This window comes from Collinsella aerofaciens ATCC 25986, from assembly GCF_964237925.1.
Lineage (GTDB): Bacteria > Actinomycetota > Coriobacteriia > Coriobacteriales > Coriobacteriaceae > Collinsella > Collinsella aerofaciens_BJ.
Genome location: NZ_CAXSKI010000006.1, coordinates 1 through 57,671 on the forward strand (window position 1 = coordinate 1; position 57,671 = coordinate 57,671).

The 57,671-nt window shown below is 57.9% G+C and carries 50 protein-coding genes (1 of these 50 running past the window's edge); 43 read left to right on the forward strand and 7 right to left on the reverse strand.

Translation table 11 applies throughout. The features are described 5' to 3' along the window. Positions 1 to 293 precede the first annotated feature (293 nt). The 4 genes from ACESWY_RS03930 to ACESWY_RS03945 form a co-directional block, all read right to left on the reverse strand. Positions 294 to 1,382 (reverse strand): M24 family metallopeptidase, encoded by a 1,089-nt coding sequence (locus ACESWY_RS03930; protein ID WP_373093190.1) that lies wholly within the window; start codon positions 1,380 to 1,382, stop codon positions 294 to 296. 540 nt (positions 1,383 to 1,922) lie between these two features. Next, the gene (locus tag ACESWY_RS03935) at positions 1,923 to 2,333 is read right to left on the reverse strand and encodes a DUF1667 domain-containing protein (protein WP_373093189.1); all 411 of its coding nucleotides are present in this window, start codon (positions 2,331 to 2,333) and stop codon (positions 1,923 to 1,925) included. A 3-nt stretch (positions 2,334 to 2,336) separates the two neighbouring features. Then, positions 2,337 to 3,689 carry an NAD(P)/FAD-dependent oxidoreductase gene (locus ACESWY_RS03940; protein WP_373093188.1) on the reverse strand — a complete coding sequence of 451 codons (1,353 nt, stop codon included), beginning with the start codon at positions 3,687 to 3,689 and terminating at the stop codon, positions 2,337 to 2,339. 1 nt (position 3,690) lies between these two features. Further along, positions 3,691 to 5,163, reverse strand: a complete 1,473-nt coding sequence (locus tag ACESWY_RS03945; RefSeq protein WP_373093187.1) for an NAD(P)/FAD-dependent oxidoreductase — start codon at positions 5,161 to 5,163, stop codon at positions 3,691 to 3,693. Positions 5,164 to 5,568: 405 nt separating this feature from the next. On the opposite strand from ACESWY_RS03945, the gene ACESWY_RS03950 reads away from it, so the two are divergent. The 18 genes from ACESWY_RS03950 (at position 5,569) to ACESWY_RS04035 (ending at position 24,228) form a co-directional block, all read left to right on the forward strand. Further along, positions 5,569 to 6,000, forward strand: a complete 432-nt coding sequence (locus ACESWY_RS03950; protein ID WP_373093186.1) for a double zinc ribbon domain-containing protein — start codon at positions 5,569 to 5,571, stop codon at positions 5,998 to 6,000. Between the two features lie 243 nt (positions 6,001 to 6,243). Continuing rightward, entirely contained in the window at positions 6,244 to 8,007 is a 1,764-nt protein-coding gene (gene thrS, locus ACESWY_RS03955) for a threonine--tRNA ligase (protein WP_373093185.1), read from the forward strand. A 324-nt stretch (positions 8,008 to 8,331) separates the two neighbouring features. After that, positions 8,332 to 8,922, forward strand: coding sequence for a hypothetical protein (locus ACESWY_RS03960; RefSeq protein WP_373093184.1), 591 nt, complete (start codon positions 8,332 to 8,334; stop codon positions 8,920 to 8,922). Between the two features lie 83 nt (positions 8,923 to 9,005). Then, positions 9,006 to 9,806, forward strand: a complete 801-nt coding sequence (locus tag ACESWY_RS03965; protein ID WP_373093183.1) for a sugar transferase — start codon at positions 9,006 to 9,008, stop codon at positions 9,804 to 9,806. A 2-nt stretch (positions 9,807 to 9,808) separates the two neighbouring features. Continuing rightward, positions 9,809 to 10,657 (forward strand): glycosyltransferase, encoded by an 849-nt coding sequence (locus ACESWY_RS03970; protein ID WP_373093182.1) that lies wholly within the window; start codon positions 9,809 to 9,811, stop codon positions 10,655 to 10,657. Continuing rightward, positions 10,654 to 11,793, forward strand: coding sequence for a polysaccharide pyruvyl transferase family protein (locus ACESWY_RS03975; RefSeq protein ID WP_055309547.1), 1,140 nt, complete (start codon positions 10,654 to 10,656; stop codon positions 11,791 to 11,793). The genes ACESWY_RS03970 and ACESWY_RS03975 overlap by 4 nt, the downstream gene beginning before the upstream one ends. 3 nt (positions 11,794 to 11,796) lie before the next feature. Further along, on the forward strand, positions 11,797 to 12,825 hold the full coding sequence (locus tag ACESWY_RS03980) for a hypothetical protein (protein WP_373093181.1): 1,029 nt from the start codon (positions 11,797 to 11,799) through the stop codon (positions 12,823 to 12,825). 55 nt (positions 12,826 to 12,880) lie between these two features. Continuing rightward, on the forward strand, positions 12,881 to 14,392 hold the full coding sequence (locus ACESWY_RS03985; RefSeq protein ID WP_148331221.1) for an AAA family ATPase: 1,512 nt from the start codon (positions 12,881 to 12,883) through the stop codon (positions 14,390 to 14,392). A gap of 1 nt (position 14,393) precedes the next feature. Beyond that, positions 14,394 to 16,169, forward strand: coding sequence for a 2-succinyl-5-enolpyruvyl-6-hydroxy-3-cyclohexene-1-carboxylic-acid synthase (gene menD / locus ACESWY_RS03990; protein WP_055309544.1), 1,776 nt, complete (start codon positions 14,394 to 14,396; stop codon positions 16,167 to 16,169). Positions 16,170 to 16,177: 8 nt separating this feature from the next. Continuing rightward, on the forward strand, positions 16,178 to 17,035 hold the full coding sequence (locus ACESWY_RS03995) for an SDR family NAD(P)-dependent oxidoreductase (RefSeq protein WP_373093180.1): 858 nt from the start codon (positions 16,178 to 16,180) through the stop codon (positions 17,033 to 17,035). A gap of 73 nt (positions 17,036 to 17,108) precedes the next feature. Then, positions 17,109 to 18,197, forward strand: coding sequence for a glycosyltransferase (locus ACESWY_RS04000; RefSeq protein ID WP_199572055.1), 1,089 nt, complete (start codon positions 17,109 to 17,111; stop codon positions 18,195 to 18,197). Then, complete coding sequence (locus tag ACESWY_RS04005; RefSeq protein ID WP_055309541.1) at positions 18,194 to 18,853, forward strand: DUF1919 domain-containing protein; 660 nt, start codon at positions 18,194 to 18,196, stop codon at positions 18,851 to 18,853. The genes ACESWY_RS04000 and ACESWY_RS04005 overlap by 4 nt, the downstream gene beginning before the upstream one ends. A gap of 51 nt (positions 18,854 to 18,904) precedes the next feature. Continuing rightward, complete coding sequence (locus tag ACESWY_RS04010; protein ID WP_373093179.1) at positions 18,905 to 20,164, forward strand: O-antigen ligase family protein; 1,260 nt, start codon at positions 18,905 to 18,907, stop codon at positions 20,162 to 20,164. 86 nt (positions 20,165 to 20,250) lie between these two features. Next, entirely contained in the window at positions 20,251 to 21,714 is a 1,464-nt protein-coding gene (locus ACESWY_RS04015) for a lipopolysaccharide biosynthesis protein (RefSeq protein WP_055309539.1), read from the forward strand. 513 nt (positions 21,715 to 22,227) lie between these two features. Further along, the gene (rhuM, locus tag ACESWY_RS04020) at positions 22,228 to 22,359 is read left to right on the forward strand and encodes a RhuM family protein (RefSeq protein WP_369832118.1); all 132 of its coding nucleotides are present in this window, start codon (positions 22,228 to 22,230) and stop codon (positions 22,357 to 22,359) included. 140 nt (positions 22,360 to 22,499) lie between these two features. Continuing rightward, positions 22,500 to 23,657, forward strand: a complete 1,158-nt coding sequence (locus ACESWY_RS04025) for a hypothetical protein (RefSeq protein ID WP_373093178.1) — start codon at positions 22,500 to 22,502, stop codon at positions 23,655 to 23,657. Between the two features lie 43 nt (positions 23,658 to 23,700). Then, positions 23,701 to 23,979, forward strand: a complete 279-nt coding sequence (locus ACESWY_RS04030) for a type II toxin-antitoxin system RelB/DinJ family antitoxin (RefSeq protein WP_199572057.1) — start codon at positions 23,701 to 23,703, stop codon at positions 23,977 to 23,979. Positions 23,980 to 23,982: 3 nt separating this feature from the next. Then, on the forward strand, positions 23,983 to 24,228 hold the full coding sequence (locus tag ACESWY_RS04035) for a type II toxin-antitoxin system YafQ family toxin (protein WP_373093177.1): 246 nt from the start codon (positions 23,983 to 23,985) through the stop codon (positions 24,226 to 24,228). A gap of 435 nt (positions 24,229 to 24,663) precedes the next feature. On the opposite strand, the gene ACESWY_RS04040 is transcribed toward ACESWY_RS04035, so the two are convergent. Continuing rightward, on the reverse strand, positions 24,664 to 25,764 hold the full coding sequence (locus ACESWY_RS04040; protein ID WP_373093176.1) for an XRE family transcriptional regulator: 1,101 nt from the start codon (positions 25,762 to 25,764) through the stop codon (positions 24,664 to 24,666). 79 nt (positions 25,765 to 25,843) lie between these two features. Continuing rightward, complete coding sequence (locus ACESWY_RS04045) at positions 25,844 to 26,515, reverse strand: hypothetical protein (protein ID WP_373093175.1); 672 nt, start codon at positions 26,513 to 26,515, stop codon at positions 25,844 to 25,846. A gap of 201 nt (positions 26,516 to 26,716) precedes the next feature. On the opposite strand from ACESWY_RS04045, the gene ACESWY_RS04050 reads away from it, so the two are divergent. From ACESWY_RS04050 to ACESWY_RS04125, 16 genes are all read left to right on the forward strand, one after another. Next, positions 26,717 to 27,787, forward strand: a complete 1,071-nt coding sequence (locus ACESWY_RS04050; RefSeq protein WP_373093174.1) for a hypothetical protein — start codon at positions 26,717 to 26,719, stop codon at positions 27,785 to 27,787. 170 nt (positions 27,788 to 27,957) lie between these two features. Then, positions 27,958 to 28,821, forward strand: coding sequence for a hypothetical protein (locus tag ACESWY_RS04055; protein ID WP_373093173.1), 864 nt, complete (start codon positions 27,958 to 27,960; stop codon positions 28,819 to 28,821). A 695-nt stretch (positions 28,822 to 29,516) separates the two neighbouring features. Further along, positions 29,517 to 31,289, forward strand: coding sequence for an ATP-binding protein (locus ACESWY_RS04060; protein ID WP_373093172.1), 1,773 nt, complete (start codon positions 29,517 to 29,519; stop codon positions 31,287 to 31,289). Positions 31,290 to 31,411: 122 nt separating this feature from the next. Then, positions 31,412 to 32,209, forward strand: a complete 798-nt coding sequence (locus tag ACESWY_RS04065; protein WP_373093171.1) for a DUF4393 domain-containing protein — start codon at positions 31,412 to 31,414, stop codon at positions 32,207 to 32,209. Between the two features lie 86 nt (positions 32,210 to 32,295). Next, complete coding sequence (locus ACESWY_RS04070) at positions 32,296 to 33,921, forward strand: hypothetical protein (protein WP_373093170.1); 1,626 nt, start codon at positions 32,296 to 32,298, stop codon at positions 33,919 to 33,921. A 369-nt stretch (positions 33,922 to 34,290) separates the two neighbouring features. Then, on the forward strand, positions 34,291 to 34,518 hold the full coding sequence (locus ACESWY_RS04075; protein ID WP_373093169.1) for a DUF2188 domain-containing protein: 228 nt from the start codon (positions 34,291 to 34,293) through the stop codon (positions 34,516 to 34,518). 260 nt (positions 34,519 to 34,778) lie between these two features. Further along, positions 34,779 to 35,921: an AAA family ATPase gene (locus tag ACESWY_RS04080; RefSeq protein WP_373202140.1), complete on the forward strand. Its 1,143-nt coding sequence runs from the start codon at positions 34,779 to 34,781 to the stop codon at positions 35,919 to 35,921. Position 35,922: 1 nt separating this feature from the next. Beyond that, positions 35,923 to 36,588, forward strand: a complete 666-nt coding sequence (locus ACESWY_RS04085) for an RloB family protein (RefSeq protein ID WP_271742751.1) — start codon at positions 35,923 to 35,925, stop codon at positions 36,586 to 36,588. 416 nt (positions 36,589 to 37,004) lie between these two features. Beyond that, entirely contained in the window at positions 37,005 to 38,201 is a 1,197-nt protein-coding gene (locus tag ACESWY_RS04090) for an AAA family ATPase (protein WP_161116086.1), read from the forward strand. A gap of 2 nt (positions 38,202 to 38,203) precedes the next feature. Then, positions 38,204 to 39,022 carry a hypothetical protein gene (locus ACESWY_RS04095; protein ID WP_161116085.1) on the forward strand — a complete coding sequence of 273 codons (819 nt, stop codon included), beginning with the start codon at positions 38,204 to 38,206 and terminating at the stop codon, positions 39,020 to 39,022. 21 nt (positions 39,023 to 39,043) lie between these two features. Next, on the forward strand, positions 39,044 to 39,319 hold the full coding sequence (locus ACESWY_RS04100) for a VTC domain-containing protein (protein WP_204986382.1): 276 nt from the start codon (positions 39,044 to 39,046) through the stop codon (positions 39,317 to 39,319). A 218-nt stretch (positions 39,320 to 39,537) separates the two neighbouring features. Then, a complete protein-coding gene (locus ACESWY_RS04105; protein WP_338324430.1) occupies positions 39,538 to 40,029 on the forward strand; it encodes a DUF4956 domain-containing protein in 492 nt (163 codons plus the stop codon). Between the two features lie 81 nt (positions 40,030 to 40,110). Continuing rightward, on the forward strand, positions 40,111 to 41,082 hold the full coding sequence (locus tag ACESWY_RS04110; RefSeq protein ID WP_240126060.1) for a LacI family DNA-binding transcriptional regulator: 972 nt from the start codon (positions 40,111 to 40,113) through the stop codon (positions 41,080 to 41,082). Positions 41,083 to 41,266: 184 nt separating this feature from the next. After that, the gene (locus ACESWY_RS04115) at positions 41,267 to 42,667 is read left to right on the forward strand and encodes a PTS transporter subunit EIIC (RefSeq protein ID WP_196022607.1); all 1,401 of its coding nucleotides are present in this window, start codon (positions 41,267 to 41,269) and stop codon (positions 42,665 to 42,667) included. Between the two features lie 106 nt (positions 42,668 to 42,773). Next, complete coding sequence (locus ACESWY_RS04120) at positions 42,774 to 44,312, forward strand: glycoside hydrolase family 32 protein (protein WP_138112356.1); 1,539 nt, start codon at positions 42,774 to 42,776, stop codon at positions 44,310 to 44,312. Between the two features lie 96 nt (positions 44,313 to 44,408). Then, positions 44,409 to 45,413 carry a PLP-dependent transferase gene (locus ACESWY_RS04125; protein ID WP_175406027.1) on the forward strand — a complete coding sequence of 335 codons (1,005 nt, stop codon included), beginning with the start codon at positions 44,409 to 44,411 and terminating at the stop codon, positions 45,411 to 45,413. On the opposite strand, the gene ACESWY_RS04130 is transcribed toward ACESWY_RS04125, so the two are convergent. Next, positions 45,403 to 45,747, reverse strand: a complete 345-nt coding sequence (locus ACESWY_RS04130; protein WP_138112359.1) for a winged helix-turn-helix domain-containing protein — start codon at positions 45,745 to 45,747, stop codon at positions 45,403 to 45,405. The genes ACESWY_RS04125 and ACESWY_RS04130 overlap by 11 nt on opposite strands. 193 nt (positions 45,748 to 45,940) lie before the next feature. Here ACESWY_RS04130 and ACESWY_RS04135 point away from each other — a divergent pair, with 193 nt between their 5' ends. From ACESWY_RS04135 to ribF, 9 genes are all read left to right on the forward strand, one after another. After that, positions 45,941 to 47,452, forward strand: coding sequence for an IMP dehydrogenase (locus ACESWY_RS04135; RefSeq protein ID WP_006234046.1), 1,512 nt, complete (start codon positions 45,941 to 45,943; stop codon positions 47,450 to 47,452). A gap of 373 nt (positions 47,453 to 47,825) precedes the next feature. Beyond that, the gene (leuS, locus tag ACESWY_RS04140; RefSeq protein WP_138112361.1) at positions 47,826 to 50,402 is read left to right on the forward strand and encodes a leucine--tRNA ligase; all 2,577 of its coding nucleotides are present in this window, start codon (positions 47,826 to 47,828) and stop codon (positions 50,400 to 50,402) included. 260 nt (positions 50,403 to 50,662) lie between these two features. Then, positions 50,663 to 51,157, forward strand: a complete 495-nt coding sequence (rimP, locus tag ACESWY_RS04145) for a ribosome maturation factor RimP (RefSeq protein WP_373093167.1) — start codon at positions 50,663 to 50,665, stop codon at positions 51,155 to 51,157. A 1-nt stretch (position 51,158) separates the two neighbouring features. Beyond that, positions 51,159 to 52,406, forward strand: a complete 1,248-nt coding sequence (gene nusA / locus ACESWY_RS04150; RefSeq protein ID WP_118080522.1) for a transcription termination factor NusA — start codon at positions 51,159 to 51,161, stop codon at positions 52,404 to 52,406. 91 nt (positions 52,407 to 52,497) lie between these two features. Continuing rightward, positions 52,498 to 55,212, forward strand: a complete 2,715-nt coding sequence (gene infB / locus ACESWY_RS04155) for a translation initiation factor IF-2 (RefSeq protein WP_373093166.1) — start codon at positions 52,498 to 52,500, stop codon at positions 55,210 to 55,212. Positions 55,213 to 55,223: 11 nt separating this feature from the next. Then, positions 55,224 to 55,634, forward strand: coding sequence for a 30S ribosome-binding factor RbfA (gene rbfA, locus ACESWY_RS04160; RefSeq protein WP_006234038.1), 411 nt, complete (start codon positions 55,224 to 55,226; stop codon positions 55,632 to 55,634). After that, a complete protein-coding gene (locus tag ACESWY_RS04165; RefSeq protein ID WP_373093165.1) occupies positions 55,627 to 56,670 on the forward strand; it encodes a DHH family phosphoesterase in 1,044 nt (347 codons plus the stop codon). Before rbfA ends, ACESWY_RS04165 begins: the two co-directional genes overlap by 8 nt. A gap of 15 nt (positions 56,671 to 56,685) precedes the next feature. After that, positions 56,686 to 57,618, forward strand: coding sequence for a tRNA pseudouridine(55) synthase TruB (gene truB / locus ACESWY_RS04170; RefSeq protein WP_138112369.1), 933 nt, complete (start codon positions 56,686 to 56,688; stop codon positions 57,616 to 57,618). Beyond that, positions 57,615 to 57,671, forward strand: partial view of a riboflavin biosynthesis protein RibF gene (ribF, locus tag ACESWY_RS04175; protein WP_254668698.1) — the beginning only. The gene runs 951 nt beyond the window's last position; only the first 57 of its 1,008 coding nucleotides appear in the window; it begins with the start codon at positions 57,615 to 57,617; its stop codon lies beyond the right edge, outside the window. Before truB ends, ribF begins: the two co-directional genes overlap by 4 nt.

Consider the following 57,671-nt stretch of genomic DNA (forward strand, 5'->3'; position numbering starts at 1 on the left):
CGACCTTCTCCCTGCTGTACATGCGAACCTCCAGTCCGGACCGCCCCGCGGTCCAACTTTCTGTCCGCACCCCCAATTGACTCGCTTGCCATGAAATGGGCCTATTTACTACGTTTGACCGGTAACCCTTGACCATAGCGAGAATCGCGAAATTAAAACCGCAGGTAGACGGCTTGCCAGTTTTGCGAAAACGCGGGTGTGGTCGACCCATGCGGGTTAAACGTAGTAGATAGCCCGTTTTTGTGGCGACATTCATGTGATGCGGCAAAGGGGCTGTTCCTTTGCCGCATTGCCTAGTCTAGGCGGACTGGATCGTGGGGGTAGGCGTTGAGAATCTCGACGCCGGACTCGGTCACCAAGGCCAAGTCCTCGATGCGGACGCCGGTGTGACCGGGGAGGTAGACGCCCGGCTCGATGGAGAAGGTCATGCCCGGCTCGACGACCTGCTCGTTGACGAGCGAGACGTCGCCCGGCTCGTGGTCCTGCAGACCAATCGAGTGGCCCAGGCGATGCGTAAAGTATTTGCCGTAGCCTGCGTCCTCAATCACGTCGCGCGCGGCACGGTCCAGGTCGCACATGCGCACGCCCGGTGCGATGAGCGCCTCGGCAGCCTCGTTGGCGCGGCGCACGATATTGTAGATACGCGCGGTCTCCTCGTCCGGCTCGCCCCAAAAGAACGTGCGCGTCATATCCGAGCAGTAGTTGCGATGGCGTCCACCAATGTCGAATAGCACCACGTCGCCGCGTTTAAGCTCGGTATCGTCGGGCTCGTGATGAGGGTCGCCGGCGTTTGCGCCAAAGCTTACGATGGGCGGAAAGCTAAATCCCTCGCAGTCATGCTTGCGATACAGGCCGAGCATCTGGTCGGCAATCTCGCGCTCCGTCACGCCTTCGTGGACGAGCTTGATGGCGTCGGCCATCACGGCGTCGTTAGCGGCCGAGGACGCGCGCATGAGCTCCTGCTCGGCGGCATCCTTGTAGGTGCGTGCGGCGGTGACGGCAAAGTCGCCCAGGAAAAACTCGCTGGCAGCGTGGCGCTCTATGAGCGGCATCAAAAAGCCGGAACGCATGACGGTGTCGATGCCGAGCGGTTTGGTCGGATTGACTTCGCGAACGATAGCGTCGGCCACGACGTCGGTGTCGGTGTGATAGGCGACGCGCGCATTGTCATACTCTGGCAGCTGGTGCAGGGCGTTGACTAAGATCACCGGCTCGGCATCGCGCGCGAGTAGCACACCGCAAAAACGCTCGAACATATCGGCATAAAAGCCGGTCAGGTAATAGATCGACCACGGGTCGTTTACGAGCAGCTGTGCGCCGGGGTGCTGAGCCTCGAGCGCATCGAGCACGCGCGCCACGCGCCGGTCATCGACATGTGCCATGAAACATCCTTTCGCTAGGGTGCCACCATGGTATCCCCAATGCCAGGGTAGTCAATTTGCGACGGGGCTATTTTAGCTGCGTAAAACTTGCGGAATGATTTTTCTGGGACGGGGATTAAATAATCATTGGGTGCCGAATGATTATTTAATCCCCGTCCCAGAAAAATCATTTGAGCGAACGTTCGGGCAAAAGTAGTCATAAGAGGCCCGTCCCAAATGGGCTGGTTTCAAAAGTATGGCGGATTACGGGGCTGGACCTGTATTACTTGACCATGGGTAAAATCGCGAAATTAAAACCGCAGGTAGACGGCTTATCAAAAATCGAAAAATGCCGGCATGGATGGGGATCTCCGAATTGGCCCCGTTATCCGGCATAGTTTTGAAATGGCACTAAAATAGTCAAAAGCTAATTACCGATTCCAAGGATAGTTGCGGTGGAATAGTTCCTGGATGCCGGGGTTTTGGCGGAAATCAGGAACTATTTCACCGCAATTGAGGAGGGGCGGGGTGGATGGCGGGGTAGCTAAAAGAGCCCCGTCCCTAATTAGCTACTTGGGCTCGGTCGATGTCCATGCTGGCGATTAGGTTGATGTTGGTGTCTAGGAGGTTCTTTAGCACGACATCTCCCATGCGGATGGGGGCGTTGACGACCAGGCCGCGGATGAGGGCCATGGCTTGGGCGTGGAGCGCCAGCGGGATGGCTTCGGCCGTGCGCACGGGGAGCAGTGCTTCGTCGCCGCCGGAGACGGCCACGGTCGTCGTGAGCACGCGCATGGGGCAGGTGAGCTCCTGATGCGCGAACTTATCGCCGCGCGGGCAGCTGTTGCCGGTTACGGAGCGCACTTCCACCACGGCGCCATTGGCATCGCGCTCTACCTCTACGGTCAAAAGGCACTCGGATGGGCAGGTGGTGCAGTTGAACTGCAGCGTTTCGATTGCGTTATCGCTCATAGTTTATGCCTCCTCGACGGGGTCGACGGATAGGATAATCTCGTTGACACCCAGGTCGAGTGCACGTTGAATCACCTTTGCCGGCAGTGGAAAGCTTTCCATGACGCTCGGCTTAAACGCGCGGACCTTGCCGGAGAACAGTTCCTCGCCATCGGCCAAGATCCTCACACAGGCGGCATCGACCGGCCGGCGCACACGGAAGTTGAGCTTAGTGAGTGCCAGAGCCGTAATGCGTCCCGGCAGCGCGTAGCCCGCGATGCCGGCAGGGGAGACCGTGAGCTCGCAGTCCGGAACGGCGTACGCGCCGGTCCCCAGCGCGTACGCCGCCGCAGCCGCACCGGCACGCTCAGACTCGGTCGTAACGTTATCGGCCAGGTCGTGCACGTGCAGCACGTTGCCGCAGGCAAAGATGCCCGGCACGCCTGTCTGGAGACTCTGATCCACCACGGCGCCGCGCGTGCGCGGGTCAAGCTCCACGCCCGCGGCAACCGAAAGCTCGTTCTCGGGAATCAAGCCCACCGAAAGCAGCAGCGTGTCGCACGGAACGATGCGCTCCGTCCCCGGAATGGGCGCCAGGCGCTCGTCGACTTGGCTCACCTCGACGGCTTCCACGCGGTCGTGCCCGATCACGCGCGTGACCGTGGTGGACAGGTGCAGCGGAATGCCAAAGTCGTCCAGGCAGTTCTTAACATTGCGGCGCAGGCCGTTGGCGTACGGCATGAGCTCGTACACGCCCTCGACCGAAATCCCCTCGAGCGTACAGCGGCGTGCCATGATCAGCCCGATATCGCCGGAACCCAAAATGACGGTGCGCGAGCCGGGTTTGAGGTTCTCGATATTGATGTATCGCTGCGCCAGGCCGGCCGTAAACACGCCGGCGGGACGGCTGCCGGGGATCTTGATCTCGCTGCGGCTTCGCTCACGGCAGCCCATGGCAAGGACGACCGCGCGCCCGGTGAGCTGCAGCATGCCGGCGGGGTTCATGAGCGTGACGGCATGGACTGCGGTGTCTTTCGTAGGCTCGCCTGAACCAATCCCAATCACCATGCTGTTCAGGAACAGCGCAATGTCGGTTGCGTGCACCTGGTCGATAAAGCGCTGCGCGTACTCGGGACCGGTGAGCTCCTGCTTAAAGTGCGACAGGCCAAAGCCGGGGTGGATGCACTGACGGAGGATGCCGCCCAGGTGCTGCTCGCGCTCCACGATGGCCACGCGCGCTCCGGCCTTATGAGCGGCAAGCGCGGCCGCCATGCCGGCGGGGCCGCCGCCGATAACGACCACGTCGAAGGCCTGCGTCGACACCGACGCTACAGTTCCGGCCTCCGCGCGTTCGTCGCGCATATCAAATGTCGCCATCCTAGCGCACCCCCTTCAGCGGTCCCTCGACCAGCCAAGATCCGGCATCCTCTAACAGCACCTCGCTGGGGTCGCAGCCCAGCTCTCGGGCAAGAATCGCCACCACGCGACTCTGGCAAAAGCCACTTTGGCACCGACCCATGCCGGCTCGGCAGCGGCGCTTGACGCCCTCGACCGAAATCGCGCCTGGGCGGCGTCGGATCGCGGCCACAATCTCGGCCTCGGGCACCGTCTCGCAGCGGCAGACGATCTGCCCCCACGCGGGATCGGACTCGATCAGCTCCTCCTTGCGCGCCAGCGGTGCACGGTCAAAGTCGTCCGGCGCGCGGCGAATTGAGTTCCAGTCCGCCCGCTCGTGCAGCTCCACGCCCGCCTCACGCATCACAAGCTCCATGCGCTCGGCAATGGCCGGCGCGCTCGCCACGCCCGGCGACTGAATGCCTGCCGCCTGGAACAGTCCCGGCACCACGGCCGACTGCCCAATAAAGAAGTCGTTCGTTCCCTGAATGACCGGACGCCCGCCGGCAAATGCGCGCACCACGCGGCGCGTATCCAGATCGGGCACCAGCTTGCGCGCGCCGGTCAGCAGCGCGTTAACGTCGCCGGCGTAGGTCTGCGTGTCGCCCGGATCGCGCACGGCGGCGGTCGCGGTGATCACCGTGTTGCCGTGGACGGTGCCTGTAACGATGACGCCCTTGGAAACCGGCGTGGGAACGGGGTAGAGCGGCATGAGCGCACGTGGCTCCTTGTCCAGCACCACGATGTTGCCCTGGCGCCAGACCATCTGGAACTCCTCGGCGCCCGCCATATGCGAGATGTTTGCGGCGCCGTTGCCCGCGGCATTAATCAAATAGCGGCAACGCACATCACCGGTCGGTGTCACCAGCGTAAAGCGAGCGGTCCCGTCACCGCTCCCGTCGCCAGCGCCGGGAGCTACCTCGATCGCCTCCACCGGCGCGGACCGCATAAAGGTCACCCCGTTGGCGACGGCGTTTTCCAGCGCGGCGATGGCAACCTCAAACGGGTCGACAAATCCAGTCGAGGGGCACCACAACGCACACGTTGCATCGGCACTGGCGCGCGGCTCCAATTCGTGGATGCGGTCGGGTCCGACGATCGACAGCTCGGGCACACCGTTGGCAAGGCCGTTGCACCGCAGCTGCTCCAGTTGTGCGCCGTCTTCGTCGTTAAACCCCAGCACCATCGACCCGGTGCGGCAGAACAGAAAGCCCAGCTCCTGGGCCCACGTGCCATATAGCTCGCAACCACGGGCGTTGACCTGCGCCTTTACCGTGCCCGGTGCCGGATCGTAACCGGCATGCACCAGACCGCCGTTGGCCTTCGAAGCCCCCAGCGCGATATCGTTTGCTGCCTCGACCACGCAAATGGATAGGTCATAGCGCGCGAGCTGCCGCGCGATGGCGCACCCGGTGATGCCCGCGCCCACAATCGCGATATCAAACGTTTCTGCCACGGTGCCTCCCAGACAAGTTGACAGGCTGTCAATAGGACTATCCTACGGTCTGAACACCTCCCAGTGCGGCGGCAATGCGGCGAACAGTCCCGCAACACCCGCCAACGGCAAGCGAGGGGAGACTCAGTAACGTCGACGTCTTTGTCTGCTGATCCCGGTGTCGGAGGTTTGTCTCGATCTGTAACAGTAAGAGGGGTTTGGAGCCCAAGATGTTACAGATCGAGATTGAAGCCGGGGAGGGACCCCTGTGTCTCGATCTGTAACATCTAGACCCGGATTTCGCCTCCACCTGTTACAGATTGAGATGTTTGTGTCCGCGTCAGACCCGTATCCAGCCGTAGTCCCATATAAACAAACCCCGTGGTAAACTTGACCGGACTGTAAATATTCCGAAAGGTACCCGTAATGTCCAAGTACATCTCCGAGCTCATGTCGCCGCAGCTCATGGGCGTCGTCTATGCCTTCGTTGGCTTTATCATCGCCCTGTATGTGCTGTCGGTCGTCTATGTGTTCATCGACGCCCGCCGCCGCGGCTCCAGCGCCTACGTGGCGTGGGGCATCATCGCCCTCATCCCGTTTGTGGGCCTCATTGCCTACCTGGTCCTGCGCCCGCACTCTTACGCGGCGGACCGCGAGGAGCAGGAGCTGGACATGGCCCTGCGCGAGCGCCAGCTTGCCCAGTACGGCACCTGCCCGCAGTGCGGCGCGCCCATCGAGAAGGACTTCGTCGTCTGCCCGGTGTGCGATACCCAGGTTCGCAACGTATGCCCCAGCTGCCATCGCCCGCTCGATGCGCACTGGAAGGTCTGCCCCTACTGCCGAACTCGCATCCAGTAACGCATCCATCGCCGGGCCGGCCGCAAACCACGGGCACGCCGCAAACCACGGGCACGCCGCAAGCCACGCGCGCCCTAGACCCCGCCCCACGCGATGAAGCATGCGTAGAAAATCGCCCGCCGTACCATTAAGGTGCGGCGGGCGCTTGTATACCAAGGCAACCTGCCTATAATGATGCAAGTCAAAAACGCCGAGCGCATCGCACACACTTGCATCAGGCATCCGAGAGGAGAAAACATACCCATGAAGGCACTCTACAATGACGGTTCGGTGGCCGAGCTCCCGCAGGACGAGGTCACGCACGTCATCCGCCACTCTGCCGCGCACATCATGGCGCAGGCCATCAAGCGTCTCTATCCCGAGGCCGACTTTGCCTACGGCCCCGCGACCGACAACGGCTTCTACTACGACGTCGACCTGCCCGAGGGCGTCAAGATCAGCGAGGACGACTTCCCCGCGATCGAGGCCGAGATGAAGAAGATCGTCAAGGAGAACCTCAAGTTCACCGTGTACGAGAAGCCCCGCGCCGAGGCCATCGCCCTTATGGAGGAGCGCGGCGAGAAGTACAAGGTCGAGCACATCGGCGACCTGGACGACGACGCCCGCATCACCTTCTACCAGCAGGGCGACTACATCGACATGTGCGTCGGCCCCCACATCTGCTACACCAAGGCTCTGAAGGCCTTTAAGCTCACCGGCGTCTCGGGCGCCTACTGGAAGGGCGACAAGGACAACAAGATGCTCACCCGCATCAACGGCGTCGCCTTTGCCACCAAGGAAGAGCTCGACGAGCACATGCACATGCTGGAGGAGGCCAAGAAGCGCGACCACCGCAAGATCGGCCGCGAGATGGACCTCTTTATGATGCGCGACGAGGCCCCCGGCTTCCCATTCTTCCTGCCCAACGGCATGATCCTTAAGAACACGCTGCTGGACTACTGGCGCGAGATCCACCACAAAGCCGGCTACGTGGAGATCTCCACGCCGCTCATCATGAACAAGCAGCTGTGGAAGACCTCGGGCCACTGGGACCACTACAAGGACAACATGTACTCCACCGTCATCGACGATGAAGAGTACTGCATTAAGCCCATGAACTGCCCGGGCGGCGTGTTGGTGTACGCCTCCAAGCCGCACTCCTATCGCGAGCTGCCCATCCGCGCTGGCGAGATTGGCCTGGTGCACCGCCACGAGCTGCGCGGCGCCCTGCACGGCCTGTTCCGCGTGCGCTGCTTTAACCAGGACGACGCCCATCTGTTTGTGCGTCCCGACCAGCTGACCGACGAGATTGTGGGTGTGGTCAACCTCATCGACTCCGTGTACCAGAAGTTTGGCTTTAAGTACCACGTTGAGCTTTCCACCCGCCCCGAGGACTCCATGGGTTCGGACGAGGACTGGGCTCGCGCCGAGGAGGGCCTGCGCACCGCTCTGGAGCAGCTGGGCATGGACTACGAGGTCAACGAGGGCGACGGCGCCTTCTACGGCCCCAAGATCGACTTCCACCTGGAGGACTCGCTCGGCCGTACCTGGCAGTGCGGTACCGTCCAGCTCGACTTCCAGATGCCGCTCAACTTTGACCTGGAGTACGTGGACGCCGACGGCACCAAGAAGCGCCCCATCATGCTGCATCGCGTGTGCTTTGGCTCCATCGAGCGCTTCATCGGCATTCTGATTGAGCACTTTGCGGGCAAGTTCCCCACCTGGCTGGCTCCCGTGCAGGTCAAGGCGCTTCCGGTTTCCGAGAAGAGCCGCGATTACGCCCACGAGGTGTGCGCTAAGCTGGAGGATGCCGGCATTCGCGTGGTCTGCGACGACCGCGACGAGAAGATCGGCTACAAGATCCGCGAGGCCCGCTCCATTGACCGTGTGCCCTACATGCTCATCCTGGGCGAAAAGGAGGTCGAGGCCGGCAACATCTCCGTCCGCGATCGTTCCAACGAGACCGTTCAGATGAGCGTTGACGAGTTTGTGGCCAAGGTGCTCGAGGAGATCAAGACTCGCGCCTAGCACAAACAATACAAGAATTAATAAAGGCGATCGTCCTCGCGGGCGGTCGCCTTTTTTGTTGTCTATAGAAGAAAAGCCGCTGGTTAGAGCGGCTTTTTTGTTGTGCAAAAAGGTACAGGTTTTTGTAGAGGCGTATGGAGATGCACCCATTCGCGGCGCATTTTGTGCAATCTGGGGAAACGCGAGCAGTTTGCTCGTATAATGAGCTTCGTCGAAAGATACAAAAACCTGTACTTTTGCGACTGCGCCTAGCTGCGAGCGAGAAGCCTGTTCTTAACGCCCCTGCATCCGCGTGCGTCGCGGAGCAAGAAAAGGGGGCGAGAGATGGAACAGACAATGCGGCGCCAAGAGCAGCTGCCCGGCGCCTTTAGTGGCGCTACTACCAACAGCCAGCATGGCCGCGTCCGCTGGTATTTGGTCCATACCCCCAACGGTAAAGAGCGCGAGACCTGCGAAAAGGTCCGCCGCATTATCCCGCACGATCTGATGCAGGACGCTTTTGTGATGCAAAAGGAGTTCTGGTTTAAGCGGGACGGCGCCTGGTCGCTCCAGACCAAACCCATGTACAAGGAATATTTCTTCGTCGCCACGCGCGATGCCGCCATGCTCGACAAGGCTTTGGCTCAACTGAGCTTTGGCTGCCGCATTGCCGGCAGCAGGGAGCGGGCCTATGCGCCCATGCCGGACGATGCGCAGGAGTGGTACCGCAGCGTGCTCGATGACGACGGCGTGGTGCGCAACAGCGTTGCGCGCATAGAAGACGGTGTGCTGTACATAGAGCAGGGCCCACTTGTGGGGCAAGAGGCCCACGTAAAAAAGATCGACCGTCATAAGCGCTGGTGCCTGGTGGACGTGGGCGAAGGCGACTCCGCTTTTAGGGAGCTGCTTCCGTTAGACGTTCCAAGCAAAACGTAAGGGAGACGTTGCGCCGGCAATTCGTTCGCATTTTGAATTTATCGATTGGGGGATCCCTGGGGGACAGGGACGTAAGTGTGACTGTGGCTGCTAAAGAAATAACAGAGAGCAATGCGCCCGAAGGCGCGGCGCTCATTGCTCGGACCATGGACCGGCGCGAGGACGCGGCGGGTGCTGGGGTCGGCGCTGAGGTAGACACGGGGACGGTGAGCCTCCCGGGCTCGCGCGAGTTCGCCGCAGAGTCCCGTGCGCTCGACACGAGGTCGTTCGGTTATCGCTTCGTGAAGCGCACCTTCGACATAGGCCTCAGTTTCTGCGTCTGTGCCGTGGGGCTCATCCCCGGTGCGGTGCTCTGCGCATTCATCGCGGCGGACACTAAGGGCGCTCCCCTCTACGCGCACGAGCGTGCGGGGCGCTTCGGCCGCCCCATCCATGTGCTCAAGTTCCGCTCCATGGTCGCCGATGCCGACGACGTGGAGAAGTACCTCACGCCGGCACAGATTGAGGAGTGGCACCGCGAGCGCAAGGTCACAAACGATCCCCGAATCACCAAGCTAGGCCGCGTCCTGCGCAAGACGTCCCTGGACGAGCTGCCCCAGTTCTTCAACGTGCTTGTGGGGCAGCTATCCGTAATCGGGCCCCGGGCCATCACCTACGAGGAGCTCGGGAATTTCACACACGAGCAGCAAGTGCAGGTTCTTGCCGTCCCCCAGGGCATCACCGGTGCCTGGCAGTCGGGCCCGCGCAACCTCGCGACCTTCGAGAACGGCCTGCGCCAGGAGTGCGAGCTCGCCTACGCGCGCGGCGCGAACCTCAAGGCCGACTGGCGGGTCTTCTTCAAGACCTTCTCTGTGATGTTCGGCAAGAACAAGACGGGGAGGTAGGTATGGATTCCCAGACTTTCCCTCCCTACAGCGTGCTCATGAGTCTCTATGCCAAGGAGCGCGCAGAGTACCTGAGCGAGGCGCTGGACTCGATGCTCGACCAGACGGTGCCCCCGGCGGAGGTCGTCGTCGTGAAGGACGGCCCGCTGACTGACGAGCTCGAGGACGTCCTCTCCGAGTACGACGCGGTCAACCACGGCCTGTTCAGTTTCGTTTCCTACCCCGAGAACAGAGGCCTCGGCTACGCGCTTGCCCGGGGCATTGAGGCGTGCTCAAATGAGGTCATAGCCCGCATGGACACCGATGACCACGCCCTTTCGGGGCGCATGGAGCGCCAGCTTGCTCTCATGTCCGAGCAGGGACTCGACATGGTGGGCAGCAATGTGACGGAGTTTATCGAGGCCTGGGACAAGCCCGTGGCAACGACGGACCTGCCCATAACCCACGACGAGATCGTCGCCTATTCCAAGCGCCGCAACCCCTTCCGGCACCCGTCCATGACCTTCCGGCGCTCGAAGGTGCTCGCCGCTGGGAGTTACAACGCCGACTTCCCCTACTTCGAAGACTGGGATCTCTTCAACCGGATGCTTGCCTCGGGCTGCCGTGCGGCCAACGTGCACGAGGCCCTTGCGGCAATGCGCGTGAGCCCAGACTTCTACGCTCGCAGAGGAGGTCGAGGCTATCTGTCGCACGCGCGGCGCTTCAAGCGGGCGCAGCTGGCATGTGGGTATTTCAGCGCTGCCGACTACTTCATCTCGTTTGTTCCCCAGGCAGTTGTCTGCCTCATGCCCAACGCCCTTCGCGGGCTCGTATACACAAGGATTCTCCGGAAAGGGGGAGATGCGGAGTGACCGCGACTGCAGCAATTATCACTCTCCACAACTCGCCGAACTATGGCTCTTGCCTGCAGACCTATGCGACGCAGCGCGTCTTCGAGTCGCTGGGAGTCGCACCCACAGTGGTCGACTACTACCGACACGATGCGATCCCGGAGAACGAGACCGAGCGCGCACTTAACGGACAGCTTGCCAAGAAGCTTCCCATCTTGGGGTTGCCGGGTGTCAAGTCGCTCGCTCGCGTTCCCGTTTCACGCATGGTCGCGCGCCGTCGCGCCCCGCTCGACGCGTTCAGGCGCGAGATGCTGAACCTCACGCCGCGCAAGTACTACTCGGCGGAGGAGCTCGAGGCCGATCCTCCCAGGGCCGACGTCTACGTTACGGGCAGCGACCAAGTGTGGAACAGCACGTGGAACTGTGGGTTCGAGCGAGCATTTTACCTCTCCTATGCTCCAGAGGGCGCCGAGAAGATCGCCTATGCCGCCAGCATCGGCAAGTCGACGCTCGACGATTGGGAGAAGCCCCTCATGCGCGAGGCGCTGCTGCGCTACGACGCCATCTCGGTCCGCGAGCCCGAGGCGGCGGAGCTTCTCGACTCCATCGGAGTGCCCGGTGCCGTCCCCGTCGTGGATCCCACGCTCATGCTCGGCCGTCCCGAGTGGGGGGCCCTCTCTGACGGCTGGGTGCCCGATTTCCCATACCTGCTCGTGTACCAGCTTAACCGCAACCCCGAGTTCGACGCGTACGTGCAGGACGTCGCTGCTGCGGCGGGGCTCAGGGTTCTGCGCCCCGCCTATGGGGTCCACGAGCGTCGTCGGGGTGAGGAGGCCGTCGTGTGCCCGAGCGTCGGGCGCTTTCTCTCGCTCTTCCTTAATGCCTCGATTGTGGTCACCGACTCCTTCCACGGCACGGCGTTCTCCGTCAACCTGGAGAAGCCCTTTGTGGCGATTGCCCCGGAGCGCTTCTCAGGGCGCATCGGAAACCTCCTTGCCATGACCGGGCTGGAGGGCCGGCTTCTTTCGGACTATCGCGACGTTGCCCTCGCGGCTGGGGATATAGACTTCGCGCAAGCTCGTATCGCCCTGGCGCGTGAGCGCGAACGGGCGCTATGCTTCTTGCGCGGTGCGCTTCCGACCGAGTTCGTGGAGTGAGGCATGGCGCTGAGCAACGACGATCTCAACTTCATAATCTACTACCTCAACTATCCCAAGGCGATAGAACTCTGCATGACCATGGATAACGTGGTCCGCAAGAGCAGTAGTGTCGAGACGACCGCCGATGCTTCCGACACTCTAAAAACCGAGTTGAAGGGGGACGCTTCTACAAACCTTGCCGCCCTGAAGGCGACCGTGGGGGCGAGTCTCGGGACGACCTTGAGCGACAGCGAGTCTTTTAAGGTGGCGGACACCTACGAGGTGAAGCACACTAAGTCGACGTACCTCAAGCTCATCCTCGAGCGGGCTAAAATGCTGCCCTCGTGCGCAAATATCCAGAACTGCGCCCCCGGCGACCTCGTCCGCGTGGATGGCGTCAGGCTCTGGCCCTGCAACTGGGAGGAGATTACCCAGATGCAGGTTCTGAGGCACGACGCGCTGAAGGGCATGAGGGTCGAGGGCGTAGACGTCAACAACATCGTCTCCTCAATGCTGGAGGACTACGCATATGTCCTCACGGCAATGGAGAAGCTCCCCGGAACAGACGATCCCGTATGGCTCGCAATCAAGATACCCTCGGAGAACGATAACGAGTTCGAGAGCAAGTACAGGATGCGCGATCTGCTCCTCGGCGAGGTCAGTCTCATCGGTGTCTATAAGGGTCTCGTCGACGTGGATGTGCTGGCTAACACGACGTTCGGAGACCTGCAACGAAAGGGGTTGAGCCAGGGCGCTGAAGGGGAAGGCCGTGTCATCAAGAGTGCATTGCCCGCTCCGGAGTCGAAGCAGCCAGCCAAAGAGGCCTCGCAGGGATTCCTCGGCCCAGTCCACTACATCGATCTCATAGCGATTGTTCAAGACGTCAAGGTGGCGGATTCCGTCGGCGAGGATTTGGCTGCGGATGAGCTGGCCGGCAGAGGCACGTCGGTGGCCGGAGGTTCCCCCGATGACGCGGGTGTCGTTCTTTCCGACTCCGGGGAAGCGAAGCCTTGCTTCTTCGCCCGACTGAAGGCGATGCTCTGTGGATAGCCTTACGCTACATACTTATCGCTCGGGCAAGGAATGTCGCGAGGAGACCCTCCGTTTGGAGTCGAAGGGCTACTCATATGTCCCGTTTGACGTCACGGGAGGCACAAAGGCTGCTTTCTTTGAGGGGGGACGCCTCTATTCCGACCTGTCTTACGTCGTGGCACTTCTACCGGCAAACCAGCACCTTATGCTCAACGTCGAGGAGACTCTCTCCTGTGCAGACGGTGAGGCTTTCCTGCTCATCCGTGACTCGCTCGCACAGTCGGCGATTGACACCTTTCCGCTGCTCTTCGAGGCGGCGTTGCCCTTGGTGGCCGAGGAGAGGGGGTGTCGTTTCGCGCCCAGGCGCTGTCCGCTCTACACGTTCTCTAACAGAGCTGAGTATGACCGCCTCGCGCGGCTCGCATCCGATGGCTCCGGTTATCAGGTCTTTACGCTCCAAGGACTTTCCCAGAGGACCTCGGAGTTCTCTGCGGCGCTCGAGAACTCCGAGATAGAGGTGTTCATCGACCTCACCTCCGAGGCGGCTCTCGCCGACGCGAGGCTTCTATCCATAGAGCCTCTCGCTTCGGCGCCAAACGTCCCTCATTTCCTCGTGAGCGAGGCCCGCTCCGCAAAGGTGTTTGAGAACTTCCCGTCGCTTTTCGACGAGATCCGCGACGTGGCGGATTTGCTTCCCGAATGTCCCAAAGAGATGACGACGGGAATGGAAGGACCTCGTTCCGTTTGCGACCTCAATGACGGAGAGTTCGTTAGGACTATGGCCGAGTTCGATGAGAGGCTCACGGGACACGCCAACTTTAAGTGCTACCTTCATGAGCGCCTCACTAATTTTAGACTAGCGCATGCGCTGGGGGATCAGCGGATTTTCTCGATGTTCCTTTTCGGAGGCAGCGGCATCGGTAAGACCGAGACCGCACGCGTACTTAGCGAGTTGGTCTCGGATGGAGAGCGTTATCTTGCGAAGATTAACTTCGAGGCGTACAGCTCGCAGGATTCTCTCAACAGCCTCATCGGGAGCCCCTCCGGCTATGTGGGCTGCGAGGGCGGAGAGCTCAACGACAAGGTCGAGAAGGCCAAGGCGAAGGTGCTCCTCTGCGATGAGTTCGAGAAAACCAAACAAGACGTGAGGGCTTTCTTCTTGGAGCTGCTTGAGGATGGGGCCTACACCGATCGAATGGGCGTGGAGCACGACATGGACGGCTATGTTGTCGTGTTCACATCGAACGTGAAAGACGAGAAGGAGCTGCAAGAGAGGATCGCGCCCGAACTACTAACGCGCTTTGACCTTATCTGCGAATTCGTGCCTCCGACCGTGGAGGAGAAGCGCGAGCACGTTGTCCGCCTCGCGCGGGAGAAAACTGCCCAGTATGCCGAGAGGCTGGGCGTAGATGTCGAGCCCATCGGCGAGAGCGTAACCATAGCAGATTTCCAACTGGAGAAATGGTCCCTTAGGGAGATAGACCGTGAGGTCGTGCGCCAGGTAGTCTCCCTTCTCCCGGTAGAAGACCCGTCCGAATCGTCACCCTACGATAAAACAGCACCCGACACAGATTGGAGTGAGTGACGTGTACACCGAACTCAAGTCATACCAAATAATCATCGCCCTGCTCAAGGAGTACGGCATCCGGAAGTGCGTGCTCTCGGCAGGGTCGCGCAACCTCCCCTTCGTCCATTCCGTTGAGGAGGACCCCTGGTTCGAGTGCTACTCGGTCGTTGACGAGCGCAGCGCGGGCTATTTCGCCCTCGGCCTCGCTCAGCAGGCGGGCGAGCCGGTCGTCATCTCCTGCACCTCGTCCACCGCGACCTGCAACTACTGGCCTCCGGTGGCAGAGGCCTTCTACCAGAACGTCCCGCTCGTCGTGCTCACGAGCGACCGCGACCCGGCGAAGCTTGGCCAGCTCGAGGATCAGATGATCGACCAGGTTGGTATGTACGACCGACACGTCCGCAAGTCGGTGAATCTGCCTATCGTCCGCGACGACGGTGACTTCCGCCACTGCTGGCGGCTCGTCAACGAGGCCCTGCTCGAGCTCGACCACCACGGGGGCGGCCCGGTCCAGGTCAACGTTCCATCGCGCTGGTACAGCACATCCTTTACAACCTCCGAGCTCCCTAAGGTCAGGAGGATCGCTCGCGTCGAGCACGAGTCCCCCGATGCGGAATGGCTTGCCCGCGCAGCGAGGCTCCGGTCTTGCTCGCGCGTCCTCGTGGCCTGCGGACAGGGTCAGCCCACAGACGGTCTCAAGGAGGCCCTGGGGGAGTTCTTCAGGCGGTTCAACAGCGCCATAGCGGTCGAGTACATGTCCAACGCGCTAGTCGAGGGTGCCGTAAACACATCCGTCTGCTTCGACAGCCGTTATGTCACGCCGAAGAAGTTCGCTGAGTTCGCCCCCGAGATCGTCATCAGCTATGGCGGGAACATCATGCAGGGGCTCAAGGAGATGCTGCGCGGCTCGAAGTCAGGCGTCGAGCATTGGCTCATCGACGAGGGTGGCGTCGTCTGCGACGCTTTCGGATGTATAACCACGGTATTCGAGTGCTCGCCGGAGTTCTTCTTCCGCCGCATGAGCGATTTGGCGGGCGAGAAGGCGTCAAACGATCTGGCCTACCACGACGCCATTGCGGCGTACGCGGCCTCCGTCGTGCACCCCGACTTCGGGTGGGGCAACATCTATGCGATAAAAAACGTCGTCGAGCGAGTCCCATCGGGTTCCGTGCTTCACCTCAGCATCAACGACTCCATCCGCATAACGAACTTCTTCGAGCTGCAGCCCGACATCCGCGTCTTTGCAAACATCGGCACGCACGGCATTGACGGCTGCATGTCGTCGCTCATGGGGCAGTCCCAGGCGACCGAGGGCCTCGCCTTCCTCGTCACCGGCGACCTCGCGTTCTTCTACGACATGAACTCCCTGCGCATCAGGCATGTCGGCCCGAACGTGCGCATCCTGCTCTGCAACAACCACGGTGGCGAGGAGTTCTACTACAACGGCATCTGGCAGAACGCGTCGAGCGACCTGCACACCGCTGCCAGGCACAACGCCGTCGCCGGCCCCTGGGCCGGGTCGTGCGGGTTCAAATACCTCAGAGCGGACGACAAGGCATCGTTCGAGGCTGCCCTTCCGGAGTTCATGGCGGAAGAGTCTGACAGGCCCGTGCTCCTCGAGTGCTTCTCCGAGATGAGCGAGGACTCTAAGGACATCTACGACTTCTACGACCTCTCTCGACCGCACGATGCTGTCTCCGACGCTACCCGCGCGGCCAAGGACATCGTGAAAAAAACAATTGGCAAAGAGACGGCAGTGAAGATCGCCGGCAAGTTCGGCGTCAAGCTGGGATAGGGGGCAACGTGGGACTCAAGGCAAAGGCCAAGCGCGCCGGGCGCTTCGTCCTCTCCAACCTCGGGCGCCCCGTGCGCGTTGAGCAGACGCTGCGAGGTGGGAGCGAGCTCCTCGCGGGGAGGTGCGTGCTCGTCACGGGCGGCACGTCGGGCATAGGGCTCGCGACCGCCGAAGCGTGCCTGCGCGCCGGGGCAGACGTCGTGGTTACCTCGCGTAGCCTCTCTCGCGCCGAGGAGGCCTGCGCCCGACTTGGCTCGCATGCCCGCCCGGCATTGCTCGACCTCGCGGATGCCGAGGGGATGGCCATGCAGGTTGACGCGGCCTACGCGGCTGCGCCCAGGCCCGTCGACGCCCTCGTGAACAACGCTGGCGTGCTCAAGGGCGCGCCCTTTGGCAGGACATCCGTTGAGGACTTCGACGAGGTGGTCGGCGCAAACCTCCGTGGCACCTACTTCCTCACGCAAGAGGTCGCCCGGCGCATGGTTGCGGGCGGAGTCCGAGGCAACATCTGCTTCGTCACCTCCTCCTCCGCCTACCGCCCTGCCACGAACGCCTACTCGTGCACAAAGTGGGCGCTGCGCGGTCTCGTGGAGGGCTCGGCCAAGATGCTCAGCCCCAACGGCATCGTGGTGAACGCCATCGCCCCTGGCCCCACTGCCACTGGGATGCTCATCGAGGGCGATGCGGGCAACGTCATGAAGCCGAACAGCCCCATCGGGCGCTACGTCACCCCTGAGGAGATCGCGAGTATGGTCGTGACGCTGCTCTCCGACGCCTCGCGCTCGACCGTGGGCGACACGGTGCGCATGTGCGGCGGCAGCGGCGTGGTGACCTTTGACGATGCTGACGCGACATTCGAACTTTAAGGAAGTAGATTTGAAACAAGGAAAGCAAATACGGGTGCTCCAGGTGCTGCCGTCCCTAAATAGGTCGGCAGGGGTGTCGCGTTTCGTCTACAACATGACGGTCGCAAGCGACGAGTCGCGCGTCCACTACGACATCCTCCACCACGCTCAGGACGATGGCGTGCCGCACCACGAGAAGCGCTTCGACGAGGAGCTCGAGGCACTCGGGCATCGCATCTACCGCGTGGACTATGCCGGCCATGATTTCAGACGGTTCATCCGCGAGGTCCATGCTGTCATATCAGAGTACGGTGCGAGCTACGACGTCGTGCACTGCCATATGCCCAACTCGGCGTTCTGCGTCTTGCGCGAGGCAAAACGTGTGGGGATTGAGCATCGCGTGCTGCACAGCCATCTCAACAGCAGTTCCGACAATGCACTACATCGTCTGCGTAATGTGCCCCTCAACGCTGTCGGGAAGCGCTATGCCACCGATAACATGGCCTGCTCGGAGGAGGCGGGCCGTTTTCTCTTCGGCAGAGCCCCGTTCACGCTCATGAGGAACGGCATCCCGCTCGCGGACTACGCCTACGACTCGAGTGCGGCGGCCGAGCTGCGCGGCGAGCTTGGCATCGTTGCGGGCGAGCCAGTCGTGGGGTGCGTCGGGCGCATGGTGCCGCAGAAGAACTACGCGTTCGCCGTCGAGGCGTTCGCGGCGCTGCTGCACGAGGTTCCCGAGGCGCACCTCGTGGTCCTCGGGGGAGAGATAAACGGCGCGACCACTGTGCGCGACTCGCTGGTCGAGCGGGCGAGCGAGCTGGACTTCGCCGACCGGGTGCACTTGCCTGGTATCCGCGAGGATGCGCAGCGGTTCTACTCGCTCTTCGACGTGTTCTTCATGCCGTCGCTCTACGAGGGCCTTCCCGTTTCGGCCGTGGAGGCACAGGCGGCGGGGCTGCCGTGCGTGTACTCGACCGGCGTGCCGGCCGAGACCGACATCGCCGGGACCGGTTCGTTCACGGCTCTCGACGCGCCGCTGGCCGACTGGGCGAGGGCACTCAAGGCGGCGATCGAGGGCGGCAGGCACCCGGAGGCCCCTATCAGACTTGAGGCTGCGGGGTACTCTGCCGAGGCAAACGCCGCGCGGCTTATGGAGTACTACGAAAGGCTGTTGAGCCGATGAGCTACGTAAGCAGGATCTCAAGAAAAATCGGTGATAAGACGAATCCATTGCTCGCCAAGGGCAGAAGGGAGAAGCTCGTCCGCACTGACTTCAGCATCTTCTCGAACAACTGCTGGGCCGGGTCGGTGTATCGGCGTTACGGGCTTCCCTATAGCAGTCCAACCGCCGGCCTCTACTTCTTCGCGAGCGACTACGTGAAGTTCGCCTCAAGGCTCAGATACTACACTTCCGTGCCGCTTGAGTTCATCGACGCCCGGGAATCACAATATGCCGACCAGCTGCGCGAGAAGGGCGAGCTCGGCAAGCCCGTCGCCCGACTCGATGACATTGAGGTCGTGTTCCTGCACTATCCCTCCCCGGAGGAAGCCGCAGAGAAGTGGGCCCGCCGCTGCAAACGAATCAACTGGGATAACGTCTTCATCAAATTCAGCCAGATGAACTGCTGCACAGAAGGGGACCTCAGGGCCTTCGATGCCATTCCCTTCAGAAACAAGCTCTGCTTCACCGCTTCGCTAAGGCCCGAGCTCGCGTGTGCCGTGCACTTTCCCGGCTATAACGAGCGGGGAGGGGTCCTCAATGATACGGACTATTACTCTCGGTACATTGACTTGGAGGAATGGCTTAATGGCGAACCCGAAAGGTATCTTATTGGCTAGCTTTAACTTGTTAATCTTGGTATTTAAATCGCGAGGAAACGGCGGTGACTTATGAGCGCCGTAGTTTCTGCTGCGCATTTGCTTAATCCAACGGGCTCTGTTTCAAAGCGAGGATATTTGCCTGCAGTGTGGGCGGTTGCCCTGCTTCCCTATTTCATTTTGGTTTGTGGGGACAATTCCTTTACATTCCAATCTGCTTATTTCTGTTTGGGTCTAATGGTGTTCGCTGCCTTTTTCTCGAAAGAGAGGGCTGCGTATTCTCGTCATGCGATCGGTCTTATTGTTTCGTACCTTATAATCATGGGCATAGGCAACTTAGTGACACTTGCAATTGCATCTGAGATGATTACCAGCAGATCGTTAATCCGTGCCTTAATGTTCCTCGCCATTATCTGGTTCTTTGCTCACGCAATCTCCCGGAGGTGGAGTCCTCGAGAGATAACCTTCCTGCTGAAATCAGTGGCACTTTCCACGTTTGCGTCTGCATTCCTTGAACTAAAGACATGGGTTGAAAACGGTTTTTATGCAGGACGTGTGTATCCAGTGAGTCTTACGGGGCACATGATCGATGCAAACTTTTTTGCGCTTTTGTTGGTCGTTCAGATTAGCTGTGCCTTTTTACTGGTAGTTTATAGTAGCAATGTGCGGGTGAAGATTCTGTACTTCATTCTCATATCTTTCGGCCTGGCATCAGTTATGTTAACTGGATCAAGAAGCGGGCTTCTTTGTATTGTCTTGGTTATTGCTTTCGGCTACATTGCGTTTGTCTGTAGTGAGAGAACCGGCAAGCTTTCTACTACGGTATTAGTTTTTGTGCTCGTTGCCGTTGCCCTGTTTCTAATTAATCGCTTTATGGGCGATTGGATGTTTAATCGTTTTTTTAAGAACAGCTACAATGATGGGTCAAACCAATTTCGCGTTGAACTGTGGGTGAAAGCTGTACAACGTTGGATGAGTAGGCCGCTATTTGGCTTTGGTGTGGGTAATTATAATTATTTCAGTGCGGAGGACTGGGGCGTCGTGGAGACGTCAACTACAACTCATGGCACGATTACTGATTTTTTAGTTGATTTCGGTTTGATTGGCCTGTTGTTGTTCTTTTCAGTGCTTATCCGCATTTTCAGAGGTTTGCTTCAAGGGAAGGGCTATACACCCTTGGCCCTATGTCCGGGTATCGTTGTATGTTGGCTCATCGTTGGTGCCGAACGAACAGTGGCGCTGTGGCTATTCCTCATTATTTTTTACGTATTGGCAGATTATCTTTCATGCAATCAAGAACATAGCATGAAAGGTTTGCTCTCGGAACGTTGAGACATCAGCCTTCGCCTGCCCGAGCGAAGTGGTTTTGTCTAGCTTAAACACTTTCGGTTTAATCAACTAATTATAGGGGTGCATATATGGCAAACGAAGAGCCTAGTGCAATTATCAAAGACGCCCGGAGCAACGCGGGCAAATACCGATCTCTCGCCTCGAATACGCTCATATTTACTATTGGAAATGCCCTTGTGAAGCTGATTCAGCTGCTGTTGCTGCCGCTTTACACTTCTTATATGGCTACGTCCGATTATGGCGTTGCCGAGCTTGTGAACAATCTCTCAGATTTCTTGTATCCGCTGTTTTGCCTGGCAATCTATGAGTCTGTCTTTCGTTTTCTCATGGAGAAGGACGCTCCGAAGGAAGAGCTGCTCGGGGGAGGGCTTCTCGTTCTTCTGGTGACAATTCCTGTGGGCGCATTGGTGTCGGGAGTTGCCTTTACGTTCTTCTCGTACGATCAGGCATGGGGTTGCTATATCCTCGTTCTTGCAGTTTCCGTGAGAATGCTGCTTGCTCAGTTTGCCCGCGGGTCAGGTGAGGTCACTCGCTTCGCCGCGTCTGGCGTTCTCAACGCCCTTTTCTTACTTCTTTTTGACGTTGTTTTCCTTGTCTTGTTTGATGGTGGCGTAAGCGGGTATGTTCTCGCACTTGTGCTCGGTAACTGTTGCTCGGCCTGTTACTTGTTTGTGTCTTGCAAAATATGGCGTTGTCTTGGCAAATTGCCCAATAGGCGTCTCCTGATGCGAATGCTTGCGTATAGCCTGCCGATGCTGCCGAATCAACTTGCTTGGTGGTTTTTAAATATCTTTGGCCGTTACGTCATCCTTGCATTTCAGGGTTCGGTTGCTGCCGGCGTCTACACTGCGGCAAGTAAATTTCCCTCTCTGGTTAACTTCATGTCGTCCATTTTTCGTCAGGCTTGGCAGATATCGGCGGCGAAGGAGATGGACGGCGAGAATGATGGCTCCTATTTTTCCAAGGTGTTCGGCCTATTTTTATCCTTTGTCGTGTGTGGGAGCTCGCTAGTCATTGCCCTTACCGAGCCGCTTGCGCGTTTGCTCCTCAAGGGTGACTTTTATGAGGGTTGGCATATAGTTCCCATTCTTATGCTTGCAGCGCTTATCGGTTGCATCTCGGTATTCTTCGAAGCGTTCTATACGGCTGCGGAGCGCACTGGCGCTCTATTTGTTTCATCTGTTGCAGGCGCGGCGGTGAATGTTGTCCTTGCGTTTTGCCTCGGTGGCAGTTTTGGGATTTGGGGAGTGCCTTTGGCTACTTTGGCGGGACAGGTCGCTAATGCAGTGGTCCGCATGGTGGATAGCCGAAGATTCATGAGACTAGATTATGAGGTTGCCTTGCAGGCAGCTTTGGTAGCAGCCGTGATCGTACAGGTGGTGTTGGTATCCATTCTCCCAGCATCGGCCGGGTTAGTCGCCGGCTTGCTGTTGTTTGCTATTGAGGTTTGCTTGACATGGCGCAGATATGGTGCGGTAACTCGTAGAGTTCTTATGACGCTTCTGGAGACAATTACGGCCAAGTTGAAATAAAGGCTGATTTGGGAGATTCGTGCTATCGGATTGATGGCCCCTGAGTTCTCCTTTAAAGTGATTGCTGTGATGAGGCCTTGCGACGGTACGTCCGGCTTGGTCCGTGGGAACCGCCGAAAGGCGGTTTTCGCGTTTAAGGGGCCCATACGGATAAGCTATTTAAATCTATTACCGATCAGATTACTATTCTTGAAAGCCGTGGGCTCGAATGCGATAACGATACTCGTTTAGTTCTGGAGTGCGAGGGGTACTACCCGGTTGTTAACGCAAAGCCGAGATGTATTACTGTTGCCATTTACTACGCTCATTGGCTCTAATTGCCCGACATGCCCGAGTGCGACCGCGTCGAAAATATTGGTGTAAGGGTGACGCCCCAGCGCCCGTTCAACGAAGAGCGGCCCTCGTCCTAGAATCTGGAATAACCACAAACGCGGTTCTGAGAATCGACAAAGACCGCTTGCGTTTAATGGTTGGCCGTCGGCGCGTTTACGCCAACATTTCCGGCGTGATCACATTCCAACTAGTGCATTTTTTGCACTAGTTCAAAACGGGGGCACAAGGACGGTCGGGCGTCGGGTCGAGCACTACGACCTCGACATTATCATTTCGGTTGGCTACCGCGTGAAGTCTCGGCAGGGCGTGTAAGTTGACCATTCCTTTCACCGACTGGCAAAACGACTTACGCCTAATTGTGGACATTGCCTACGCGATTTTCCTTTGCTCCCGCATTGATCTCGCTAAACTGATAACTGCTGCTACCAGGGCATTTTCTGGTGCACGTTCTATTGGCTCCTGCGAAGATCGGAGCGGGTATGTTTGCTGCCGAGTTCCACACCAGCCGTCATCACATCGCGATCGTCGCCATGGCCTGCCTATGCGTTCTGCTGGGCGGGCCTTCCTATGCCGCGGGCGCGGAGAGCCTGTTCATCGCGGGCGCGACGTACTACGGGCCCGGCGTGTCGGGCCCCGGTTGGGCCTGGACCGATGCCGGCCATCTGGAGCTTGACGGCTACGCGGGCGACGCCATCGGCGCCGACGGCGACCTGGTCGTGACGCTTGTGGGGCGCAACTCGGTGACGGAGTCTCATACGCCCGACGCGGACATCACGCAGTGCGGCATGGAGGTGTGGGGCAACCTGACGCTTCGCGGCACCGGGTCCCTGGCGGCTTCGGGCTCGCAGTGCGCGATCCACGTCTCGCGGGCGCTCGCGGTGGACGGCTGCGCCGTCGATGCCCGGGCGAACGGGGCAACCGTCACGGACGAGGCCGTGGCAGGCGTGATCGCCGCACGTATGGCCGTGCGCGGCGGCGGGCGCGTCGTCGCCGCCGGTGCCGCGCCCGCCGCCGGCGTACAGGCTTTCGGTGTGTACCTGCAGGACGCGGGCGCCGGCGACGGCTCGGCCGGGCGCAGGCTTTCCGTCGATGTCTCGCGGCTCGATGCGACCGGTGCCGATGGCGGCGTTGCATGCACGGGCGGGTCACTCGTGTCCGCACGGTTCGTGGCGCCTGCGGGCGGGGCCTTCGGTGCCGGCGGCGTGGTGGATGCCTCCGGGGCCATGGCGCCGCATGTGGTGGTCGAGCCCCAGGGCGCCACGGCGCCGGCGGGGGAGACCGACGGGCGCGAGGTGCCCGGTGGCGCCGGCGAGCCGGCCGGCGGTGCCGGCCCCGCCGTTGAGCGGCCCGGTGCCGGTTCCGCGACGGATCCCGTCCTAAAGCCCGCGTCTACGACGCCCAAGACGACCGCGACGACCAAAACGACAGCGATCAAGACCGCGGCGTCCACGCCATCCAATGCCAAGAACGCTGACGCTGCCACCGCCACGCTCCCCAAGACTGCCGACAGCAGCTGGATCGCCGCCTCCCTGGCGCTATTCCTGCTGGGAGCTGCGCTTCTAGGTGTCACACGCCGCTACTCTTGTATTTACGCACGCCGGGAGTCATAAAATATGGTTAACTCTGAAATACCAAGTAAACCAAGGAGGAACAATGGCCACACGGACGATGGAGCCGGTGTCCACGAAGCTGCGCCCCGATGAGAAGCGGGCATTCCTCGAAACGTGCGATAGCATCGGTACTTCCCCGAGCAACGCCCTGCGCATGTTCGTCTCCGCGTTCAACAGGCGCGGCGGCTTTCCCTTCGACCCCTCCAACTCCTACGGGTTCAATGCCGAGACCCTTGCCGCTATGGATGACGCTGCGGCGGGCCGCGTGAGCGGGCCGTACGACACGGTATCCGACATGATCGCCGCCCTCGATGAGAACTAGCCCATGCTGAAGCTCGAGTTCACTGCCAAATTCAAGAAGGACTACAAGCGGGCGAAGAAGCAGGGCCGTAACATGCGGGTGCTTGAGAATGTGCTCGAGACGCTCCAACCAGAAGAGGAGCTTCCCGCGCAACTTCACGACCATGAGCTCGTCAGCAACTACAAGGGGCATAGGGAATGCCACCTCGCCCCCGGCTGGCTTCTGATATGCCGCGTCGAGGGCGACAGGCTGACGCTGATGGCAACGTGACTGGGAAGCCATACGGAACTGCTCGATTGAGGGCGTCTTCAGTCCAATCCGTCCTTTGCAATGCGGCGGTTTCCCAATCTGCATAAATACCGCGAGCAGTAGCGGGCAGGCACTTACCTCCCGCCACTTGTTCGATAGTACTGTCCTGGGTCGTGCCGGTTTAATCCGACCCATTCGAGAAGCCCCTTTTCGGCAAGGCGCTTCATTCTTCGGAGCCGTTTCTCTGGGCTTCGGCGGACTTGCCAACTCGCGCTTGGGCACTACCCAGTAAATTACTCAGTAGTGCCTAGTAGATTATCCAGTAGTGCCGTAGCGGCTGTCTGCTTGTAGGGGGCGTTCGGCCCCGAGAACTCGGCTCGGATGTGCCGCAGCCCCTCCTCTGCATCCAGCCTGTATTCGACCGTGCGGAAGCGCGTCAACGCGATCGCTCTTGGATTACTGAACCACTGTTAGATCGGCCTTTCGTCTAAATGTTTTGCTTGTGGGCGTTTTCCCACCTAGTACAACTTGCGCACTTGTTCCGGTAAGCAGCTGATAGCACAGCTCAAGGGGCAATGCAGTTTCATTGGTTGCTGTACTAAGTTTTTGCGGCATCTTCGAGAGCAGGGTGATGACCTGCTTATTTACCTCAGACTGTTCTGGAATTATCGCGTTGGGCTCATCCGTTCTCCATCCTGCCGCGCTTAATTGCCTGAAAAGATTGTGATACTGCCAATCCGTGAGCAAGCCAATATCGTGTGATCTAAAGATAAATGCTGCTACAGATACCCTCCATCGCTTTTTAAGGTCCACTGCGTCCCGTAGGCTAAAGCCTCGGGGCGTATATTTCAGCATGGTCGATTTGGGCATTAGGAATGCCGAGGCGAACCTGTTCGCCTCGGCCTCGATTTCTTTTGTAGCCGAAGTTCCCATGTCGAGATTTCGATGCATCACTAGATGTCCGAGTTCGTGAGCCGCATCCATCCTGCGTCGCTCACCACTCTTTGAAGTCGTGAGAAACACATATGGACATTCGGTTCTTGGCTCCCAGTATGAAAAGGCGTCAACTTCGTTTCCGATTTCTCCGGCAAAGAAAATACGGATACCGTGGCTCTCGAGGAGGGCTAGCAGATTTGGGATAGCGCCTTCTCCCATTTTCCATTCTTTACGAAGCATTTCTGCCGCGAGAACGGGGTCTACGCCTTCTATGGTGGGGACGTCTGTTTTTGGTAGGTTGAACTTGGTGTTGCACCAGTCGGATAGTTCCGTTGCAAGCGTTGCCTCGGCGGTTGCAATGTCTTTTTGACTTCTTTTGAGTTTAGTTCTTGCTCTAAATGAAATAGCCTTTTCTGACATGGGCTCCGTTGTATGTAAATTAAAAAATGCTTCGGGAAAACGCAGTGCTTGCATCAAGCGCTGCTCGATTTCAGAACTCGGATTAGTAGCGTCGTTTTCGTAGTCGGCGATAGACTTGGGCGTGACTTTTACAAGCTCAGCTAGCTCTTTTTTCGAAAAGCCTCTCAATTTTCGCGCAAGAGTTAGGCGTGTGCCTTCCATTTACTTCCTCATTCGTATAGTAGGTTCAAAGCGGTTGTCATTTCTAATGATATGGGGGTCCGCATGAACGCTTTGGCTATTATCCAACCGCCAAATCGGGTTCACTCGGTTCAACAGGCGAAATGTTGATGGTCGGCACCTCTTCGTCGGGCGGGAGCGAAATCTGGACGTCCTGCAGCGGAATGGGATTCATGATGATGCGGCTTCTCCAATCTTTGACTTGGTTGTTTTTGTCGAAGACTGGCTTTGAGAGCTCCATGCGGATCTCTTGATGACAATAGTCCACATAAATTACCAGGTACCACAATTTCCCTTCTTGTTGATCCACGGCGTAATTATCAGGATCGAATAGGGTCATTTGACCGTCTACGACTGACGGTGTCTTGCCCTTCTCTTTTAGCTTTGGGCCAAATCCTCCTTTTTTGCCAGTTGAGGCGTCGCCTGTGGCAACGGTAATCTTGACGCTAGCGTCTGCGGAGATCGTATAAGGTAGGTTTTTAACGCTCTCCGACTTCCAACCCTTTTCCGCCATCAACTCACAAATTTTGGCAATTGTGTTGTGATACATAAAGGTGCCCCGCGCCGTTGGGGGAAGGAAGCCGTTATCCAAGACGGTCGTGGTGTCTCGTGCATACTCCAGTGCTTTCCTGAACATCTCTTCGGAAAGATCCGGATGCACATCAGAAGGGCTTGCAAAGCAAGGTCGTTGGTGGCCCTTTGGCGTTAAACTGTCAAGCTGTTGAGCAAACATCTATCTCCAATCAACTACATTTTCTAAACCTAATTCTAGGTCTAGAAAATGTAGTTAGCAAGTAGCTTTACGGTTTGGATTAATGACCTCTATTCGGCGATCCTGTTTTGGCGTTCGGCGGCTTTTGGGTTTCGGTCGATAGCGCCCCCTCCTCTTCTGTGAATGATTCCGACTTCACTTTGCTTGTTTGGGGGCGTTCAAATGGCAATCTGCTGCCTGATGAAGCTTTTTGATAGTGGTGAATTGTTGGCATATATGCTGCGCTTACAATTGCTTTCTGTGGGCGTATTCTTTGGCTGCATATTGGTGCTTTTCGCGGCATCCTATTTTCTATCGGGAGGCAAGATGAAGGAAGGCTTTAAGAAACGGCTAGGCAAAACCTTTGCCTTTAGTAAGAAGACTGCCAATCTATTAATAGCTAGTCTTGTCATTATCTTTCTTCCACCACTTGTTATAGCGTTTCTGTATTCAGTTGACGCGCAACAAGTCGTTATTAGAACACCGTGGAGTGCCGGCGAGATGCTTGGCTACTGTGGGACCATGGGGGCAGCGTTTATTGCCCTTTTGGGCATTGTTTACGGTATCGTTGATGCTTGGGATCAACAACGGACGCAGAGCAGGATGAGCGCCGCTCCATATTTCTCAATGATTATGCTGACGCAGAAAAACAGGAAAGGCTGGCTATCAGATCTTCCGCAATGCGAAGGCGATCCTGAAGAATCTGCTTCCTCTGATGCGGGGTCTAATAGCGAATCCAAAGAGTATTATGAGGCTGAAGAACGCGATACCTACGTGCTAATTGGAAATACAATTGAGTATAAAGACGGTCTTACCAGTGAGCAGCGGAAGCGTGTTACACATAGTTATCTATCTGAATCAATAGAGGGCCTTAGCCTCGCAACACCCAATCCGACAATTTATGTTCCATTGAGGTTCAAGAACGTTGGCCCTGGTTGCGCCAACAATGTAAAGGTCGGCGTTAATCGCAAAGGTGCGGTTTGGCGAGGCGTTAGATCCTTGACGCTTGATCATGGGGAGAGTTTTTACCTTGGTTTTTTCATAGATACGCAAACTGATTCTGCGATCGGGGAGTATGAACTGGGAATTGCTTTCTATGACTGCTTAGGTTTCAGATACATGCAATCCTTCGAGCTGAAAGTAGTGAAGGATGAAGACGGGGGACATGTTGCGCAGCTGGAATGCTTGGGTAGAAAGACCATAATCGACGATCAGTCTTATACAAATATGTCCTTTGATGCTGACACGAAATAATCAGTGTCGTTGAGCGCTGTCGCAGGCGCGGTTGGCTCACTGTGATTATTGAAGGGCTGCGCTCGCACACGGTTCGAGAAAACTAAAGTAGAATTATATTACGTTCATTGTCTGGTGCATGACGTTTTATCAATGTTGATTAATTGGCTTCATGTAGAGGCGTCTAATTGATGGGAAACGCTGTGCTTCAGGAATTATTTGGACCTTTGTCGAACGACTTGAACGCATTGGCAGATCTTGCGACTGCTGTCGCTCTTTTTGCTGCAATCGGTTCTTATCGGCTTGCTGTTAAGCAGATGCGTAACGATAGCTATATAAAAGCCTCTGAATGGTCCATTAATTTTGCCGATACTTTTAGGGCCGAAGTTCTGCCCAGGATGAAGCTATTCAGTTTCGTCTCTTCCGAAGTTTCCATTTATGCTCAAGCCGTTATGAGCCTATCGGTTCATTCTTTAAAGTCGTTTTCCGAAAAAGAATTCATCTCCATAGCCGGTACGTCAAGTTCGAACGTTAAACAAGGTTTGCTATCTTACTTGGCAAATAGTGAAAACCTTGAAAAGGCCGCCGGTAAGTACGCTGAGCTCGCAGAATTGCATCCAGATATTTTTATGCCTATCGATCGAGCCTGTATTGATAACGAAACGTTTGCTTCACTTTTTAATAAAACGCTCACGGAGTTATCGAATTATCTGGAACAGCTTTCATTAATGGTTAATAGTGGGTTGGCTAATGAGGAGGTTCTATACCCGTCGTTTCATCGGCCTTTTTTCAGGGCCGTTAACTACGTCTTTCCCTTTTTGTGCTCCGTTAACAATGGCAGGGAAGTGGGGAATTACAGCTACACCCATATTGTTAAACTGATGGAAATATGGGGCGAGCGTGAACGTGAGATCGATCGTGGGGTTCAGACTTATCAGTTAAAAATTGATAGGGGCTATGAAATAAACAAAGAGATCGGACTAAAGGTTCAGGAGCCGTCGGCTGTTTCTAAACTGAGCTCAGTAATCTTCGGTATATTCAAGAACAACAATTAGCAATGGGCGGATAAAAATAGCTCCAGTTTATGACTGGAGCTGAAACTGAAAACATATTGTGTGGCCTGATTCACGAACTTTAACGTCTGCTAGCTAATGGTTATATGGAATACCCTCGACTTCTTCTTCCATATTTCCCTCCACTATTCATCTATAGCGTGTGCGAGTAATAACTGCGTACATGACCATCCTTTCTAGTAGTGGGCCATTTGCCGGGCTGCCTTCTTGGCTTTCTCTTATACGCCCAGCGAGCTTTCTATTGAATGGGATCCGATGGGCTGTTGGCTAATAGCTAACTGTTCTCGGACACTCTCATATTTGAAATCTAGCCAGCGCTTGAGGCAATGATAATAGGTGTACGTTACTTTTTGTGAGTAAAGTAGTTTAATTGCTTTGAGGAAATCGGCGGACAGCATTTATCAACCGCTGGTAGATTTTCGATGACAAAAGCGTTGACAGTTTTAAGAAACCGGCTTCGCTTTCGATTGGTCAGCTTGGGTTCAGTCTAGTGTTTCTGTTAAGTTAGATTCTCGTGAAGGAGCTTGGCCGTTTACTGCCTGATCGCACCGGTGCTGCTTTATCGTCATCGGTTCATTTTTTACTAGAGGTACTTATGTTCGCATGTTTCGAGCAGCAGTAAAATTGATAATTCTCGCATAGAAAGTGCTGTGCCGTAAAGCAGGGAGGGGCTTACGATGGCGAGGATTACCGGTATTACGTGCAACCATGTTAAGGGGATTAACCATCTTGACGTGCCATGCGATTTTTACCCGAACAAGCCTAACTTTCTTGTGGCGCCTAACGGGTCGGGTAAGTCTTCGCTTGCGGCGGCGTTCGCATCCCTTAACACCAGGCGACTAAAATTGGCAGACGCTGATCGTTATAACGAGGAGGACTGGGACGACGTCTCCTTGTCCGTGACTTTTGACGATGGCGTGACAATGAGTGCTAATGCTGATTCGAATGAAATTGCGAGTAGGGTAGACGTGCAGGTTATCCGCTCTGGGCTGTATGCAAATATGACGAACCGCCGGGTGGGGCCAAGGGTTCTCAGTCAAACGAAGATGAGCGTCCAACAGTGTGTTTTTTACGAGAAGGTGCCAGCCACTGTCCACTTGGACTATTCAGTCACTGCGGAGCGACAGAAATATGCGTCGATCTTACGCGGGAGAATGGATAACCTTGCCGAGGCATTCAAGAGCTATGAGTTCCTTAGCGAGCTGCTCAGCTGCGATGCCGCTTTTAAAACGACTGAGGGTTCCCGATACGCTGCAGCAGTCAATGATTTTTTTAAAGGTGTCATTTCGCTCGAAACGGGCATCGGCGGGGATATTAGTGAGGATGAAGTTCTCAGTTACATTTCTTCTGTAAAGCCACTGAGTTCAATCAAGGAAATCCTTGATCGTTGGTATCCCGAGAAGGGGAATATCTCGAACTACCTGAATGCGATACAGGTCAATAGGTTTATCGAGAAGAGGCGTGGCGATATAAAGGGAGCCGTTTCATACCTTCGATTCCGCAAGATTAAGGATGATATCAATGAGATGCTTCCATTGCTGAACAGAACTAGGTATGGGGTCGAGGCTAAAGTCAGGAACCATCAGCTCGTCGTTGATTTTCCCGATTGGGATGAGGCCTCTAACGGCGAGATTGACGTACTCCAGCTGTGTGTTGCACTATTTCGAGCAAGGACGAAGTTTGGTGAGAAAGAAAACGCTCTATTGCTTATCGATGAGGTTTTCGATTACCTTGACGATGCCAACCTGCTTGTCGCCCAACACTTTCTACTGGAGATGATGAAGCAGTTCAAGAATTCCGGGAAGAACCTCTATGTCATCATCTTGACGCATCTTGACCCAGGTCTCTTTAAGAGCTTTCGTTTCAAAAGCTTCCATACCTCATACATTCCCAATTCAGGGAGCGACTCTGTAAAGGGGTGTTTGAATGCGTTGCTCGTTGACAGAAAAAGGTGCCAAAAGGAAGTCCCTGATATCTATAAGTCGGTTTCCTCCCATTACCTTCATTTCTCGGACTGTGACAAAGCCTCCGAAGATGTCTTGGAGTATATCGCCAAGCAGGGGATTAAAGGTGAGCTGAAGAGCCCCTCATCGTTTCGGTGTGGTATGGAGGCAAAGCTCGGCGATTATTTCTCTGGAAAGCCCTTTGCTCCATCGGAAGTGTGCTGTGGCATCAGGTTGGCTGTCGAGAGGCTCAGTTATGAGAGGCTGGCGGCAGATGATAAGCCTGGATTTCTGAAAATTAATACAGGGACCGAGGACAGGCTCCGTTATGCGAGTGAGCATGGAGTTGAGGTGCCAGAGACATTTCACCTGTTGGGCTCCATATACAACAGCTGCATGCATCTCTCCGGGAGGCCAGGGGAAACGGAGCTCGTCCAAAGAGAGCTAGGGAATAACATCATCAGGCATATGATTGAGGCGTCGTTGAAGGAATTCGGCTGGGCATAGGCGGTCCTTCGGCAGGTCGTTTCGGGAGTTACATTGCGAGACGGCTCTTCCCGTTGTTGGCTGTGTCAATGTGGGCGTTGTATATCATGGACTTGATGTCGGTATGAATTGAGGGAGATTGAATGGACGAGCTTTCCAAAGAAGTTGCATCTCAGTCATCCATTGTATTGGGTAAAGCTTATGACGATGTCGCGCATCCTGCGCTCTCGTCACTCGGAGACACTCTGAGCTTGGTTCCTAGAACGGTCGCTGTGATACTTGGCCCCTGGAATAAATGGGTGGTTAACGGCGAGAACAATATCGAGGAGGCGATTCGGCAAGTTGATCGAAAGATGGGAGACGTCCCGGAGGACTGTTTTTGCGAGCCTGCACCTAATGTTGTGGTACCGGCTATTCAGCAGCTGTCGTATTCGTATGACAGTCAGGATTTAAGGGACCTGTACGTTAATTTACTCGCGTCCTCTATGGATAAAAGGGTTTCTTATCTGGTTCATCCGAGCTTTGTTAGCATAATCGGACAGTTGACTCCCGATGAAGCCAAAATGATGTCGTTTCTTTCTAAAGAGCCTGGTAAGGATCATATTCCGGTTATTGATTTGCGCGTTGTTGAAGATGATGACATGCCAATTAAAGCTCGGTGGAGATTGCTTTGCGAAAACTATACGAACGTATTCGATGCCATCGTCCAATGCCCTGAGAACGTGTCCTTGTATTTGAATAACTTGGAGCGACTGAAACTGCTAAGCGGAGAAACGTACTGTTATGAGGGAGAAGACGATTATCTTGGTATTGAGGATTCTGAAAGGATCCGAAATATAAAGAAGGACATTACGCCTTCTGATGGATGGCGGTTTGATTGCGTACATCATGTTTTTAGGCTAACACCATTCGGGAAGCTATTCATCAAGTGCTGTGTTTAGTCTTCTCGGCTGCGTTGATGCGATTCGATTCAAGGTTCACCCTCGCTTTAGTCTTCGATGATGGTTCCAAATGATAAGGAGTGCATATGAACGAAGCGGTTTCAAAGGTTTTAGCCAACTTGGGTCTCGACGCCGATCCGTTTAAGCAGGAGAAGGTAATCGAACTGGTTAAGAATCCTCTTTCCGGAGCATGGGTTACTGTCTATTCGCACCATGATGCTGCTGATGGAAGGCCTTCTGTTTTCGCCTGTTTTGCCGATCTTACAAAAAAAGAGGAGATTCTTGCAGGTGATGATTGGCTAAAGAACGCCTTAAGCTTCTCACCAGGCTTCTGCATGTATAGAGACGACGTCACTTATCATAACGGGCGTGACGAAGGCTATGACTTTATTGTTGCCGAGCAGTATTTCTATCCGCTCGACCAAGCGCAGATTCTGGTCAACCAGGAATTTATCATGCTGTTTGAACTCTACCGCGGCGAAGACGGTTGCTACTATAGCGTCGACAGGTGTGGCGAGAGAGAAAAAGTCGTCGACTTTGCTGAAGACGAGGTGCGCGTCAGGACCAAATATATGCTGCGCTTTATTGCGGCTAAGCAATGTCTCTTCGTCCACTTTGTGGACGCGAGATTCGCATCTGCGCCCAGCTTTCCTTTGGGGAGCACTAAGTGCATTTCAGAGAGTGATGAGGTCGGGGGGAATTACCATATCGGGCAATGGTACACGAGCGATGCTGATGAAAGCTACCTGCTATCGATGCTTTACGCTCGAAGCTTTATCGAGCCCGGCGACGTCGAGACTTGCGGCGTATGGCCGTACGATGAGAAGAGAGAACGGTACCCTGAGTTCATCATCGATGAACGACCTGACGGTTCGCTCGTTCGATACACATGCGACCCGAATAAGCTTGGCACCCACATTGAAAAGGAGCCTTGCGCTCCACATTACTTAACCCCCGTTTTCTTTAAGCCCGCTGTACTCGATAAGTACAGGAGCAACCCTCTCTTCGATGTTAGCGAGCACCACATTTCATGTGGGAGCCAGTGGAGGTGCGAGATTGACAATGTCAACCCGGACAGAGTCATGGTGTATCTCGGCGATTTGGGACGCGATCTTCCCGAGAGCGAGCGCACCCACTTCCTCTCCTTCGAGAGGTCACCCGTTGACCAGCGCATTTCTGATGAGGTGTTCAAGACGGATTTGCTCAACATGTGGGTTAAGGATCCGACAGGCCCCGTTTCCATGCTTATGAGAGCGCGCATGGAGCTTGATAAAGCGTGGGAAAAGCGGTTTGGCCTGGCGCTGTTCAGGCCTTTCCACCGTGCTGACGAAGGCATTCTTGAACAAATCCACATTCCATCTGGTAATGGCGAGCCTGAATTTGAGGCCGTGATTATGGCCCTCACGAGAGCTCTTGTCGACTACATCGATGAAAGTTCTCTAAAGGGCGCTGATGCGAAGGGTAGTATTAACAAGCTGGAGGCGTTTCTTAGTGGGAATGACATCGTGGCCGACCTAAAGCCTCTCCGTGACCTTCAGAACCTTCGGTCGGCGGGGGCGGCGCACGGCAAAGGCTCAAAATACGATAGGCTTTACGGCGATGTGGTCACCGAAGACCATAGAGAAGATGCGAAAAGACTCATTGCTCGGCTTACGACCATGCTGAACGAGTTGACTGAGGCCTTAAAACCTGCCGACGATCGCAAAGAGTAATTGCAGGGTGATGGGCTGTCATGCGCTAGGGAAACAAGGCTGTTGCAGTTGGCGGATTTAGATATTCTTGCATCAAGACCTTCCGATTTCCTATAGATAGAGACAGGTCCAATTAACTTTCAATGTGTATCCTCCTTGTTTTCTGAGTTTATGTAGCACTAGCTGCGTTTATAGGAATGGGCTATGCGCGATACGGCGGTTTCAGCATGAGGCCGGCTTGTACTTCTTCGAGATTCCATACTGACACCTTTCAGGTCCGGTTTATGTCCGCGCCAGTATTTATGCTTTTAGCAATGCGGCACGAGTGAACTTGTTACAAGCCTCATGCTGTGAGCACGTTAACCAATCGGTCGTGAAGGCGAGGCGAGCATGAAAGGTAGAAACCAGCACGTTACGAAGCGGGCAGATGGCAAATGGCAGGTTAAGGGCGAGGGGGCGCGTCGCGCTTCCTTTGTTACGAGGACTCAGGGCGAAGCTATAAAGCGCGGTCGTCAAATTAGTTCTAATCAGCACTCTGAGCTAATCACCCATCGTCCCGATGGCAGAATCCGCGCAAAGGATTCCCACGGGCACGATCCCTTCCCGCCGAGAGGATAGGGGGGCTTGACGCCATTGCAGCTGCGGGCATGGATTAGCGTGTCCGCAGCCGCATACTTCCGAGTTTTGGCCTTGTACCCTTTGCTCCAGATGCTGCAAACACTTGATTGATGCTATTTAAGGTCTATAATCAAATAAAAACTCTGAAATATCTTTTCAAAACAATGAAAGGAATGTTGAGGACGATGCTTTGCCAGTTCACCTTCAGGAACTATAGATCCTATCGCGACGAAACTGTGCTTTCCATGCAGGCAACATCGATGAGGGAGTTCGAGCGCTCCCTCATAGAGTGTCCTGACGGGCAGAGTTTCCTTCCGGTAGCTGCGGTTTACGGGCCTAACGCTGGCGGCAAGTCTAACCTGCTCGAGGCTCTTGACTATATTCGTTCGGCGGTGGCAAGGCCGATCAGATTGTTGTCTGCCAGCACTGATGCGCCAGAAGGTAACCGATCTTCGATACCCCGTTGCTCTGCGTTCGAGTTCGATGACGTGTCGGCTGCTAAGCCCACCGAGTTCGAGCTCTACTATCGCGCGGGTGAGCATGAGTACCGCTATGCCCTGTCCGTGCATGCGGACGAGATCGTGTCCGAAGGATTGTGGCGGCGCAAATTGGGGGCGTCACGCACGGCGATGCTGTTCGAGCGCGAGGGGACAGGGGTTGAGCTTGGTCCCACGTTGCGTAAGCTCGTGACGGCTGCGAGATTCAACCCGAGCCTGCCATACCTGTCGTTTCTCTGCATCAACTTTGACGCGCCGGTGATCAAAGAGGCCGCCAGTTGGTTTCTTGATGGGGTGTTCCTGAACTACAACAGCTCCTATCTGGAGCAGATGCTCGAACAGTTGCTCGACGAGGATGACTCACTCGAGATCACGCGTTTTCTGCGTGCCGTTGACGTACGTATCGATGGCTTTAGGGTTGAGAAAGCTCCGGAATGGCGCGGCCAGCGCGTCTTCGTAAAGCATGAGGTGGACGGCAAGGGCTATGAGCTGCGCCTGTCCGAGGAGTCGGCCGGTACTCAGAAGCTCATGGGGTTGGCGTCGTTTCTGCTGGCGGCGCTCGAACGCGGCGGTACCGTCGTTGTCGACGAGCTCGACGCCAAGTTGCATCCGAAGCTCCTGCGCTACGTGATTCTGCTGTTCAAAGATCCCGAAGTCAACAAGAGCGGCGCGCAGCTCATCTTCTCGTCTCAGGACGTGTCCACTATGCGAAACGATGTTTTTCGCCGCGACGAGATATGGTTTGCTGCACGCGGCGAGTGGGAGGCGAGCCAGCTATGGTCGCTCGCCGACATCCACGAGGCAAATGGTAACCTGGTCAGCAAGAACGCGGCATTCGACAAGCAGTACCTGTCTGGCCGCTATGGTGCCGACCCGTATCTCACGCGCATTGAGGAGTGGGATTAATATGGCCGCGAAAAAGTCGAGGGACTGGCGCAGCGGCAAGCGCGAGGGACGCTCTCGCATGGTACAGATGACGCGCCATCTCGTGGTGACCGAGGGCAAGGAGACTGAGCCTCGATACTTTGAGGGCGTGCGCGCCGCGTTAGGCGCAGCAAATGAGCGGAAGGTTGCCGTAGTCGTTAAGGGGACTGGCAAACATACTCTCGACCTGCTCGACTTCGCCGTCGAACACTGCCTCTATGCGCCCGAGACGTTCGACCACGTGTGGCTCGTGTATGACAAGGATGACTTCCCTGCGTCCGACTTCGACGCGATGGAGCGTAAGTGCAACGAGCTCTCTGATGGTTCGAGGACCTTCCACGCGTTGTGGTCCAACCCCTGTTTCGAGCTGTGGCCGCTTCTGCACTTTCGCTACACGACCGCGCATATGTCGGCGTCCGACTGCCAGCATGCCCTCGCGCAGGAGATGTCGAAGAATTTGGGCATCGAGTACCGCAAGAACCTTGACGGGATGTTTGGGGCAGTGGATGATAGGCGAGGCGAAGCATTGCAGCGTGCTGGGCGCCTCGTCGCGTACCATAGGGAACTGGGTAACATTAAGCCATCTGCGCAAAACCCTTTAACTAAGGTTGGCGAGATATTTGATGTGATTGGGCCGTATCTGGTTTGACGGTCAAGTTCGATCGGGCTTGATGGGACTGGAGATTCATGAAAGATGTTGTTTCGGGCTGCCTGCCGTCTTTAACTGGATTGACCTTTTGGGACCCGATAGGATACTAGAGCGAATCTAGCGGTATTGACGCAGTCAACCTACGGGCCTGCGTCCTGCGGAGGGGCGGCTTTTCTTTTGAATGGCCGCCCCTTTTCATCATTTGTATGGATGTAAGATTCGGCCTGTCAAAATTTACATCTCAATAAAGAAAAGGCGAAATTGCGTGCGATTTTCTGCTCGTATGTAACTTTACTGACGTGTTGTTGCTCAGTCTTAATTCGCTGTGGTTGCCGGTAAGGGATTGACCGGAATTGGGCTTTTCCTTACAGATCCAATTGTGATGAGGCCTTGCGACGGTATGTCCGGCTTGGTCCGTGGAAATCGCCGAACACAACCAGATTTTCCCAACAAAACCGCAGGTAGAAGCGTTGTCGCTGTCCAGTGTGGTCGGCATGTCTAGATTTTGCCGCATGCTTAAGCGTTTTACTGTTGATGGCTATAGGAATTTTTCGACTCCGATTTCATTTAATTTCGCAGCTTCTCGTGATTACCAGTTTGCAGAAAATAACGTTAAAAACGGAACCGTGAAAACAGCACTTTTGATCGGCAGAAATGCGTCTGGTAAATCGAATTTCGGTTCAGCTTTATTCGACATTACACTCGGCTTTCCAAAGGCATTCGATTATTCTGACCAGGATGATCGTCTGTTTTTGAATGCTGACTGCGGGCGAGGTACGGCACAGTTCACCTATGTCTTTGAATTTGACGGTCACGAAATCAATTACTGCTATGAGAAGACTTATCCGACTACTTGGCTTCACGAGACCCTATCGATTGATAAGAAACGAATTTTCGATTTTAATAACGCACGCGGCGTTTTCGAAGAGAACCATCTTGAACGAATCGGTGCTGCTGGGATCAATTTTGAATTCTCCGATACTTCGTTGAGCCTTCTTTCATATTTAACGAGCAGTCTTCCAACTAATATTTTAGGTGTCTTGGCTGAATTACGCCGATTTGTCTCGCACATGCGGCTGATTCGCATGGACAGCTTTCGTTTAAAAGGGGTTGAAACAAAAAAGGTAATCGACAAAATCATACGCGAGAACAAAGTTGCGGAATTCGAGTCATTTATTCGCAATTTTGGAGTCGATGAGTCTCTGATCGTTATTAAAGAGTCCGACGGCTCGCCTGTTCTGTATTTCAATCACCCTATTCGATGCATCCCGTTTGTCGAGGCATGTTCTAGCGGTACAAGAACCCTGGTTAAGTTGTTCTCTGAGCTTGAGCTAAACGAGTCTGCCAGTTTTTTGTTTATAGATGAGTTTGACGCTTTTTGCCACTTTGAGATGGCAGAGAGCCTTTTGAAGTTCTTTGCTTCAAAGGCATCGTGTCAGATACTGTGCTCGACCCACAATACCTCGTTTGTTAAGAATGGCGTAATGAGGCCTGACTGCGTTTATCAAATCTCTGCAAAAGGGGGCATTCGAACTTTGGCCGATTCCACCGATCGCGAGTTGAGGCTTGGCAACAACATTGAGAAGCTCCTCCGTGCCGGAGAGTTTGACTAGTCATGAACAATGCGTCCGTAAAGAACGTCCTGCTCATTGTCGAAGGTGCTAAACGCGAGCCTCAGCTGATGGAGCGCATGTTTGATACTTTTAGCCTCGCAGATGATCATCAAATTGTTCATGTCGAGATTAATGTTCATGACTTTCTAGACAAGCTCTTTCAAGAATACGGTTGCGATTTTGAGGCCGTTGATCTTAGGTCCTTTGTTGCCGAGCTTCTTCCGGATAAAGATGATGCGACAGAGCTTCTCGAATCCAGTTTTACTGATACCTTGCTCATATTTGACTTAGATCCTCAGGACAATCGGCTCGATTCTAAGCGGCTTGAGCTAATGCAAGACTATTACTGCGATAGCACTGATATGGGTCAGCTATATCTAAGCTATCCATCGGTTGAAGCATACCGTGATTTTGATCCCTTGATGTATTTCTCTCTGGATGATGCCCTTGTTCCTTCAGATGTGATTTTTGGCCAGCGATCTTACAAGGACTGGGTTGCCAGGAGGGGAGATTCGCTTGCGGATATTGGGCGTATTGATGGCTATACATTTGCTTGCATTATTGCCGTTCATGCCCTGAGGTCGCTATGGTTAACTAATGAACAGGCGACGCAAAATGCAAACGAGCGTATGGCTGACTTAGCTGCGACTGTGGCGGACATCAATCATTCTGAACTTTTGCTCAACGAGATTGATCGTCTGAGCAATGATTCATTTTGCGCATGCTGCACCTGTCTATTCTTTATTGCGAATTGGCCTAAGCGACTTAACGACGTTTTGAATAAGGCGATTAAGAGGGGTTTGGGTATTCGTTTGTTCTAAATCTATAACGGCAGCGACAAGGTGATTAAGCTTGAGCGCAAAAAGAAGTACGGCAGCTGGATCTACAAGGAGGACGCGCCACTTACGCGCGGCGAGTTTGAGCAGATTCTGGCTGTCGACTATGACTTTTTGCTGAGGAGTCCCTATCCGCTCTGCCGCGAGTTCTACATCGAGTGCATCTGCAACATGATGCGCCCGCGGACCATCGTGGACTACGAGCGCGAGCCGTGGGTGATGGATGAGGGCACCGTGCGCATTACATTTGACATGAACGCGCGCGGCGGTGGGAAGCTTTGACATTTTTGATGCAACGCTGTCCGCATTGCCCGTGCTGGAGCCGGCAAACTGGTGATGGAGGTCAAGTTTACCGAGTTTTGCTCGCAGCCGGTGCGTGATATGGTGCCGCCGAGTGTGGGTTTGGTCAGGTCGACCCTGCCAAGATTGGTCTGTCGATGTTCGTGGCGCTCGCCATGGGCATCCTGATCTATTTCGTGTAGAAGCGCTTTTTTACCGGCGTGGTGTATTCGCGCAGCTTTGCCGTGACGCTCGTGGGCATGTGCGTGCTCACGTGTATGGTGACGCTTGCGATCTCGACGAACGTGGTCATCTCGCTCGGTATGGTCGGTGCTCTGTCCATCGTTCGTTACCGTACGGCGGTCAAGGACCCGCTCGACCTGCTGTATCTGTTTTGGGCCATTACCACGGGCATTACGGCGGGTGCCGGCATGTATGCGCTCGTGGGGCTCACAGCAGTAGTGATCGTGGTGATGATTGCCGGCTTTGCGAGCCACCAGGACAAGTCGCGCGTGTACATGATGGTCATCCACTACACGGGCCAGACCACCGGCGACGACATTGTGCGCGCCTTTGGCCGCACCAAGTTCACCGTCAAGTCCAAGACCATGCGCGGTGACAAGGTCGAGATGGCTGTCGAGGTGTTCTCGGATGGTGTGGATATGCCCTATGCCGACGCCATCCGCGCGCTCGATGGCGTTTGCTCGACCTGAGTGGGCCGATTTGGTTCGCATGCCGTCTTCACGGGTATCATGGTGAAAGCGATTTCAACGACAGGGGCACTCGTGGTAAAGATGAAAGATGTGGCCGAGTTGGCCGGCGTTTCGAGCGCCGCCGTCTCGCGCTACCTCAACGGTGGCTACATATCGACGGACAAGGCCGAGCGCATTAAGCAGGCGATTGAGCTGACCGGATACGTGCGGTCCAGCCAGGCTCGCGCGCTGCGCACCGGCTCCACCAAGCTCATCGGCGTCATCGTGCCCAAGATCAACTCGGAATCCGTGAGCCGCATTACCGCCGGCATTGGCCAGGTGCTCGGTCGCCGTGGCTACCAGATGCTGCTTGCAAACACCGACAACGCGGCCGATCGCGAGCTCGAATACCTCGATTTGTTCCAAAACCATCCGGTTGATGGCATTGTGCTGGTGGCAACTATGATTACAGACGAGCATCGCCGGGCGATTGAGTCGTGCCGCGTGCCCATCGTGCTGATCGGCCAGAAGGTTGAGGGCGCGGCGTGCGTCTATCACGACGATTACGAGGCCGCCTTTGAGCTGGGCCATGCGCTTGCGGGTCGCGTTGACGGCAAGATTGCCTATATTGGAGTTACCGAGGGGGACCGCGCGGCCGGTTATGACCGCCGTCGCGGTTTTGAGGCTGGCTTGCGCGCCGCGGGCGTGGCGCTTGATCCGAGCCTGATTCGCCAGGGGTCCTTTACGCTCGACTCGGGCTATGGTGCGGCGCGTGAACTGCTTTCCGTCGCTCCCGATGTTTCGTTTATCGCCTGCGCGACCGACACCATGGCGGCGGGCGCGCTGCGTGCCATCGATGAGGTTCGCGGCATGGGCGAGGGCATGCACCGCGTGAGCGGTTTCGGCGACAACGCGTTTTTGCGCGCGCTGACGGGCGGCATTCCCACCGTGCATTACGGCTACCTGACCAGCGGTGTCGAGGCGACCAATATGTTGCTCAACACGCTCGATGGCGCGGAGGGGGAGAACGGCCTAAAGACGCTTAAGCTCGGCCATCAGTTGATGAATGTCTAGGTCTTGATCGTGCCTGCCCGCCTTTGAGTCCCCCGTTTTTTGTCCCAAAACTACCATTCGCCGGCTTTTTCCTACCGTTCACCCTGCTATGAAAACGATTACAGACATATGAAACTGAAAACGATTACAGTGTAAGTGTCAAAGATGGCCGGGTGTAAAACGCCCGTTAGACGAAAGGGAAGTCATGGACTACCGCAAATCAGCCCAAGAGGTGCTCGACAACATCGGTGGCGCCGGCAACGTCGTGTCGGCCGCGCATTGCGCCACGCGTCTGCGCCTGGTGATTGCCGACAACGCAAGGGTCGACAAGGAAGCCATCGAGAATATCGACGGTGCCAAGGGCGTCTTTGAGGCCCAAGGCCAGCTCCAGATTATTTTTGGCACCGGTACCGTCAACAAGGTCTATGACGAGTTCATCGCCCTCGGCGGCATCAATGCTGCTTCCAAGGCTGAGGTCAAGGAGGCCGCGGCGCAGCAGCAGAACATCTTTATGCGCGCCATTAAGGTCCTCGGCGATATCTTCGTTCCCATCATTCCCGCCATCGTGGCCTCGGGCCTGCTGCTGGGCATCATGAGCGCCCTCAACTTTATGGCCTCCAACGGCTTTATCGCGCTCGACACCAATAACTGCATCTACAAGATTGCCGACCTGGTCTCGGGTACGTCCTTTGGCATCCTGCAGATCCTGATTGGCTACTCCGCGGCCAAGGCTTTCGGCGCTAATCCGTACCTGGGCGCCGTCGTCGGCGGCGCGTTCATCAACTCCTCGCTGCAGAGCTCCTACACGGTCGCCTCCGAGGGCGTGCAGACCATGGTCACCGTCATCCCCGGCGTGTACAGCTTTGAGTGGGTTGGCTATCAGGGCCACGTCATCCCCATCGTCATCGCTTGCGCGATCCTTGCCTTCCTCGAGAAGCGTCTGCACAAGATCGTTCCCGAGATGTTCGACCTCTTTGTAACCCCGCTTGTCTCCGTGTTCGTGACCGTGCTCGTGACGCTTATCGCCGTCGGTCCCGTCTTTGTGTGGGCCGAGAATGCCGTCCTCGGTCTGATCCAGGCTCTGCTCACCCTGCCCTTTGGCATCGGTTCCTTTATCGTCGGCCTGTTCTATGCCCCCACGGTCGTCACCGGTATTCACCAGATGTACACCGCCATCGACCTGGGCCAGCTTGCCCAGTACGGCGTGACCTATTGGCTGCCCATTGCCAGTGCCGCCAACATCGCCCAGGGCGGCGCCGCGCTTGCCGTTGCCTTTAAGACCCACGATGCCAAGATCAAGGGCCTAGCGCTTCCTTCGGCTCTGTCCGCCTTCATGGGTATTACCGAGCCTGCCATCTTTGGTGTGAACCTGCGCTTCTTTAAGCCCTTCATCGCTGGCTGCATCGGCGGCGGCTGCGGCGCCCTGGTCTGCGCGCTCACCTCGCTCGCCGCTTCCGGTACGGGCGTTACGGGTATCTTCGGTATCCTGCTGTGCCTGGCCCAGCCCGTGCAGTACGCGATCATGTTTGCGGTCGCCGCGCTGGTTTCCTTTGGCGTCTCGTTTGTCCTGTACAAGGACGAGCCCAAGGCTTCCGAGCAGGCCTAAGAGCTTTTGATTGAAGGGTGCCCGCGGGTTGTATGCTCGCGGGCGTTTCCCGTATCCGGTGTCGATCTCTGGCGCCTTGTTACTTTCGATCCGTTAGGACTTTGATATGTCTAATGCACTTGGCCGCGACCTTGCAAAGCTGGTTGCCGCTGTTGACGCTGCCGCCTCTGAGTGCGGCCATGGCGCGTATGGCCAGCGCTTCCATATTATGCCGCCGGCGGGCTGGCTCAACGACCCCAACGGTCTTTGCCAGGCAGGCGGCGTGTTCCATGCCTATTTTCAGTATGCGCCGTTTGATGTCGAGGGCGGCGTTAAGGTCTGGGGCCATGCGACGAGTCGCGATCTTATGACGTGGGACTACGTTGGCGCCCCACTGCTGCCCGACGAGCCGTTCGATTGCCACGGTGTGTATTCGGGCTCCGCGCTTGCCGAAGACGGTTGCATTCGCGTGCTCTATACGGGCAACGTTAAGCTTTCCGATGCTGACGGTACGTACGACTACGTCAATACTGGCCGCCGCGCCGATACCGTCTATGTGGAGAGCGTTGATGGCCTTGCCGGTCGGGAGTTCAACCAAAAGCGCGTGGTGCTGGCGTCCGAGGATTATCCCGAGGATTTGACCTGCCACGTGCGCGATCCCAAGGTGTGGCGTGACGCGGACGGGCGTTATCACATGGTGCTGGGCGCGCGTCGTCGCGTGGATGGGCCGCATGTCGATAGTCGATTTTGCGCTATGCACGGCGAGGGCGCCGGTCGCGATGTGGGCGAGATCCTGGTGTATGGCTCGGCCGATATGCTGAGCTGGGAGCTCGAGAGCCGTGTGTCTACGCCCGTGCGTTTTGGCTTTATGTGGGAATGCCCTGGCTATATTGAGCTCGATGCGAATGGCGATACCGCTGCATTTTTGTCGTTCTCGCCCCAGGGCCTTGAGGGCGGTCGTTGGGATCGCGGCAATGTGTATGCCGCTGGCTACATGCCTGTATCGGGCGACATTACGGGTGGCAAGGACGCTTATGAGCTGGGCGAGTTCCGCCTGTGGGACGCTGGTTTTGACTTCTATGCGCCGCAGGAGTTCACGTCCGAGGACGGTCGTCATATTCTAATCGGCTGGATGGGCATGCCCGATGAGCCGACCTATGGCAACGCACCGACCGTGGTGTGCGGCTGGCAGCACTGCATGACGGTGCCGCGCGAGCTTACGGCCGGTGACGGCGGCGTGGTACTGCAGCAGCCGGCGCGCGAGATTGAGCACCATTATGCCTCGGTGCGTGTAGGGGAGGGCTCGTTGGAGGTTGCCGGCGATACCTGCTTTGACGTTGTTGTCGACGGTGTTGACGGTGCGTTCACCGCGACCGTTGATGGCGAGCTGAAGCTGGCGTTTGTGCCCACTGAGGGCGAATTGCCCTCGCGCTTTGAGATGCAATTTACCGATGAGAGTCGCGCTTCTGCCGGCTGCGGTCGTACCGTGCGTTGGGAGCCCGTCGACGAGGTTCGTAATGTGCGCATTGTTGGCGATGTCTCGTCGGTCGAAGTGTTTGTGAACGATGGCGCGCTCGTGTTTTCGACACGCATCTATCCCGAGGCCTATGGCGTGTCCGTTGACGCCCCGGGTGCGAACGTAAACTATCATACGCTCAGCATTTAGGCGAGCCGTCGCATATCGGCGCTATACTGCAGCCGTTGCCCACGATGCGGGGAACACCCGCATCGTGGGTTTTTGCTTATGAAGGGACGGTGCCGTGTGGATGTACAGCAGCTAGAAGAGGCCTGGGCTTTGAGGTCCAGTGCGCGCGAGGCGCGTCTTGTTGCGGCCCCGCATGTGCCGGCGGCTCTGTCGCTGCTGGGTATTGTGCGTCCCGGTGACCGTCTGGTGGCCTTTGCGGATGACTTTGCCGATGCGTTTGCGCACGGCTTTGAAGGCTGTGATGTTGTGCTTGTGGACCCGCCGTCTGCTGATGCGTTTGCTGCCGCGTCCGAGAACTTTGATGCTTCGCCTGATGCTGAGGGGCCGCACCTATGGTGGTTTGTCAACTCCATCGGCGGGTTTGGTCTGCGCGTTCCCGATCTTCGTGCGTTAGGCCGCGCAGCGCGTGAGGCTCATGCGCTGCTCGTGGTGGATAACACCGTGGCTGGTGTCTTTGGGTGCGATCCGTTGCGCTTGGGTGCCGTGCTGTCACTTGAGGCGCTCGACCGTGTGTGCGCTGGTAAGGCTCCGCGCAAGTTGGTCGCCGCTTCGGTGGCGCGCTCGCAGCTCAAGCGCCATCGTGTGGATGCTGCTGCCGAGTGCGCGCACGTATTGTTTGCGGGCTGCGGTGCTTTGGCACTCGACCTTTCTACCGAGGAGACCGACGTGCTGGAGCGTGGGCTTTCCTCGCTTAACGCCCGCATGCAGGCGCATTTCGACCGCGCCCGTGCGCTGGCCGAGTACTTGGCTGCGAACGAGATGGTACGCAACGTGCGCTATCCCGGGCTGAGCTCGCATCCCGACCATGTGGTTGCAACGGGGATCCTCGAGCATGGTTTTGGCCCGGCAGTTGAATTCGATCTTATCGAGCTTAGCGCAGGGGAGCTGTTCGATGCTTTGTCGGGGGAGTTCCGCACATCGCTCGCCGGCGGCGCAGCGACGCGCCTTTCGGCCCCACGCGGCAAGCAGGGGAGCACCATCCGTCTCTTCGCCGGCACCGACAATCCCCTGGTCGTAGCGTCCGCCCTAGACAATGCCCTTCGTAAACTAGCTACTCTTTAATGCTTGCGATGAGGTCGCTTGCTTTGGTGGCGATGACGTTGTTGACGTCGGCCCGCAGCTCCTCGTAGACCGCTATGGCTCGCTCGCCGGCGGGGGTGAGGGTGGATCCGCGGGCGCCGTCGCGCTCGATGAGTTTGCAGCCCAGCTGACCTTCGGCCTCGTTCACGATGCGCCAGGCCTTGGAATACGCCATGCCCATGCTCTTGGCGGCGCGGTTGAGTGAGTGCTCGCGGGCGATACCCTGCAGCAGCAAGACGCAGCCGTGTCCAAACACGCCCGGCAGATCTTTGTCGCACGCTTGAATGACCAACTTTGCCGTCGTCTTGTACTCCATACGCTCCACGTCTCCCCGCTAAAGTGTTTGCTGGGCAAACGCAAAGCCTGCGTCAAACCCTCGTGTGCTCTTCTTAAATCATGCATTGTAGCAGTCAAAGTGCGTTAAGATACTTCCCCAGTATTGGGCGCCCAAGGTTGGGCTGGGTCCTACGAGGCCTGCAGCCGACCGGTCGCATGGAAAAAGGAGAAACATGGCTACGTTCTTTCCCGGTGAGTCCCACACGTTTTCGGAGTATCTGCTGGTCCCTGGTTACTCGTCCTCGCAGTGCATCCCCAACAACGTCTCTCTTAAGACGCCGCTAACCCGCTTTAAGCGCGGTGAGAAGCCGGCAATCACCCTGAACATCCCCATGGTTTCCGCCATCATGCAGTCCGTCTCGGGCGTCGATATGGGTGTCGCGCTCGCTACCGAGGGTGGCCTGTCCTTCATTTACGGTTCCCAGAGCGCCGAGTCCGAGGCCGCTATGGTCAAGGCCGTCAAGGATCACAAGGCCGGTTTCGTTCAGTCCGATTCCACGCTGACCCCCGACATGACCATGGAGCAGGTCATCGAGCTCAAGGAGAAGACCGGTCACTCCACTATGCCGGTCACCGACGACGGCACTCCCAAGGGTAAGCTCCTGGGCATCGTCACCAGCCGTGACTATCGCCCCAGCCGCGATGACCACCAGACGAAGGTCTCCGAGTTCATGACCCCGCGTGAGCAGCTCATCGTGGGTGACAAGAACATCAGCCTCAAGGTTGCCAACGACGTTATCTGGGACAACAAGCTCAACGCCCTGCCCATCGTCGACGATAACGATCACCTCATGGGCATTGTGTTCCGCAAGGACTACGACAGTCACAAGACTAACCCCAACGAGCTGCTCGATAACGACAAGCGCTACATGGTCGGCGCCGGTATCAACACCCGCGACTATGCCGAGCGCGTGCCGCTGCTCATCGAGGCCGGTGCCGATGTCCTGTGCATCGACTCCTCCGAGGGCTTCAGCGAGTGGCAGAAGCGCACCATCGAGTGGATCCGCGCCAACTACGGCGAGGACGTCAAGGTCGGTGCCGGTAACGTTGTCGACGCCGAGGGCTTCCGCTTCCTGGCCGACTGCGGTGCCGACTTCATCAAGGTCGGTATCGGCGGTGGTTCCATCTGCATCACCCGCGAGACCAAGGGCATCGGTCGTGGCCAGGCCACCGCGCTGATCGACGTCTGCCGCGCCCGTGACGAGTACTACGAGGAGACCGGCGTCTACGTGCCCGTGTGCTCCGACGGCGGTATCGTCTACGACTACCACATGACGCTTGCCCTTGCCATGGGTGCCGACTTTATGATGCTGGGCCGCTACTTCGCGCGCTTTGACGAGAGCCCGACTGAGCGCGTCAACGTCAACGGCCAGTACATGAAGGAGTACTGGGGCGAGGGTTCTGCGCGTGCTCGCAATTGGCAGCGCTACGACCTGGGCGGCGCCGCGAAGCTCAGCTTCGTCGAGGGCGTCGACTCCTACGTCCCGTACGCTGGATCCCTCAAGGACGGCGTGGGCGGCACGCTCTACAAGGTTAAGTCCACGATGTGCAACTGCGGCGCCCTCTCGATCCCCGAGCTCCAGGAAAAGGCACGCCTAACGCTGGTCAGCTCCACCTCCATCGTCGAAGGCGGCGCCCACGACGTTGTCGTGAAGGACTCCCAGCAAAGCGTCAGCTACCGCTAAGCGGCTTTCCCAAGCACCGCACCTTGCCGTTCAAACCGTCGCTCGCGTACCAAAGTACGCGACGCTCCTCTTTCACGGCAATCTGCGGCACCTGGAAAACCCGTTCGTGCTAGAACGAGTTTCAGACAAAGGTTGATTCCCAACCACGTTATTTAGATAAAGCGAGATGCCTGCAAGTCGCAGGCATCTCTCTTGTTGTATTTGCTATCATCATGCGAGTTAACGATGTGGCGGGGCGTTCTTACCTTTGCTCGCTGCAAGTTCCGCACGAGCCGAAGAGCACTTAATGTGCTCTTCGTGCGAGCAGGACTGTCCGCAGCAGCGAGCAAAGGTAAGAACGCCCCGCCCCAACCGAGATAACAAAGGAGCTGATATGTGCGATTGCACAGATCATAAGGACGAGATTCCTGTTTACGACGCGCAGGCCATCGAGTCCCGGTGGATGAAGGCCTGGGAGGACTCCAACCTCTTTGCTGTCGACACCGACGACAGCAAGCCCAAGAAGTACGTGCTCGAGATGTTCCCGTATCCGTCGGGCGACCTGCACATGGGCCACGCGCGCAACTATACCATCGGCGATGCCATGGCCCGTCAGGCCCGCATGCGCGGCTATGACGTGCTGCATCCCATCGGCTTTGACGCCTTTGGCCTGCCTGCCGAGAACGCCGCCATCAAGCACAACACGCAGGCTGCCGCCTGGACGTATAAGAACATGGACCAGGCGCTCGCCACGATGAAGCGCATGGGCTTCTCCTACGATCTGGATCGCATGGTCAAGACCTGCAGCCCCGATTATTACCGCTGGGGCCAGTGGATCTTTGAGAAGATGTGGGAAAAGGGCCTGGTCTACCGCAAGAAGAACCCGGTCAACTGGTGCCCCACCTGCAAGACCGTTCTGGCTAACGAGCAGGTTACCGAGGGCAAGTGCTGGCGCTGCGGCACCGAGCCTGAGAAGCGCGACCTTGAGCAGTGGTACTACAAGATTACCGAGTACTCTCAGGAGCTGCTCGACGACCTGGAGAAGCTCCCCGGCTGGCCCGAGCGCGTTAAGCAGATGCAGGCCAACTGGATCGGTCGCTCCGAGGGCGCCGAGGTCGACTTTACCCTGTGCGACCAGGATGGCGAGCCCATCGAGGGCGATGAGGGCAAGATCACCGTCTTTACCACGCGTGCCGACACCCTTTTTGGCGTCTCCTTCTTTGTCCTGGCTCCCGAGTACGCCGGCCTGCATGAGCTCGTCGAGGGCACGGAGTACGAGGAGGCCGTCACCAAGATCGTCGAGGACTCCAAGCATATCTCTGCCGTCGAGCGTGCCCAGGGCACCCTCGAGAAGCACGGTGCCTTTACGGGCCGCTATGTGGTAAACCCCGTCAACGGCGAGAAGGTCCCCGTGTGGGTTGCCGATTATGTCGTCGCCGACTACGGTACCGGTGCCGTCATGGCCGTTCCCTGTGGCGACCAGCGCGACTTTGAGTTTGCCCGTAAGTACGACCTGCCGATCGTGCCGATCATCCTAGACGATGACGATCGCGCTGCCGTCGAGGCCAGCGGCGAGACCATCGATACCTTCCATGCCGAGACCGTCGACTGGGATTGCGCTCACGCTGCCGAGGGCACCCTCGTCCAGTCCGGCAAGTACACCGGCATGCGCGGTGGTAAGCACTCCGAGGGCGAGGCTGCAATCGTGGCCGACCTCGAGGCCATGGGCTGTGGTCGTCGCAAGGTCGAGTTTCGTCTGCGCGACTGGCTCATCAGCCGCCAGCGCTATTGGGGCAACCCCATCCCGGCCATCCACTGCGAGCACTGCGGCATCGTGCCCGTGCCCGAGGATCAGCTGCCGGTGACGCTGCCCGAGAACCTTGACCTGGGCGCCGGCGAGACCCTTGCCGAGTGCAAGGAGTTCTACGAGACCACCTGCCCGGTGTGCGGCCGCCCGGCCAAGCGTGAGACCGATACCATGGACACCTTCACCTGCTCCAGCTGGTATTACCTGCGCTATACCGATCCGCACAACACCAAGCTGCCCTTCTCCCGAGAGGCCGCCGACCGTTGGATGCCCGTCGATAACTACATTGGCGGCATCGAGCACGCCATTCTGCACCTGCTCTACAGTCGCTTCTTTACCAAGGCGCTGCGCGACCTGGGCCTGCTGAGCGTGGACGAGCCCTTCACCAACCTGCTGTGCCAGGGCATGGTCAAGGACGAGAACGGCGACACCATGTCCAAGTCCAAGGGCAATGTCGTGCCCCCGAGCTCGGTCATCGAGCCCTACGGCGCCGACACCATGCGTTTGGCGATCCTGTTTATCGCTCCGCCCGAGAAGGACTTCGACTGGGATCCCAAGGCCGTTGAGGGCGCCAACCGCTTCATCAAGCGCGCCTGGCGTATCGTTTGGCAGCTCGTCCAGTCCGGTGACGCCAACGTGGCCTTCGACAAGTCCGCGCTCGACGAGGTTGCGATGAAGCTCTATCGCGAGCGTCACCGCACCATCGCCAAGTGCACCGAGGACTTCGATCGCGGCCAGTTCAACACCGCGATCTCGGCCGTCATGGAGCTCGTCAACGCGGCGAGCGCCTACCTCAACGCCACCGAGGGTACCGCCCGCGACAAGGCGCTGTGCTACGGCGTGGCTAAGGATATCGTGAGCGTCCTTGCCCCCATCTGCCCGTTCTGGGCCGACGAGCTGTGGCACGAGGCCCTCGGCTGCGAGGGCAACGCCTACACCGCCGCCTGGCCCGAGTTCGACCTGGCCGAGTCCGTTGAGGACACGGTGCAGATCGTGGTCCAGGTGCTCGGCAAGGTCCGCGGCCGCGTCGACGTTGCCCGCGATGCCTCCAACGAGGAGATGCAGGCTGCCGCCGAGGCCGCCGTCGCCAAGTGGCTCGAGGGCAAGACGGTCGTCAAGGCCATCTGCGTGCCCGGCAAGCTGGTCAACCTGGTGGTCAAGTAAGCGCTGCGCGCAAAGCTGACATGCAATAAACGAGGGACGGTCCGTTTGGGCCGTCCCTCGTTTATTGCATGTACCTGCCATGGTGTCTTCGGTCAATTGTCCTATTCTTGTGGAGAAGCTGTGCGCACGCTGACCTGCAGATTCGTACTGTGCTTGCACGTTTCCGCAGGTATTGGTATAGTTTGCTTGCAAATGAAGTTGTAATTGAAAGAAGTGGGGTTTCGGCCCCGCTTCTTTTTTGTATGGATGGAGGTGCCGCAATGGTCAAGACCAAGACCGAGCAGGCGATCATCGACGCGCTCGAGGCCGTCGCTCCCCAGCACGATGTCGATATTGTCGACGTTGAGCTCGTGGGCGCCACCAAGGCCCCCTGCGTGCGTGTGCGTATCGAGGGTGCCGAGGGTCAGAGCCTGTCGCTCAACGACGTCACGGCCAATACCAAGTGGGTCGGCGACGTGATCGAGGAGCTCGACCCCATTTCTTCGAGCTATACGCTCGAGGTGTCGAGCCCGGGTATGGCGCGTCCGCTGCGCCGTCCGCGCGACTTTGCCCGCTTTGTGGGCGAGGACTGCGAGCTCACCTCCACCGCCACCGAGGGCCGTCGCAAGTACTCCGGCAAGATTGCCGCCGCGACCGAGACGAACGTGACCCTCGAGCTCGAGGACGGCGAGTCCGTCACCCTCGATTTCTCTGATGTTAAAAAGTGCAAGTTGAAGCCCACCTATGACTTCAAGCCCGCGAAGGAAGGAAAGTAAGATGGCAGCATCCGACATGATGTCCGCCCTGATGGAGCTTTGCCAGGAGAGGCACATCGACCAGCTCTACCTGATCGACCGCCTAGAGCAGTCGCTCGCCAAGAGCTATGCCGAGATCTTGCATCTTGAGTGGGGCGCCAAGGTGACCATCGACCGCACCACCGGCAAGATCTACGTTTACCGTCTGGAGCCAATCGACGATTCCATGGACGAGGAGGGCAACTTCACCGAGTTCGAGGAAATCGACGTCACCCCCAAGAACACGAGCCGCATCGCCGCCCAGCACGCCAAGGCCGAGATCAACGCCATCGTGCGCAACTCCGCCCGCGAGCAGATCTACGAGGAGTTCTCCGGCCGTATCGGTGACCTCATCAGCGGTACCGTGCTGCAGTCCACGCCCGACTTCACGATCGTCAAGATCCGCGATGGCGTCGAGGCCGAGCTGCCGCATTTTGACCAGCGTCGTTACGAGAACGAGCGCAACGAGCGTCCGATGGGCGAGCGCTATCTGCACAACCAGCACATCAAGGCCGTGATCATCGACGTCCGCGACCCCAACTCCAACCTGCAGCCGGTTCGCGGCGAGCACAGCCGTCCGCCGATCGTCATCTCCCGCACCCATCCCGAGCTCATGCGTCGTCTGTTTGAGCAGGAGGTGCCCGAGATCTATGAGGGCACCGTCCAGATCAAGTCGATCGCCCGCGAGCCCGGCCAGCGCTCCAAGGTCGCCGTCCACTCGCTCGACGATCGCCTGGATCCCGTGGGCGCCTGCGTCGGCCCCAAGGGCAGCCGTGTTCGTGCCGTCGTGGGCGAGCTTCGCGGCGAGCGCGTCGACGTCATCCTGTGGGATGCCGATCCGGCCGTCTACGTCGCCAACGCCCTGTCGCCCGCCAAGGTCACTCGCGTCCTCATCGACGAGGAGAAGGCCTACGCCGGCGTCATCGTGCCCGACGACCAGCTTTCGCTCGCCATCGGCAAGGAGGGCCAGAACGCCCGCCTCGCCGCTCGCCTGACCGGCTGGCACATCGACATCAAGTCTGAGACCCTTGCTGCCGACATCCTCAAGAACGTCCCCGTTCACGAGGAGCCCGCTGCCGACCTGATCGGTGACGAGGAGGACGACGACGTCCGTCGCTGTGAGTACGTGTCCGAGGACGGCGTCCAGTGCCGCAACCAAGCCCGCCCCGGCTCCCGTTTCTGCGGTGTCCACGACACCGACGCCTTCGATGATGCGGAGGACCTGATCTAGCGCGCGGTCGCGCCGGGCAGGTCCCGGCGCATCTCCCACGCTCGTTCAGTCTCTAGGCACCCAAGGTGCCAGAAAGGGTAGGTGAAGTCATATGGCAAAAGTCCGTGTGTCCACCCTGGCCAAAGAGTTCGGCATGACCTCCAAGGAACTGATGGGTCATCTCGCCGAAATGAAGATTCCCGCTAAGTCCGCTTCCTCCGCCCTGGAGGACGCTTACGTCGCCATGGTCCGCAAGCAGCTCGCATCGGTGATCGAGGCCCGCGCCAAGGAAGTCGAGGCCGCCAAGCAGGCCGAGGAGGAGGCAGCCGCCGCCGAGGAGGCAGCGCGCGCTGCCGAGGCCGAGCGTGAGCGCATCGCCGCCGAGAAGGCACGCGAGGAGGAGCGCCGCCAGTTCGCCGCCGCCCAGGCTGCCGAGGAGGCCGCCCGTGCCGAGGCCGAGGCCAAGAAGAAGGCTGAGCAGGAGCGCCTTGCCCGCGAGAAGGAGGAGGCTGCCCGCGAGGCCCAGCGCCGCGCCGTCCCCGCTTCCGACTCCGGTTCGCGCTTCCGCTCGCTGCTCGACCAGATCGCCGCACAGGAGACCGTGCTCAAGGAGAAGAAGGACGCCGAGGAGAAGGCCAAAGCAGAGCGCGCCGCCGAGCGCGGCAACCGTCGCAGCGGCAACAACGACCGTCGCGGTGGCCGTCGTAACGATCGCAACGCCTCCGACAACAACTCCGAGCGCAACGCCTCCGAGAGCCGTCCGCACAGCCATCGCACCAACGCCAGCAACAACGTCGCTGCCGGCATGGACTTCCCCAACCCCGATAAGCAGGGCAAGGGCAAGAAGCGCAAGGGCGGTCACGGCAACGATGAGGACCACTACAGCCGCATGGCTCGCGAGGCCGAGGAGTACAGCCGCGAGAAGGTTCTCGAGGAGGCCCGCGCTGCCGTCGAGGAGGCCTCTCGCGAGTCCACCGGTCGCCGCAAGAAGCGCAAGGAGAAGCGCGAGCGCGAGGCTGCTAAGGCTCAGGAGGAGCGCAAGATTGAGGAGGCGCTGGCCCAGGGCGTGAACCCCGAGGAGCTCGACGCCATCAAGGTCTCCCAGGGAGTTACCGTCCAGGAGCTCGCCGAGGCGCTCGACGTTCCGGCCAACGACATCATCAAGCGCCTGTTCCTGCTGGGCACGCCGCTCACCATGACACAGTCCATGTCCGACGACCTCGTCGAGCTCGTTGCCGACGACCTGGGCCGCCAGATCAAGATCATCACCCCCGAGGAGGAGAACACCTTCTCGTTCTACGACGATCCCGCCGACCTTAAGCCCCGTGCCCCGGTCGTCACCGTCATGGGTCACGTCGACCACGGCAAGACGAGCCTGCTCGACGCCATTCGTCACACCGGCGTCGCTGCCGGCGAGGCGGGCGGCATTACCCAGGCCATCGGCGCTTCGCAGGTCATGATCAACGACCGCAAGATCACCTTCATCGATACCCCGGGCCACGCCACCTTTACGGCCATGCGTGCCCGCGGTGCCAAGGTGACCGACATTGTCATCCTGATCGTGGCTGCCGACGACGGCGTCATGCCTCAGACCATCGAGTCGATCAACCACGCCAAGGCCGCCGGCGTACCCATCGTCGTCGCCGTCAATAAGATTGATAAGCCGGGCGCCAATCCCGACCGCGTGCGCCAGGAGCTCACCGAGTACGGCATCATCCCCGAGGAGTGGGGCGGACAGAACATGTTCGTCAACATTTCGGCCAAGCAGAAGATCGGTATCGACGACCTGCTCGAGACCGTGCTGCTCCAGGCCGACGTGCTCGAGCTCAAGGCCAACCCCGACACCTTTGCCTCCGGTAACGTCCTCGAGGCCAAGCTCGACAAGGGCCGCGGTTCGGTTGCCACGGTGCTCGTGACCCGCGGTACCCTGCACGTGGGCGATACGCTGGTTGCCGGCCTTACCTATGGCCGCGTTCGCGCCATGCTCGACCCCAAGGGCAACGCCGTCACCGAGGCCGGTCCCTCCGACGCCGTTGAGATCCTGGGCCTGCAGTCCGTGCCCAACGCCGGCGACGAGTTCCGCGTGTTCGAGGACGAGCGTGAGGCTCGCGCCCTGGCCGATGAGCGTTCGCTCAAGGCCCGTATCGAGGAGCAGAGCCGCGTGAAGCACGTCACGCTCGAGAACCTCTTCGAGACCATCGCCGACGCCGAGGTCAAGGAACTCAACCTGATCATCAAGGCCGACGTCCAGGGTTCCATCGAGGCCCTTCAGGACTCGCTCGACAAGATGGACCAGTCCGAGGTGCGCATCAACACGATCCACTCCGCGGTCGGTGCCATCAATGAGACCGACGTCGTCCTGGCAGACGCCTCCAATGCCATCATCATTGGCTTTGGCGTGCGCCCCGACGGCAAGGCCCGCTCCGCTGCCGAGCGCGAGGGCGTCGAGATCCGTTGCTACGACGTCATCTACAAGTGCCTCGAGGAGCTCGACGCTGCCCGTATCGGCATGCTCAAGCCCACCGAGGTCGAGGTCTCCACGGGTACCGCGACCGTCCTGGACACCTTCAAGGTGCCCAAAGTCGGCATTGCCGCCGGTGTTCGCGTCGAAGAGGGCGAGATCGCCGCGACCGATTCCGTGCGCCTGGTGCGCGACGGCATCGTGGTTTTCAACGGCAAGATTGCCTCGATGCGTCACTACAAGGATGAGGCTAAGAGCCTCAAGAGCGGTTCCGAGGGCGGCATAGGCCTGGAGAACTTCCAGGACATCAAGCCCGGCGACCAGATCGAGGGTTACCGCATCGACCAGGTTGCCCGTACCGAGTAGGGGGTAGCGCTATGAAGCAAACGCAGGCAACCCGCCGTCTGGGCGAGCAGCTTCGCGAGAAGCTCGGTTATATCCTGCTCTTTGAGGTTTCCGATCCGCGTCTCGACCTGGTTACTTTGACCGCGGTCGAGGTCGCGGTGGACCGTTCGTTCGCGCGCGTGTACGTGTCGTGCGATGCGAGCCGATACGACGAGGTCATGGAGGCGCTCGCAAGCGCTAAGGGCCGTATTCGCAGCCTGTTGGCTCGCTCGCTCGATTGGCGTGTTACGCCCGAGCTCGATTTTCGCATCGATCGCTCGACCGATGAGGCCGAGCGCATCACGCGTGCGCTGGAAAACGTTCCCGCCACGCTTGCGATCGAAAAGGACGAGGACGGCTATCCGATAGCGGATGCCGCCCAGGAGGCAGCTTTAGATGACTAATTCCGCCGACCTCGCCTCGTGCGAGTCTGCAGATATTCAGCGACGCATCCTCGAGCTCATCGAGGATGCGTCCTCCATTGCGATTTCGGGACATACGTCTCCCGATGGTGACGCCCTGGGCTCCGTGCTGGGTCTGGGCTTATCGCTTATGAAGTTTTTCCCCAACAAGGACATTGCCCTGCTGCTGGCAGACGATGACCCGGTTCCGCGCATCTACCGCTTTATGGAGGGTGCCGACCGTCTGGTGCCGGCATCTGCGTATACCGGCAATCCGGACCTGTTCATCTCGGTGGACGTGCCGGTCGTCGAGCGTCTGAACAACTCAGCCGAGGTGCTCCGCCGCTCGTCGCATGTGGTGTGCTTCGATCACCATCCGGCGCGCGAGGAATTTGCCGAGCTGAGCCTGAGGTGCGTCGGCGCCGCAGCCTGCGCCATGATCATCGACCGCTTTTTGGACAATTGCGGCATTGTCGCACGTGATGGCGTTGCGACCTGCCTGCTGTGTGGCTTGGTGACCGACACCGGTCGTTTCCAGTACCAGAACGCCGATGCTGCCGCGTTCCATGCTGCTTCGCGCCTGGTGGCGCATGGCGCCAATCCGGCTCGTGTCGCACTCGAGGTCTATCAGAGCATGCGCGTCGAGTTTTTGCACCTCAAGTCCATTGTCATGGGCCGTATCAAGACGGTCGCGCACGGGCGCGTGGCGTATAGCTATGCCTTCCAGAGCGACCTTGAGGCCTGCGGCGTCACCTCGGATGAATGTGACGGTCTGGTCGATGTGGTGCGTTCGGTGATGGGCGTCGAGGTCTGCCTGTTCTTAAAGGGCATCGACGGCGATACCAAGGTGCGCGGCAACCTGCGCTCCAAGGGTGACCTCGATGTGTCCGAGATCGCTGCCAACTTTGGCGGTGGCGGGCATCATGCCGCCGCCGGCTTTTCCAACAACGGAACGATTCGCGAGACGCTCGCCGTGGCACTTCCCATGCTGGCCGAGCTGGTGGGGGAGGATCCCGCTTCGGTGACCGTCGAGCTCTAACATTTTGGATGGTACATGGCTCGTCGTACGCCTTCTCAATTGAATATGCTGCTCGCCGTCGATAAGCCGGTGGGCTGCACGTCCCACGACGTGGTTTCGCAATGCCGACGCGCCCTCCATGAGCGGCGCGTCGGTCATGCCGGAACGCTCGACCCCATGGCATCGGGCGTCATGGTGGTGGGCGTGGGTCAGGCCACACGTCTGCTGGGCATGCTTACGCTTGATACCAAAAGCTACGTTGCCGATATCTCGTTTGGCGTCGAGACCAATACCGATGATGCGGAGGGCGAGGCGGTCCGCACGGTGGCTGTTGCCGACGAGCTCCGCGATCCTGCCTATGCGCGTGAGCGCTTGGTCGCCATGCTGGGTCCGCAGATGCAGGTGCCGCCGGCGTTTTCTGCTATCTCGGTCAATGGCGTTCGCGCCTACAAGTCTGCTCGCGAGGGCAATGCGGTGGACCTACCTCCGCGCCCCGTCGAGGTCTATGCCGCCGACCTGATCGCCGTGGGCGGCGAAGGTGATACGTGTGTGTGGACCGTGGCGTTCTCGGTGAGCAAGGGCACCTATATCCGTGCGCTCGCTCGCGACCTGGGCCGCGCTTGCGATAGCGCCGCGCATATTTCCGCGCTGCGCCGCACGGCCTCCGGTGTTGTTTCCATTGGCGCTTGTCATGCGGTCGAGGAGCTTTCTCCCGAGTCCGCGGCTGGCTTTGCCCTGGATCCCATTGCGGCCCTGGGCGCCACACGTGTTGACTTGCCGGGCAATCTTGCCGACGACCTTCTCTGCGGCCGACGCATTCCCGTTGAGCGTGCGCTTGCCGATTTCGATGCCTCGAAGGCGCCGTTTGCGCTGGTGCTCGATGGGGGACTCAAGGCGCTCGCCCGCATTGAGGGTGGCCGCTTTGTCATGGAGCACGTGTTTCCGCAGGCAATCGGCGGTGTTCGATGATGTTGTCCGCTCGCGAGCTCGCGCGTATCTTTTTCGCGGGCGAGTCGGACGAG

What these genes read in the sequence shown, in the direction of transcription:
- ACESWY_RS04010 (WP_373093179.1), top strand. Translation starts at nt 18,905, where the DNA reads ATGAGCGCCGTAGTTTCTGCTGCGCATTTGCTTAATCCAACGGGCTCT.
- rbfA (WP_006234038.1), top strand. Translation starts at nt 55,224, where the DNA reads ATGAAGCAAACGCAGGCAACCCGCCGTCTGGGCGAGCAGCTTCGCGAG.
- ACESWY_RS04120 (WP_138112356.1), top strand. Translation starts at nt 42,774, where the DNA reads ATGTCTAATGCACTTGGCCGCGACCTTGCAAAGCTGGTTGCCGCTGTT.
- ACESWY_RS04115 (WP_196022607.1), top strand. Translation starts at nt 41,267, where the DNA reads ATGGACTACCGCAAATCAGCCCAAGAGGTGCTCGACAACATCGGTGGC.
- ACESWY_RS04080 (WP_373202140.1), top strand. Translation starts at nt 34,779, where the DNA reads ATGAGGGAGTTCGAGCGCTCCCTCATAGAGTGTCCTGACGGGCAGAGT.
- ACESWY_RS04085 (WP_271742751.1), top strand. Translation starts at nt 35,923, where the DNA reads ATGGCCGCGAAAAAGTCGAGGGACTGGCGCAGCGGCAAGCGCGAGGGA.
- ACESWY_RS04060 (WP_373093172.1), top strand. Translation starts at nt 29,517, where the DNA reads ATGGCGAGGATTACCGGTATTACGTGCAACCATGTTAAGGGGATTAAC.
- ACESWY_RS04070 (WP_373093170.1), top strand. Translation starts at nt 32,296, where the DNA reads ATGAACGAAGCGGTTTCAAAGGTTTTAGCCAACTTGGGTCTCGACGCC.
- ACESWY_RS03950 (WP_373093186.1), top strand. Translation starts at nt 5,569, where the DNA reads ATGTCCAAGTACATCTCCGAGCTCATGTCGCCGCAGCTCATGGGCGTC.
- ACESWY_RS04005 (WP_055309541.1), top strand. Translation starts at nt 18,194, where the DNA reads ATGAGCTACGTAAGCAGGATCTCAAGAAAAATCGGTGATAAGACGAAT.
- rimP (WP_373093167.1), top strand. Translation starts at nt 50,663, where the DNA reads ATGGTCAAGACCAAGACCGAGCAGGCGATCATCGACGCGCTCGAGGCC.
- thrS (WP_373093185.1), top strand. Translation starts at nt 6,244, where the DNA reads ATGAAGGCACTCTACAATGACGGTTCGGTGGCCGAGCTCCCGCAGGAC.
- ACESWY_RS04135 (WP_006234046.1), top strand. Translation starts at nt 45,941, where the DNA reads ATGGCTACGTTCTTTCCCGGTGAGTCCCACACGTTTTCGGAGTATCTG.
- ACESWY_RS04045 (WP_373093175.1), bottom strand. Translation starts at nt 26,515, where the DNA reads ATGTTTGCTCAACAGCTTGACAGTTTAACGCCAAAGGGCCACCAACGA.
- ACESWY_RS03940 (WP_373093188.1), bottom strand. Translation starts at nt 3,689, where the DNA reads ATGGCGACATTTGATATGCGCGACGAACGCGCGGAGGCCGGAACTGTA.
- truB (WP_138112369.1), top strand. Translation starts at nt 56,686, where the DNA reads ATGGCTCGTCGTACGCCTTCTCAATTGAATATGCTGCTCGCCGTCGAT.
- ACESWY_RS04055 (WP_373093173.1), top strand. Translation starts at nt 27,958, where the DNA reads ATGGGAAACGCTGTGCTTCAGGAATTATTTGGACCTTTGTCGAACGAC.
- ACESWY_RS03970 (WP_373093182.1), top strand. Translation starts at nt 9,809, where the DNA reads ATGGATTCCCAGACTTTCCCTCCCTACAGCGTGCTCATGAGTCTCTAT.
- ACESWY_RS04110 (WP_240126060.1), top strand. Translation starts at nt 40,111, where the DNA reads ATGAAAGATGTGGCCGAGTTGGCCGGCGTTTCGAGCGCCGCCGTCTCG.
- ACESWY_RS04035 (WP_373093177.1), top strand. Translation starts at nt 23,983, where the DNA reads ATGCTGAAGCTCGAGTTCACTGCCAAATTCAAGAAGGACTACAAGCGG.
- ACESWY_RS03930 (WP_373093190.1), bottom strand. Translation starts at nt 1,382, where the DNA reads ATGGCACATGTCGATGACCGGCGCGTGGCGCGCGTGCTCGATGCGCTC.
- nusA (WP_118080522.1), top strand. Translation starts at nt 51,159, where the DNA reads ATGGCAGCATCCGACATGATGTCCGCCCTGATGGAGCTTTGCCAGGAG.
- ACESWY_RS04095 (WP_161116085.1), top strand. Translation starts at nt 38,204, where the DNA reads ATGAACAATGCGTCCGTAAAGAACGTCCTGCTCATTGTCGAAGGTGCT.
- infB (WP_373093166.1), top strand. Translation starts at nt 52,498, where the DNA reads ATGGCAAAAGTCCGTGTGTCCACCCTGGCCAAAGAGTTCGGCATGACC.
- ACESWY_RS04165 (WP_373093165.1), top strand. Translation starts at nt 55,627, where the DNA reads ATGACTAATTCCGCCGACCTCGCCTCGTGCGAGTCTGCAGATATTCAG.
- ACESWY_RS03960 (WP_373093184.1), top strand. Translation starts at nt 8,332, where the DNA reads ATGGAACAGACAATGCGGCGCCAAGAGCAGCTGCCCGGCGCCTTTAGT.
- ACESWY_RS04040 (WP_373093176.1), bottom strand. Translation starts at nt 25,764, where the DNA reads ATGGAAGGCACACGCCTAACTCTTGCGCGAAAATTGAGAGGCTTTTCG.
- ACESWY_RS03935 (WP_373093189.1), bottom strand. Translation starts at nt 2,333, where the DNA reads ATGAGCGATAACGCAATCGAAACGCTGCAGTTCAACTGCACCACCTGC.
- leuS (WP_138112361.1), top strand. Translation starts at nt 47,826, where the DNA reads ATGTGCGATTGCACAGATCATAAGGACGAGATTCCTGTTTACGACGCG.
- ACESWY_RS04075 (WP_373093169.1), top strand. Translation starts at nt 34,291, where the DNA reads ATGAAAGGTAGAAACCAGCACGTTACGAAGCGGGCAGATGGCAAATGG.
- ACESWY_RS04130 (WP_138112359.1), bottom strand. Translation starts at nt 45,747, where the DNA reads ATGGAGTACAAGACGACGGCAAAGTTGGTCATTCAAGCGTGCGACAAA.
- ACESWY_RS04015 (WP_055309539.1), top strand. Translation starts at nt 20,251, where the DNA reads ATGGCAAACGAAGAGCCTAGTGCAATTATCAAAGACGCCCGGAGCAAC.
- ACESWY_RS04030 (WP_199572057.1), top strand. Translation starts at nt 23,701, where the DNA reads ATGGCCACACGGACGATGGAGCCGGTGTCCACGAAGCTGCGCCCCGAT.
- ACESWY_RS04065 (WP_373093171.1), top strand. Translation starts at nt 31,412, where the DNA reads ATGGACGAGCTTTCCAAAGAAGTTGCATCTCAGTCATCCATTGTATTG.
- ACESWY_RS04050 (WP_373093174.1), top strand. Translation starts at nt 26,717, where the DNA reads ATGGCAATCTGCTGCCTGATGAAGCTTTTTGATAGTGGTGAATTGTTG.
- ACESWY_RS03980 (WP_373093181.1), top strand. Translation starts at nt 11,797, where the DNA reads ATGGCGCTGAGCAACGACGATCTCAACTTCATAATCTACTACCTCAAC.